Source organism: Candidatus Cybelea sp. (genome assembly GCA_036489315.1).
Classification (GTDB): domain Bacteria; phylum Vulcanimicrobiota; class Vulcanimicrobiia; order Vulcanimicrobiales; family Vulcanimicrobiaceae; genus Cybelea.
Genome location: DASXFZ010000026.1, coordinates 1 through 57,671 on the forward strand (window position 1 = coordinate 1; position 57,671 = coordinate 57,671).

Here is a 57,671-nt window from a genome sequence, read left to right on the forward strand (position 1 = left end):
ACACGCAGTACGAGTTTGGCAGCATACTGAAGTTCGTTGAGGAGACGTTTGCGCTCGGCAGCCTGGGAACCACCGACGTAAGGGCAGCGAGCATCGCCGATTGCTTTAAGTTCGCCTCGAGGCCAATGGACTTCATACCAATCCGGACGAAACTTTCTGCGGAGTATTTCGAACGGCTTCCGATCAGCGATGAGCCCGCGGACGACGACCGGTAGAAAACGGGGCGGACGCGTGCGCGCCCACCCCGTTCTAGCCTTGGCTTAAAACCGGATTTAGTAGGCTCTGTCGGTCTTGGGGGTTCCCCAGCCGCCCGGACCCGAGTACTGTCCGAACTGGTTGGTGCCGGCCATGCAGAGATAGCTTCCGCTGCAGCTGCCGTCCGAGCCGCTGGTGATCTTGTGAAGGTCCTTTTTGAGCGCCCTCTTCTTGAGCTGCCAGAAGCTCTCGCCGGCATTGAGCTTGGCGCTGTTGCCCTTGAGCGCGACGATGCCGGCGGTGAACGGCGAAGCGACGCTGGTTCCGCAAACCGGCGTCCAGGTGCTGTACTCGCTAATGTAGACTGCGACGCCGGGGCTGCATCCCGACTCCGAGGAGATATCGGAATCGGTCCGGCTGGTGCAGCTTGGGTCGTGCTGCCACGAGGGCTTGGAGACGCCTGGGCTTCCGACGATGCTCGAGCTGGCGCAGCCGGCGCCGGCGTCGTTCCAGACGCTTTCGGTAAACTTGTTACCGCTCACTTCGAGCTGCGTACCTCCGACGGCGATCACGCTGTCGAGCACCGACGGGCCGCCGATCTCGTTGTAGGCCTCGTCACCCGAGGACGCGAGATACGTGATGCCGGGCGAGTTGAAGAAGTTGGTGAAGCTCGAATCGCCACAATTCCAGCTGCCGTAGCAGATCCAGCTGTTGCTGAGAATGGTCGCACCGAGCGTGACCGCTTCTTTTTCCGCCTGTTCGAAATCGCTGATGCCGTCATTGGCCTCCATCAGCATAACGGTGCACTTCGGGCAAGAGGCGGAGATCATCTCGATATCCAGGGCCGATTCAACGCACCAGTCGTAGTTTTCGCAACTGGGAGGATAGTTGCTCTGCTGGCCGTTCTCGTTGTACTTCATTAGGGTACCGGCGGGCAGCCCAAAGGTGCTGCGATACGTCGCGAAGTCGGTCGCGGCGTTGGCGAGATCGCCGGCCTCGATCACCGCGATCTTGGTGCCGGCTCCGTTCTTGAGCTGTTTCGTGAGCTTGTAGGCAGACTCGAGTTGTTGAGCGGTGAATCCGCAGGTTGACGACGGCGAGCAGGCCGGCGAAATACCGTTGTGGAGAACCTCGAGCGCCAAGCACGTCGGTTTCCCGGCGACTTGCGGGCAGGTCGCCTTCGCGAGGTGCATCCGCTGCCACTGTGGGGCGACTTTGTTGACGAGGGTAGCGGCTTGCGAACCGCCGGATGTTGCCGGCACGTTCGACGTTCCGCCCGCGCTACAGGCGGAAACTGCGAGCGCCGCAGCGATCGGCGCAAAAATTTTTAACGATCGAATCACAGAAGCTCCTTATTATGCAAAATGTGAGGGTCCGTCTGGGGAGGTTCCTATTCAGGAGCGGTTGCTCTGCTGACCTGCTCCTCGCTCCCTTGCCTCCCCGTCTTTTCTGATAGCGACGGGCTCCGAGCTGCGCTGTTGGAGGAAGGCATCTCAAGGCGCGGCATCTCCGGGAGGTGCGGCCCGTGGTTCGGCTTGCGGCTTTGGCTGCGTCCCTTGCGTGGGCGGCGTGTTCGTCGAACGCCGCTTTCCCGGCGCTTCCCTCCGCGCGAAGCACTGATTTCGTTCAAGCGGCGAACGCTACCGGAAAAATACGCCACGTCGTGTGGATCGTACAGGAGAATCGCAGCTTCAACGACTTGTTCGAAGGGTACCCGGGCGCGAGAACGTCGACAACGGGCAAGGACTCACACGGAGACACGATTACGTTGCACCCGGTCCCCCTTACGACGGTCTATGAGATCGACCATTCGGCGTTCGCGATGTTCAGCGCGTGCGATGGTAAGGGAGAGCTTCCCGGGACGAAGTGCCGCATGGACGGATTCGACCTCGAGCGCGAGTACGGATCTCTCGACGGCCAATACGCCTACGTGCCGCGCTCCGAGACGAAGCCATATTGGGCTATGGCACACGAGTGGGCGCTGGCCGATAAGATGTTTGCCTCACAACTCGATGAGAGTTTCGTCGCGCATCAATACATTATCGCGGCGCAGGCCGACTCGAGCGTCGACGTGCCGATGGCCTCGCTTTGGGGCTGCGGCGGTCCAAAATCCGAGAAGGTCGAGACCATCAACTCACAACGCAAGTATAGCGGGGTGCAGCGGCCTTGCTTCGACTATACGACGCTTGGCGACGAGTTGGACAAAGCCGGGCTGACGTGGCGGTTCTACACGTGCCGCTATCGGAAGCCGCTCAGCGGGTATTGGTCCGGATACCAGGCGGTGCGCCACATTTTCCACGGCCCCGATTGGAAGACCAACATCCTCACGCCGCAAAAGAAGTTCTTGAGCGACGTGCGAAGCGGAAAGCTTGCGAGCATGACGTGGATAACGCCGCTCTGCCCCGACTCCGATCACCCGTTGTGCGGCGGCGGCTTCGGCCCGTCGTGGGTGTCATCGGTCGTCAATGCCGTGGGCGAGAGCAAGTTTTGGAGTACGACCGCGATTTTCGTGCAGTGGGACGATTGGGGCGGGTGGTACGATCCGGTGCCGCCTCCTTTTAGGGACTACGACGGGCTTGGATTTCGCGTGCCGCTGATCGTGATCTCGCCGTATGCCAAGCAGAACTACGTTTCCCACGTGCAGTATGAAACGGCCAGCGTCCTGCGCTTCACCGAGGACGTTTTTGCTTTGCAGCAGCTCGCCGCGTCGGATACGCGCGCGAGTTCGCCGGCCGGGGACTGCTTCGATTTCACGCAAATGCCGCGCAAGTTCGTTCCGATTCAAGCGCCGCACGGCGAGTCGTTCTTTCTGCACCAAGCCGCCGATCCACGGATTCCCGACGAAGAGTAAGCGGAATCGCGACCCTCGCGCAAATGAAGTTGCAAGGTCGGCGGCACCACTCCGATAAAGAAGCGTAGCCAGCGATCGTTTCTACTTGTAAGGGAGCAACCTAAAATGAACACGACCAGTTTCATGAAATACGCCGGCGCCGTTGGTGCGCTTGCGATATGCGCGGCGTGCGGCGGCGGCTCGTCGGTCGCGCCGTCAAGTGCCGCGCTCAGTGGCGCACACATCGGCCGAACGGCCTCCGTGAACGGCCGGCTGGTGACGGCAGCGCACCCGAATCGGGGTGCAATGCAGCGTTTCCCGGCGATCGTTCCCGACCAAGCGGCGAAGAAGAAGTCGAAGTACTTCGAGTACGTCATCAACTTTTACGGCAGCTTCGCCAGCATCTTCAACTATCCGAAGAACACTAATCAAATCGGTACGATCAATGACGTCGGCGGCCAGGGGTGTACGAACGTTCTCTACGGCTACGGCAAGAAAATCTTCTGGATCGTTGCCGCCTTTAACCAGATAACGGAGTACCAGGTCCCCCAGAAGCCCTTAAAGACGCTCTCTGTTTCCGACGGCAGCATGCCTTCGAGCTGCGCCATGAATACCAGCGGCGACCTTGCCGTCGGGATCTTGGACGGGCCGTCTGAGGGCGACATCGTCCTCTACAAGGGCGCGAAGGGCGCCGGCAAGTTCATAAAGACGCCGTTGGCCGAAGAGTTCTTCGACGGCTACGACAACAAAGGGAATCTCTTCTTCGACGGCTTTACCGGCAGCGGTGCCTTTCAGCTCGACGAGCTCCCGAAGGGCAGCAAGACGGCCAAAACGATCGTGACGACCAACACGATCTCGTTTCCCGGCTCCGTGCAGTGGGACGGCAAGTACATGACCGTCTTCGATCAGGAAGCAAACAACCTGTACCAGTACTCGATCGGTGGAACGACGGCGACGCTGAAGGGCACCGTATCCTTCTCGGGTTCCAGCGACTGCGCGCAGACCTGGATTGCGACGGGCGTCGTCTACTGCGGGGACGCAGGTAACGACAACGGCTCGGTCTTCAAATATCCGGCCGGCGGTTCGCAGCTCGCGGTCTTTACGGGGAGTTTCGACGAACCCCTCGGCGTGGTGGCTGCGAAGAAATAACCTCTCGGGATGTGTCCGGCACACGGCAGCTCGCTTGTTTTCCCAGCGGCGAGTTGCCGACAGCCCGTAACCCCGCGCCAAAACGCTCGATGGTGGGCCGTCCAGGGATCGAACCTGGGACCTCATGCTTATCAAGCATGCGCTCTAACCAGCTGAGCTAACGGCCCGAGACAAAGTGAGAGTATAGCATCCGGCGCAAGGGTCCTCTAGTCACCGTTCGACGCGCTCAGGACGACGTGCCCTTGGACGCGCTCAGGACGAAGTGCCCTTGGACGCGCTCAGGACGACGTGCCCTTGGACGCGCCCAGGATCACGCGCCCTCGACGCGCTCAGGCCCTTCGACGTGCCCACGCTGCTGTACTAATCTACAATGCTCAAGGCTTGGCCCTGGAGATTAACGGTCAGCTTGTATTCACCGAAATCGAAACTCTCTAGCCGCTCCTTGCCCTTCGGATATCGCCATGCGCTTAGCTCACGCGCAAGGTGAAGATTCGGTAGCCGAAAATCCAACCGGCCGCTGCGCTTCATAGTGGCCGGGGTTTGTCCGAAGCAAAGCCGAAACGACGAAAGGGCACACTGGCGTTCGCGGAGCAGAAGAGCATAGAGAATTGAAAAAAGTTGGGCTGATGCGATACGGGTTAACTAGCTGCGTAGCGGGAGCATTGTTAGCGTCATGCGGCGGCTCGCAGCTGCCGACAGGCGCGCCTGGCGCGATGCCGCAAGCGTGGACTCCCGCGGCGCACGGCGATCGTGGTACGTCATGGATGCTGCCGGAAGCGAAGACTCACGACTTACTTTATGTCTCGACCGATAACGAACCCAACGCGTCGGTTAACGTTTACGAGCTTCCAAATGAGAAGCTAGTTGGAACGCTAACTGGCTTTCTCCACGCCGTGGGTGGCCAGTGCGTTGACTCTGCGAGCGACGTGTTCATCGGTTCATGGCCGGACGGCTCCTACGGATCGGGTACAATCTACGAGTACGCACACGGAGGCACCAGCCCCATCGCCACGCTTGATGCTCCGGGCCCCGTCTACAACTGTTCCGTCGATCAGACAACCGGAAATCTAGCCGTCGTTGGTCCCAACCTGAATAATCCGCACGCCAATTATGGCTCGCTCGCGATCTATATCGGCGCGAAAGGAACTCCGAAGGTCTTCTACAGTTCAACGTTCTCGATGAACGGATGCAGTTATGATGACAAGGGGAACCTCTATCTCTCAGTTTATAGCGTCCGAGCGGAAGAATACGGACTGGCTCGCTTAGCAACCGGCAGCAGTTCAATAAAAGCGATCGATCTCGAGACTCCAGTCTATGCCGGCATGTATTTTAATCCATCCGTCAGATGGAATGGCAGGCACATGACGGTATCATCGTTTCCAGCGAACGATGAACGGGGGGAAAGTGGGCCCATCTCGGTATACCAGTTGAAATTCTCAGGAGCGCACGCGGCCGTGATCGCCACGACGCGATTGAACAGCCCGAAGAACTTCAACCGTAGTCCGTACTGGATTGCGGGAAAGTACGCAGCCGGCATCTACAACTATCGAGGTTATGGCCGCGTCGGCCTGTGGTCCTACCCACAGGGTGGCACGCCTGTCCGCGGCGTTAAAGTGACTGACGCGGGAACACTTCCGGGCCTAACCATCAGCGTCGCACCGCACTAGCGTCACGCCGTAGCCTTCCACCGCACCGCCTGTTGCACGGCTTCGCGATCGCGGGGTCGTGTTTGCTTTTTCCGGCAGCCGAGGCAGCTTTGTAGACCGCGCCGAAATGGTTAGGATCGCCGGTCCATTCTTGACTGCGAGAGGATTAGTAATGGTGGTTTTACGTTTAGGCGGCTGCGCGCTAACGAGCTGCGCCGCGGCGGCGATGCTTGCAGGGTGCGGAGGACCGCACGCTCAGAGCGTTGTGCCGGCTACCGCGCCGGCTCTCGTTTCGTGGATGGCGTCCCGCGGGGTCGGGCGTAATTTACTCTATGTTTCCAACGGAGCGAGTAACATCGGGGTCGTCCTCGTGTACACGTATCCAGGAGGCAAGCCGGTCGGCAGCTTGGCGAGCTTCGAAGGCGCTCAGGGCTTATGCGCCGACCAGGCGGGCGATATCTTCGTGCCGTTTTTCGGCCTCTTTGGCGGAGTATACGAGTTTGCGCATGGCGGCGCCTCACCAATCGCGAGCCTCAGTAACCAATATGGCTACGAAATCGGTTGCTCCTCCAGCCCGACCACGGGCAAACTCGCAGTCATCGGCGGCTACAACGCCGCTTATGTCACGATTTATACATATAAAGCCAAGGGAGGCGGCTGGAAAACCGGTAAGAGCTACGCAGATCCGGCCCTCTCGCATGCAAGCTTCTGCGGCTACGATAATCAGGGCGATTTCTTCGTCGATGGCACGACTTCTAGTGGTGGCTTTGCGCTCACCGAGCTTCCCACTGGCGGCAACGCGTTCACAACCGTCACGCTGTCGCAAAGCATTAAAGCGGCGGGTGGAGTGCAATGGGACGGTTCCCACCTGGCCATTGGGGATACGGGCGTTTCACCATCGGTGATCTATCAGTTCGACGTCAGCGGAAGCAACGGGACGAAGGTTGGCTCGACAACGCTGGGCGGCTCGGAGACGGTGGAGCAATTTTGGATCCAGGGCGGGAGACTGATTGCCCCGGATTCAGCGCGATCGTGCGGCCAGAGCCAGAAGGGGTGCGTCGTGCTCTACCGCTACCCCGCCGGCGGCTCTCCCATTACAAGGATTGCTCTTGCCGGCGCGTTCGGGGCGACAGTTAGCCTAGCGCCGAAATAGGCGCCGCGCCTCATGCATGGCTTCGCGATCGCGAGGCCACCTTTCGTTCGTTCCCACCAACAATGCGATGAAGGTCGAGTGCGTTGGCTCGCAGATCCGCGCGTCGGCTTCGGGTGAGGGCACGGCCCACTACGCGTTGCTCAGCCCTTCGACACCCTTCGACAAGCTCTGAGGGACCCTCACCTCGGCACGTGGCCCACGCTCAGGACTCCGAGCGTCGCCAAACGAGCGCTCGCTCGCAGAACTTCTTGAAGACCTCCCCGACCTATGGCCCAAGGCCACCGTTGAGCTGCAACAGGAGCTCGCCGCTTTTGGCGCCGTGCTTGCGGAAAGCCCAGCATTTGGCGGACTTTGTGCCGACCCATCCAGCCGCGGCCGACTTGCGTTTTGTCGTGTCGCAAGCGTGCGCAAAACAGAAGACGAGATCACCAAGAAATGGATCTCTCTAGTCTAGCGCCCCCATGTCACCCATGTCACCCATGTCACCCTTGTCACCCTTGTCACCCTTGTAGGCGGAGAGCGCCTCGCGGACGTTGCCGCCGTAGCGCTTGAGGAGCCCCGAGAGCATTCCGGCGGCATAATCCGCGTTGCTGCCCGGGTCCATCGCCGCGGGGGTCGCGGCGAACGGGTGCCAACGATCGTCGATTTGGAAGACCCCGCGGCCGTGGCCGCCGTCGCCGACGACGTTGCGCCCGGAGTTCGCGCCGGGCCCTCCCGTCTCTTGGGCGGCAACGGCGGCCAGCAGGTTTGGATCGAGGCCGTTTTGCCGGGCGGCCCGGGCGATCTGGGGAGCGTAGGCAACGCCGTTTTCCGCAAGCCGGGAAGCGATTGGATCGATGCTCATGACAACCGCTCCATCCCCCGCGTGATGCGTTTGACAAGGCAGCAGCGCGGGTTTTAGAATGGCTAGGTCGTAGCGGGCCCTGCCTGGTTGGGTGGGGCTTCGTGCTGCGACGGCAACTCTTCTATGGATCGTTCGCACAGAGTCGACATCAGCGGGCTGCTCGGCGGGGGTCGCCAGCTCATGGCGATCGACGACGAGGTGCCGATCGAGCCGTTCGAGGGACTCGCGTTTCCGGAGCCGGTCCGAATCGCGCTGGAACTGCGCCAGGCCGATGGTATGCTCGCCATCGAGGGAAGCGTCGACGCGCGGGTGCGCGGCAGCTGCGACGCCTGCCTCGAAGCCGTGGACCTGCGGGTTCACGTCGACGTCGACGAGCGCCTCGACCCGACGCACGGCCGCGAAGAAGATCCCTTCGGCGACAGCAACGTCTTGACGGGGCAGCGTCTCGACGTGGCCGATCTGGCCCAACAGATCGTGCTCAGCGCGCTGCCGCTCGGCCTGCGGTGCAAGGAAGATTGCGCAGGCCTGTGCGGGGTTTGCGGGGCGAATAGGAATATGGGCGAATGCTCGTGCGACGTCGAGCAATGACTTTATCGATCGGAGAATTATGGCGAATCTAAAATGGAAGACGCCGCGCAGCAAGACGCGCAGCCGGCGGGCGGCAAACTGGAAGCTCGGCCCGGTGACGACCGTCCAATGCCCGCAGTGTCACCAGCCGAAGCGGCCGCATTTCGCGTGCGAAAACTGCGGCACGTATAAGGGCCGTCAGGCCATCAAGGTAACCGAAGAGTCCGCCGGTTAGCGCGGGTGGTTTCCAGAACCGGCCGGTCCGCATAGGTGTCCTTGTGCGGTGTGAAAATCGTCGGCGTCGGCCACTATGCGCCGGCCCGAGTCGTCTCCAATCACGAGTTAGAGGCTTGGCTCGACACCTCGGACGAGTGGATCACCTCGCGGACCGGAATGAAGCGGCGCCATTGGACCTCAGATGACGAGGGGACCAGCGACCTAGCCTCCGCGGCCGCGCAAGCGGCGCTCGTTCACGCCGATCTGCGCGCCGCCGACGTCGACTGCTTCATCGTCGCCACCGTTACGCCGGACTACTACTTTCCGGCGACCGCGTGTCTGGTCGCCTCGCGCCTGGGGGTCAGCGAGAAGGCGGCTTTCGACATCTCCATCGCCTGCAGCGGCTTCATTTACGGACTAACCGTCGGCTCGGGGCTGATTCGATCGGGCGTCTACCGCCGGGTGATGGTCATCGGCGCCGAATCGCTCTCGAAGATTCTCGACAAACAGGATCGCTCGACCGCGATTCTCTTCGGCGACGGCGCGGGCGCCGTGATCCTCGAAAGCTCGCAAGATGATTCGTTTCTCGCCTCCGATCTGGGAGCCGACGGCAGCCGGCCGGAGCTGCTCTTCGCGCACGGCAGCGGTTTTCGCAAACCGCTCGATCATGACGCCCTCGATGCGAAGGTGCATCTCATTCACATGGCGGGCCCCGAAACGTTCAGGCTCGCGGTGACCAAGATGGTGGAATCGACCGACGCCGTTTTGCTCAAAGCAAACCTGAGCAAATCGGACGTCTCGTTTTTGATTCCGCACCAGGCGAACAAACGCATCATCGACGCGACTGCGCGCTACTTGAATCTGCCCGACGATAAAGTCGTCGTGAACATCGCCGAGTACGGCAATACCTCGGCGGCCTCGATTCCCATGGCGCTCTCCGAGGCCGTTCGGGCCGGGCGCGTGAAGCCCGGCGACGTGGTCGTCTTCGTGGCCTTCGGCGGCGGCCTCTCCTGGGGCGCGGTTGCTTGGAAATGGGCGGCTTAGTGCGCTACGCGGCGGTCTTTCCCGGCCAAGGCTCGCAGGGCGTGGGCATGGGCTGCGACGCTGCGGCGACCTCGCCCGCGGCGCGCGCGCTGTTCGAACGCGCGGCCGGCGTGCTTGGGTACGATCTGCTGACGCTGCAGCGCGTCGGCCCCGAAGATCGCCTGCGCGAGACCGAGTACAGTCAGCCGGCGATCTTCGTGACCAATCTCGCGCTCTACGAAGCCGTGCGCAGCGAGGTTCGGCCGGTCGTCACCGCCGGCCACTCTTTCGGCGAGATCTGCAGTTTGGTGATCGCCCGTTCGCTGGAATTTGACGAAGGGCTGCGCATCGTCAACGAGCGCGCGCAGGCGATGCAGGCGGCCGCAGCCCGCAAGCGCGGCGGGATGGCGGCGGTACTCGGATTGCCGGCCGAGCAGATCCGTGCGGTGCTCGAGCGGCTCGCCGCCGAAAACGTCGGCCAGGTCGCGATGGCCAACTTCAATTCGCCGACGCAGATCGTCATCAGCGGCGACGCAGCCGCCGTCGTGGCGGCGACGCAGCCGATGCTCGACGCCGGCGCGAAGCGCGTCATTCCGCTCAACGTCTCGGGCGCGTGGCACAGCGTGCTGATGGAGCCAGCGGTCGAGCGGCTCTCGGCTGCGGTGGAGCAGAGCCGCTTTCGCCTGCCGGAGTTCGACGTGATATCCAACGTCGACGGGCGCGTCTATCGCGACGTCCAAACGATCAAAGAGAACCTGGTCCGGTCGATCGTCGAGGAAGTGCGCTGGCACGATACCGCCGAGCGCATTTTAACCTACGAGCTGGATCGCGTCGTGGAATTCGGCGCGAGCAACGTGCTCGGCGCGTTGATGCGGCGGATGCCTAATAGCCCGCAGGTCAGCGTCGTCAGCGACAGCTCGGGTGTCGAGAAGCTTCGCGCCGAGCTGCAGCGCGCGACGGGAGCCACCGTTTGATCCTCACCGGGAAGACGGCGATCATTACCGGCGCGAGCCGCGGGATCGGCCGCGCAATCGCCGTCGAGTTCGCGCGCGGCGGCGCCGACGTCGCGCTGGTCGGCCGCGATATCGAAGCACTCAACGAGAGCGCGGCCGCCTGCGCGAACGCGCGTGCCGGCGCGACCGCCGAAGTCTATCTCGCAGACGTCACCGACCAAGCGGCGATGGAACGGATTGTCGGAGAGGTCGTCGAACGCTTCGGCCGCCTCGACTGCGCGATCGCCAACGCCGGGCAGTCCATCGACTCGCTGCTCATGCGCCTCAAACGCGAAACGATCGATCATCTGCTCGACGTCAACTTGAAGTCGGCGTTCTATCTCTGCGCCGCCGCGTCACGGCCGATGATGAAGCGGCGTGCCGGCTCGATCGTGCTGATGACCAGCATCGTCGGCATGACCGGGAACGCCGGCCAGGCGGCGTACGCCGCCTCAAAGGCCGGGCTCATCGCCCTGTGCAAATCGCTGGCGAAGGAGTTGGGTTCGAGGAATATAAGAGTCAACGCCGTCGCGCCGGGCCTGATCGAGACCGCGATGACCGAGAAGATGCCCGGCGCCGCAAGGGAATTTTTGATAAAGCAAGCTGCTCTCGGCCGCGCCGGGAAGCCGGAGGATGTGAGTGGAGCGGTCGCGTTTCTCTGCTCGGATGCTGCCGGCTACATCACCGGACAAACGCTCGTAATCGACGGCGGAGTCCTGATGTGATCCCAATTACATACTTAATAAGGAGACGAGATGTCCACCACCTTCGATAAAGTGAAGAAGATCATCGTCGAACAGCTCGGCGTCGACGAGTCGGAAGTGACGCCCGAAGCGTCGATTACCGACGATCTCGGTGCCGATTCTCTCGACCAAGTCGAGCTGGTGATGGCGTTCGAGACCGAGTTCAACATCGACATTCCCGACGAGGAAGCGGAGAAGATCAAAACCGTAGGCGATGCGGTCAAGCGCATCGACGAGACGACGACGGGTCCCGCGGCCTCGTAACCCTCGTTGTTCGATCAGCTTAGCGACCGCCTCGGCGCGATATTCGAGCGCCTGAGCGGAAAAGGTAAAGTTTCCGAGAGCGAGGTCAACGACGCGCTGCGCGAGGTTCGGGTCGCGTTGCTCGAGGCCGACGTCTCGCTTGCGACCGCTAAGGCCTTCGTCGCCCGAATCAAAGAGAGAGCCGTCGGCGCGAACGTCCTCGAATCGCTGACGCCGGCGCAGACGATCTTGACGATCGTGCACGGTGAACTCGTCGAGCTGCTCGGTCCGTCAAGCAACTCTCCCGCCGGGCGCCTGAACTTTGCCGACGCACCCCCGTCGATCATCATGATGGTCGGCCTCCAGGGCTCGGGCAAGACGACGCAGTCCGCCAAGCTCGCCCTGCGACTCAAAGAGCAGGGCCGCCGCTCGATGCTCGTTGCCGCCGATATCTATCGTCCTGCAGCAATCGATCAGCTGCAGACGCTCGGCAAACAGATCGATCTTCCCGTTTACAGCGCGGGCACGGCGAAGCCCCCGCGCATCGTCCGCGATGCGATTGCCGAAGCCAAGCGGCTCGCGATCTCGACGGTGATCATCGATACCGCCGGCCGCCTGCAGATCGACGAAGCGCTGATGGACGAGCTCGCCGAGATCAAAAAGATCGCCGCGCCGCAAGAGATTCTGCTCGTCGCCGATGCGATGACCGGACAAGAAGCCACCAACGTTGCGAAAGGGTTCCACGACCGTCTGGGCATCACCGGCGTGATCTTGACGAAGCTGGACGGCGACACGCGCGGCGGCGCCGCGCTCTCGATCCACAGCGTCACGGGAGCGCCGATCAAATTCGTCGGAATCGGTGAGAAGCTCGCCGCCCTCGAGCCTTTCTATCCCGATCGTTTGGCTTCGCGGATTCTCGGCATGGGCGACGCGCTCACCCTGATCGAGAAAACGCAGAGCATCTATTCCGAAGAGCAGGCGCGCAAGCTGCACGAGAAGCTCGTCAAGCAGAACTTTACCCTCGACGATTTCCTCGAGCAGATGCGCCAAGTCCGGAAGCTCGGCTCGATGACCGATCTGATGAAGATGGTTCCGGGCCTCTCGCGCGCGCTGCCCAAAAACTTTGAAATACCCGAACGCGAAGTGAGCAAGATCGAAGCGATCATCTGCTCGATGACGCGCAACGAGCGCCACCATCCCGATCTCCTCAATGGATCGCGGCGCAAGCGAATCGCCCGCGGCTCGGGTACGCAAGTCTCCGACGTGAACCGGCTCGTCAAACAGTTCGAGCAGGCACGCCAGATGGCAAAACAACTCGGAGGAAAGAGGCGGCGTCCGTTCTTGCCGCTTCCCCCTAGCCCATAACGAAAGCAAAAAGAGAGAATGGTACGTATTCGTCTGCGCCGCATGGGCGCGAAAAAACAGCCCACCTACCGTTTCGTGGTCGCCGACGCGCGGGCGCCGCGCGACGGGCGTTTTATTGAGATTCTCGGACACTACAATCCGCGGACGGAGCCGCGGACCGTCGAAGTCGACGAAGCCAAAGTGCGCGAATGGCTCGCAAAAGGCGCTCAGCCGTCCGAAACGGTTCGCCGCCTCTTTGCCGAAAAAGGACTCGTGGAGCGCGGGCCGATTCCGGAGACCAAACGGCAGCCCAAGAGCAAGGCCTCGTGAGCTCGTTCGACGACGAGTTCGGCCTCTTCAGCGAGTCGGTCGCCGATGAGGTCGAGCGCCAGCCGTCGCGCCGCGTAAGCTCTCAGCCGCAGCAGGCCCCGCCGCCGGTTGGATCGCAGCCGGCGATGTCGCGCCCCTCGCGGCCGCAGCCCCGGCGCGAACGCCGGCCGAGCCGCCCTTCCAACGATCCGTGGGCCGGCCACCGTCGCGCCAGCGAGCTGCTGCAGTTTCTCGCGCGCAAACTCGTCGCGAATCCCGACGACGTCACCGTCGAGCTCTTCGTCGACGAGCGTGCGCAGCCGGTGATCGAGCTGATCGTCAACCCGGACGACCTCGGCAAAGTGATCGGTCGAAGCGGACGCGTCGCACACGCGCTGCGCACGATCGTTCGCGCGACTGCAGAAGGTCGCGTCGCGGTCGATATTCTCGATACGGAAGAGGCTGCCGGAGGCCCCGAGGATGACCCTTCGACAAGCTCAGGATGACGGCGCTGCGCCTAGGGTGACGGCGGACGCTCAGAATGACATAGAAGTCGGAAGGATCGCTGGATTGTTCGGCGTCCGCGGCGAGCTCAAGTGCGACCCGACCAGCGCGGGTCGCACTGTCTTTGTACCGGGCGCCGTGCTGCGTTGCGAACGCGGCGATTCCTCGAGCTCGATTCGACTGAGTGCGGTTCGCGCGCACCAGAGGCGGCTGCTGGTGCGCATCGAGGGCGTCGGCGATGCGACCGCCGCGCACGCGTACGTCGGCGCGGTGCTCTACGCCCCGCGCGAGAGCGCCGATCTCGCCGCCGGCGAGTATTTGGACGCCGATCTGATCGGCTGCCCCGTCGTCTCTGCAAGCGGCACGCCGTACGGTACCGTCGAACGCGTCGAGCACTATCCCGCGAGCGACATGCTCGTCGTCGACGGGCACTTCGTGCCGATGGTCGCCGCCATCGTCTTGCAGGTCGACCTCGCAGCGAAGCGCATCGTCATCGACCCGCCCGAAGGTTTGTTCGGCTAGCTGTTGTCGGGGTGCGCGATCGCGTACGCGGCGACCGCGGCGTCGACGGCCGCTTTGTACGAGCCGCCCTTGCCGATCTGATGATCGAGCGGGGCGCCGAAGCAAGTGTAGATCGTCAGGTCCAGCGTGTACTGCATCTTATGGTGCGCGCCGCGGCCGGCCTGCAGCGTTCCGGCGGCGACGGTGTTGTCGCGGTTCGGCCCGCAGATCGTTTCGGTCGATTGCGCGGGCACGCTCGTTACGGTCGTCATCTTCGCGTTGTAGAAGTGACCGAGCGCGTAGAAGAGTTCGTTGGTCGCACCGGCGAGATCCGTGGATGAGAACGCGCTGGCCGCGATAACCGGGGCGACGATCACGCCGCGCGACGGTTTGGTCGTCGGCGCGGGCGAGGGTCCGCCGCGCGCGCCTTTGTGCTTGAAGACCGAGTCGACGATGCTGCCGATACCCGAGATCGGAACCTTGGCGCCGTTGGTTGAGGTCGGCGCGGGCGTGTTCGAAGGTTGCGTCTCGACGTTCTGCGTCTCGCGACCGGTAAAGGCGAGGATTTGCTCGCGCGCGAGCAGCGACTGGGAAGCGACGTCGGCGACGTTCGAGACCTGCCCCGTCTGCGAGAAGAGGATCACGCCGCTATCGACGCTCACGACCTGCTCGACGACGGCTGCCGAGTCGCCGACCGGCGTGACGTAGCCGCTGATGTAGAAGTCGGCTTTTTGCGAGCGCGCGTAGTCGAGAAAGTTCGTGCGCTTGACGCCTTCCGGAATCGCCGGGATCTCGAGGCCGCCCGCGGACGCCATCTCCTGGGCGGAGATCTGGGCGATCGCGATGCCGATCTTCGGGTCGGCGCCGGTCTGCACGTCGAAGGGGTAGATCAAGATGACCGGCACCTGGCTCAGCCGAGGAGCCGGGGGAGCGGACGCTGACGACGAGGGCGACGGGGAGGGCGAGGGTGCCGGGGACGGGTGCGGCGGCGCCGCCGCCACCAGCAGCACGAGCGACAAAAATAGCACAGTCCGCTTCATCATGAAGGCGCTACTCTTCGCGGAGCACGCTCCGATACCCGGTCGAGAGCGTGATGCTGTACTCGGCGCCGAAGAGAAAGATCGAGCCGATGCAATAAAACCAGAGCAGCAGTACGAGCGGGGCCGAGAGTGCACCATAAATTCGCGTGAAGTCGACGTGCGTTACGTAGGCCGCGAACGCGTACTGCACCACCGGCCACGCGATCGCCACGATGGCCGCGCCGCGCGACGCGAAGGCCCACGATATCGGGCGATTCGGCAGCAGGCGGTAGAGGAGCACCGCGACGATGTAGACCAGCGCGATCGAGATGAGGTAGGCGAGGATATGCGTGATGCGCTGCGGATCGTGAATGCCCGCGACGCGAAAGGTCACGGCAAGCACGACCGGCAGCGCGGTTGCGATCAACAGCAGCACCGCGGTCGCCGGCAGCATCACGACCGAGAGCAGCAGATTGTGCACGAGCGGGCGCGACTTGGGAACGTTGAGTGCGCGGTCGAGCGCGTAGGCGAGCCCCATGAAGAGATTCTTGCCCGACCAGAGCAGAAAGAGAAACGCGATGATGCTCGAGATGCCGCGCCCGTAGATGTACGTCTGGAGGTTCTCGGAGATGTAATCCCGGAGGGTCGGCGCCAGCGTGCCGACGAGCATCAGCAAACGTCGCTCGGGATTGGGATAGACCAGCGTCGCGGCGCTGAGCGCCAGCACCATCAACGGAAAGATCGCAAAGAGCGCGTTGAACGCGACGGATTGCGCGTGGAAGGCGCAGCCGTCACGCGAGAAGCGAATCCCGGCTTCACGAAAGGCGGAGAAGAGTCGCCGCATCGCAGGCGGTATATCGTTGCAACGTGCCGCTATTCCCACCGGAAGCTCCGGTAACGATCCTACTCAACGGCCACCCGCTCCCGAGCTACGTCGCGGCGTACGTGACGGACGGCCGCGTCCTCGCCCCGGCCGATCCGCTCCTGACGCGGCTGGCCGACCGGATGTGGATCGAGGACGGTACGCTGGTCGTCGAGCGCGGTACGACGCGCATCCGCGTGCCGCTGGAGCGGCGCGTGACCGACCGGCTCGACGGAGCCTACGTCGCCGTCGGCCCGGTGCTGCGCGCCTTCGGCGCAAGCCTGAGCTTCGACCGCAAAGATCATCGGCTGCTCGTCCGTTTGCCGCCCCAGGAGAGCATCGTGACGCCGACGCCCTTCAATGCGGCGTTGCCGTCGGTTGCGCCGTCAGCGGTATTCACACCGGAACCGCCGGTGACGCCTCGTCCGGTATGGACCGGCTCCCCGCTTCCGCGGCGAACGCCGCTGCCGTTTTCGTCGCCGAATCCGGGACGATCACGACCTTCCCTGCACCGCCGCGGTTAACGCGCTCGTAGGCTTCGCGCGCGTTCGAGAGCGGAATACGCGCGGCAATTGGCGGCGGGTCGATCGCGCCCGATTCGAAGAGCGGCCCGAACTTGCCGTACATCCGTGCGATCTGGTGCAAGTCGAACGCGGCCGTATTGATGCCGTACAATCGGAGGCGCCGACGGTAAAAGGTCAACAGGTCGAGCGGAGTCTCCCGGCCGCCGAGCACCGCGTAGATCGCCATTCGCCCCCCCTCTGCTAAGGAGGCTGCGAGCTCGGGAAAGACCGACGCGCCAATGCCGTTGAGCGCAACGTCGGCTCCCCGGCCCCCCGTTAGCTCCTTCACGGCGTTGGGCACGTCGTCGAGATCGGATCGCAGCACCGCTTCGGCGGCCAGCCCGTCGCGCGATGCGGTTGAGCTTTTGGAACGAACCAGGGCGATCGCCTTGCCGCCGAGCGCGTGAACCAGGGCAATCGCCGCTCTGCCCACCGCACCGGCCGCGCCGGCGACGATTGCCCACTCGCCCGCGGAGAACCCCGCCGCGTCGACGAGTGCGCTCCACGCGGTGACGAAGGGCACGCCGGCCACGGCGGCCTGCTCAGGCGAAAGGTGCGCGGGACGCGCGATGACGGCATTCTCCGGGAGGACCATGTGCTCGGCGTGCGATCCATCGGCGGTCATTCCCAGCACTCCGCCGCCCGAGCCCCAGACCCGCATTCCGATGTATTTCGGATCGCCGTCGATCACGCGTCCGGCAAAGTCTCGGCCGGGCGTGCGGGGCAGAGTCACCTGCGGGAAGCGTCCGAGCGCGACGGCGATATCGCTGGGGTTAACGCCCGCCGCCTCGATTTCGATGCGGACCGATTGCGGCGGCAGCGCGACGTCGGCGATCTCTTCGATCCGCAAATCGGCGAGCGAGCCGAAGGCTTCAACGCGCAGCGCTTTCACGCGCGCTCGGTTGCGGGCACGCGCGCGGCCACGACCGGAACCATCCAGACCGCGTACCCCGCGGGATCGCGAATGTTGCCGATCATCTGATTGAAGTATTCGACGGCCAGCTCAGTGCTCACCGCGGTTGCCTCGCCGATCGCCTCGGCGTACCCATCGCGCCACGCTTCGATGATTGCGGCGAAGGTCTCGCGCGGGACGCGCAGCGTATCGACGACGACGTAGTCGATCGCGATCTCCTGCAGCCCGAGCGCCGCGAGCATGCCGTAGATGTTGCGGCCGATGAAAAGGTCGGTGTTGCCCTCGAGTTCCATCGTGGGGGGAACTTCGTGCCAGAAATCGCGCGGATCGAGACGGCCTCGCTGGAAATGCAGCATCCCGTAGTCCTCGGGAATCAGGTGAAGGTGGCCGCCGGGGCGCGTCACGCGCACGAGTTCGGCCAGTACTCGTTCGACCTGCGGAATCGAATGGAGCACGTGCCGGCAAAGCGTCAGGTCGAAGCTGGCGTCATCGGCGTTGAGCGCAAAGATGCTTTGATGCTCGAAGGTTAGCCGGGGCGCGAGGCCGCCGTATCGTTCGCGGGCGCGATCCAAGTGCTCGTTGAGGATGTCGACGGCTAAAACGCTCGCGTCGGGAAAGAGCGTCGCGACGCGCGACGAGATCTCGCCCGTGCCGCACCCGGCGTCGAGGATGCGCGCCTCGGGCGGCAGCGCGTATCGCTGCACGAGCGCGACCTCTTGGGGCCAGATAGCGCGCGCCTGTGCGTCGAGGTTGCGGACCATCGACTCGTCCGCCATCTGCGCCGCCTGAGGGTTGAGATCCATCAGCGTTTTGCAACGGCCGAGAGATCGCGATCGCCCAAGCCGCGATCGGAGACGTTGCGCAGCAACGCTTCGACTGCGTCGACGACCGGCAGACGCTCGTGTTTTGCCGCCCCTTGCATGAGGATCGCGTCTTTACGCGCCATGTCGACGCTCCACATCGGATCGTAGTTGCCCTCGACCATGCGTTTTCCGCGTCCGTGAATTTGTCCGCTGGGGTCGTAAAAATCGAAGAGCTCGAAGGCCTGTTCTCTCGTTAGTCCTTGCTCTTCGCCCATCCGCAGCATGTCGTTGAGGCCGCCGACGACCGTCAGGATCATCGCATTGCCCATCAGCTTGTAGACCGCGGCGAGGTCGGGCCGTTCGCCGAGATAGCGTAAGTCGCTGCACATGCCCGCGAGCGGCTCGCGCAGCCGTGCAAAGAGTGAGGCATCCCCCGAAGCCAGCATCACGCCCTTCGAATCGAGCGCCATCGGCGGCCCCATGAAGACCGGTGCGTGCAGCAGCGAGCGCCCCGACGCACTCAACCGTTCGACGCGTTCGGCAACGCGCTGCGGCAAAACGGTCGTGTGATCGACGATCGGCACGCCGGCAGAAATTCCCGGCAGCGCCGCCTCGAGCACCGCGTCGACGCTCACATCGTCGTTCAAGCAAAAGTGCACGCGCTGCGCGCCTCTGGCTGCTTCGACCGGATCGCTGAAGGCCGTCGCGCCCTCGGCTTCCAACGCCGTCGCCTTTGCCGCCGTTCGGCTCCAGACGCGCACCGGGATGCCGCGCCGCCGCATGCTGCGAACCATCGCCGAGCCGAGCATGCCGGCGCCATAGAACGCGACCGTCTCCATCATGCTTTCACCGGACGGCGCGCGAGCAGATTGAGCAGCGCGACGATCGCCGCGGCGGCGAAGGCAAACCAGACCTGCTCGGGTTGGGTGAGAAACGTCAGATTCAGCGCGTTGTCCAGCGAGTACGCGCCGTTGCCGCCGAACGCGATCGCGAGCGCGCCGGCGACGTAGGCGGCATTGAGTTCCCAGCCGCCCTTACTGATGAAGAAGCCTTTCGTGATGTGCACCGCGCCGACGGCGACGATCATCACGAGGACGATGAGCACCGGCCCGAGTGCACCGCCCAGGCCCAGGAGCGTGAGCAGGCCGCCGCCGGTCTCTCCGAGGGCGGCCATCCATGCAAAAATGATTCCTGGACGAAAACCGAGGCTTTCGAACGTGCCGGCCGTTCCGCGAATTCCCGGACCGCCGAACCAGCCGAAGAGCTTCTGGGCTCCGTGAGCGGCAACCGCCAAACCCACGATCACCCGAACGATCAGAAATGCGATGTCCATGCTTCCTTCCTCTCCGGGTTTACGTCGCGATAAACCCGCCCGCGAAGGCGGAGGTTTACGGGTTAGCGATCTCCCTTGCCGACCAGTTCCCGGGCGAGGACGAAGTGAATGCCGGAGGCTTCCAGCTGCGGCAGGAGCGCCTCGACGGCGGCCAGCGTCGTCGGTTTCGGATGCCCGATCGCGATCGCGCTGCCGGTCTCGCGCGCGATGCGCGCGGCTTCGAGAAGCTGCGCCTCGCTATACGCGACGTCGGCACGATTATCAAGAAAGACGTTGCGCGCCGCCGTCGGGACGCCCATCTCGCGGGCGGTCGACTCGCCGACCGACGCCGCGTTCGTGCGGGAATCGATGAAGAAGAGTCCGTGCTGCGAGAGCACGCCGATGACGTCGTGCATCACGCGCGGATCCGCGGAGGCTTTGCTCCCTTCGTGATTGTTGACGCCGCCGGCGAGCGGAACTTGCGCGAGATCATCTTGAACCTGCGCGACGATCTGCGCGTCGCTCATCTCGGTCGTCACCTCGCCGGGGCCCGGGTTCATCCCCGAGAGCGTCTCCATCGGCAGATGAAGCATTACGCCTTTGCCGGCAGCGGCGGCCTCGTGCGAGATCAGATCGCCGTATCGCACGTGCGGTAAGACGGAGAGGGTTACGGGAACGTTGAGCGCGACGAAGCCGCGTTCGGTCCGCAGCCACTGCCCGCAGTCGTCGACGATCAATGCGAGCTGCGGCCCGTTTGGATTCTCGCTGACCGACGGCTGCGGCGCGGGAGCCAGCGATGCTTCGGGTGACGGTGAAGCCGTCGCTGCGAGCGGCGATTCGCTGGGCGATTCGGCCGGCGAAAGCGTCGGCTCGGCCGCCGGCTCCTCGGTGGCTTCCTCGCTAGGTGCCTCGGAAGGCTCCGGCGTGACGATCTCGGCGACGTGGCGCGGCTGAACCGGGCCCTTCGGACGAAGTAACTGCCAACCGGCAAAAGCGGCGAAGAGTACGAGCGCGATAAGCGCGACGCTGCGACCCGCACGCGAGCCGGGGCGACGTTTTGATTTCCTGGGCACCGGCTGAACTTCTTTCGGCAATCCAGGATATCACCCTCGGCAAGCTGTAGCATTGCGAGCTATGCACTTACAAGGACGCACTTTTTTGGTCAGCGGCGGAAGTTCCGGTCTGGGAGCCGCTTGCGTTACCGAGTTCGCCGGAGCCGGCGCCAACGTCGTGATCGGCGATATCAGCGAACGCGGCGAAGAGCTCGCCCGCGAGCTCGGCGGTAACGTACGCTTCGTGAAGACCGACGTTACCGATTCGGCTCAGGTTCAGAACGCGGTCGATACGGCCGCGCGCGAGTTCGGCGGGCTCAACGGCGCGATCTGCTGCGCCGGCATCGCGACGGCCGAGCGCGTGATTGGACGCGAAGGCCCGCTGCCGCTCGAACGCTTCACCAAAGTTATCACCGTCAATCTGATCGGAACGTTCAACGTCATCCGTCTGACGGGAGCGAAGATGATCGAATTTCCGGTCGAACCGGGGGAGGATCGCGGCGTCATCATCTGCACGGCCTCGGTTGCCGCGTACGACGGCCAGATCGGACAGGCCGCCTATGCGGCCTCAAAGGGCGGAATCGTTGGGCTCACCCTGCCGGTCGCGCGCGAGTTCGCGCAGCATCAAATTCGCGTCTGCAGCATCGCCCCGGGGATCTTCGATACGCCGCTGCTCGCCGGGCTGCCCGAAGCCGCGCGTGAGTCGCTCGGGAAGCAGGTTCCGTTCCCGTCGCGCCTGGGACGGCCGGCTGAATACGCGCACCTTGCCCGGCACATCGCGGAGAATCAAATGCTTAACGGTGAAGTGATTCGCCTGGACGGCGCGATCAGGATGGCGCCGCGCTGAGCGTTTCGTGAAAACCGTACTCTGCGCCGGGCTGATGCTGCTCGGCCTCTCGCTCGCGTTCGTTCCGTCGCACGCGGTCGCCGTCTCGCCGGCGACGCGCGCCACACCGATTCCGCTACCCTCTCCGGATCGGCTGCTCTATGAGATTCGCCGGCAATTCCGCTCGCATCGGCCGCCGCCGGTGTACATCACGTACACGCTGATCCGCAAGCAAACGCTCGACGACGGCTATCCCGATCTGCTCAACAGTTACACCTATCACATCTGGTGCCGGACGACCGATCGTGCCGCCCTGGGGCGGCGCGTCTACCACGGCTCGTCGCGCGGCACGCTCGAGTTTCTCCGGCCGTCCTTTAACGAGCCGTGGGATCCGGGGCCGCCGACCGCCGATCTCTTCGAACCTGCGCCCGTCCATCCGCACACGAACCCTCGCGAGTTCGTGCCGACGCCCGAGCCGACGGGCAGCCTGCCGCCGCTCATCGCAGTCGTTACGGTCTTGGGTGAGTTCGATTATCGCGTGACCCGGATCGCCAACGAGGGCGACGAGATCCACGTAAGCCTTCAGGCGCGCCGGGACCCCGACCGCAATCGCTTGCGCGAACTCTACGTCGACGCAAAGACGCTGGAGCTGCGCGAAGTCGTCGCGACCGACAAGCTCTACGACGAGGGCTCCGACAAAAAGGTCTATCCGATGCTCTTCACGGTGACGCTCACCTGGATGCACAACATGCCGATCGTGACGCACATCCACGGTACGCCGACCTATCAGCAGGACGCCGATTATCTTGGGCGCGACGCGACCGTCGACTACGACTTTACGGACATTACGTTCCCAGACGCGTTACCCGCCTGGTACTTCGATCCGCGCTCGTACGCCCAGCACGGGGACGACGCGCCGAGCTAAGTTCGGCTAACTCGGATCCGGCGCGTTGGGTTTGACGAGCTGCGGATAATCCTGGCGCAGGACCTTGAGTTTCGGAAGGTCGTTGACGACGATATACGGATTCTGCGGATTGTGCAGCGCGTAGTCCTGATGGTACGCCTCGGCCGGATAGAATCCGCGTAAGGGAGCCACGATCGTTACGATGCGCGACGGATAGGCGTGCGTCTGGTCCAAGTGCGCGATCGCCGCGACCGCCGTACCGTGCTGCTGCGCGGTCGTGTAGAAGATCTCGGAGCGATACTGCGTGCCTTGGTCGGGGCCTTGGCGATTGAGCTCCGTCGGATCGTGCGCAACCTTGAAATAGACGTCGAGCAGCGACTTGAACGAGATCTTCGCCGGGTCGTAGGTGATCTCGACCGACTCCGCGTGGCCGGTCGCACCGGTGCTCACCGTCTCGTACTGCGCTGTAGAGGCTTCGCCCCCCGCGTAACCGGCAACGACGCGATCGACGCCTTTGAGTTGCCCGAAGACGAGCTGCATGCCCCAGAAGCAGCCGCCGGCGAGTACGACGCGCTGGTCGTTCGACGGCGCCGCCGCCGGAGCGGGGGCGGACGCGGCGATGAGAAGTCCGAGAAGAAGTACGGCGCTAAGAAGACGCTTCATATCCTCTTAAACGCCGAAACCGGGGAATTGGATGACCCTTCGACACTCAGGGTGACACCGTGAGGTATTTGGCGAGCCAGTCGAGCCACAGCTTCGTCAGCTCGGCCGACTGCCGCGGGCCGTCGGGCCCGTGCGTGCTCGCCGGGAAGACGGCAAAGCGAACCGGCACATGGTTCTCCGTGAGGGCGTGAAAGAGCGCGTACGCCTGCGTAATCGGGACGACGGGATCTTGCGTCGTGCCCCAGATCAGCGTCGGCGTCGTTATCTGCGCGTAGTACGTGATCGGCGAGTTCTCACGGTAGATGCGTTGCCCGTCATCGGTCCAGGGTGAGGCACCGAGCGGATAGCGATCCTGCACGTTGGACGTCGAGAGGTTGTATTCGTCGAACTCGCTATTTACCGCCGCGCCGGAGATCGCCGCGCGCCAGAAGTGTTCGTGCCCGATCAGCCACGACGTCAGCTCTCCGCCGTACGACCAGCCGGAGACCGCGACGCGCGTGGAGTCTACCTCAGGGCGTTGTTCGAGCGCCGTCAAACCGGCGAGAATGTCGGAGCTCGGGCCGGCGACGGTGTCGTGCACGATCGCCGTCATGTAGGCGTTGCCGAGGTTGTCGCTGCCGCGGTAATTCGGCTGGAAGACGACGTAGCCGCGCGAAGCGATCATCTGCGCGAGCGGCCACTGCTCCCAAACGAAATCCCGCGAGTTCGAGAGCCCGGGCCCCCCGTGAATCAGCAGTACGATCGGATACTTCCGGCCCGGTGCGGCGTTGGGCGGATCGGTCACGACCCCGCCTTCGGCGAATCCGCCCGGGCCCGTCCAGCGAAGCTCGCTCATCGGCCCGGTGGCGACGCCGGCGAGAAAGTCGTTGTAATGCGTCACGCGGCGCGGGCGATTCGATCCCGTGCGCAGCGTGTAGAGCTCGCGCGCGCTCGCCGGCGTCGTTGCAATGAACGCGATCGTTCCGTCGTGCGCGACGCTCGCCGCCGCGCCGCCGTCGAAGGTGCTGCTCGAGTAGGGATCGCAGATCGGATGGATCTCGCCCAAGGGGATCGGGCTTGTGCTGCCGTCAGGCTTGGCGATGAAGAAGAGATTGCGCGTTTCGCTGGCCGCGCAGAGCAAGAGGCGGCCGTCGGGAAGCCAGAGCGAAGCGGCGATGTTGCGGTCGAGGCCGCCGGCGAAGGCGTCGTCGCGATCGCCGGTGCGGATGCGCACGGTCGTTTCGGCATTGAAGTCGCCGCCGTGCGGATACCAATAGGCCAGGCGCGAGCCGTCGGGTGAATACGATGGGCTCAGCTCGAAGGCGGCGTGCCCGGTGAGCTTGCGCATCGCGCCGCCGTGCGCGTCGATCTCCCAGAGCGTCGAGTACTCGTCGTCGCCGCTGAACGTGTTCGCGACGCGCGTGATGACGATCGAGCGGCCGTCGTGCGTCCAGGCGATCTGCGGCGAGAAGATCCCGCCGGGATCGGTCGGGGCGATCGTCCACGAGCCGCCGGTAAGCCGGCGCGCCGACCCGCCATTCGCCGAGACGATCCAGAGATGTTCGGGCGGCGTCAGCGCGGTTGCCGTGTAGTCGTTGTCGCCCGCATAGAAGAAGGGGGCGTCGTCGTGCTGATCGGCGGCGACGAAGGCGAGCTCCCGGCCGTCCGGGCTCCAGGCCTCATCGACGACGTCACCCTTGGCGTTGCTGAGCTGTCGCGAGCGGGCGCCTTCGCGGACGAAGAGCTGGTGCTCCTCGCCGGAGCCCTGCGCGAGGTAGGCCAGCCGCGCGCCGTTGGGCGACCAGCGTGGAACCGCGACCTCCTTACCTCGCAGGATCGTGCGGGTTTTGTTCGCGGGCAGGTCGAGGACGGCTAAACTATTGACGTAGGCGTCGTGTTTAACGTCTTGCGTGATGACGATGAAGGCGACGCGCCGAGCGTCGGGTGAGATCGCCGGCCCTTCCAGGTCGACGAGCCGGCCCATGTCGGCGAAGGTGAGGACGGGCAGCGCGGCATCGGCCGGCCGCAGAGCGGCCAGCAGAAAAGCCAGCGCGAGCAGGACGCCGCGCAGGTTACGTCACGTCCGCTTACGCAAACCGAGCAGCCCCAGCAGCCCGAGAATTCCGATCAAACCCCAGTCCCCGCCGCTACTGCTGGAAGAAACGACTTCGGTCTCGCCCGGCGTCTCACCGGGATTTGGGCTCTCGAACGGGCTGGCACTCTCTTCGGGGTTCTCCGTGGCTAAGGGATTAACCGTCGCCGACGGCACCGTCGATGCTTGGTCCATCTGCGCGTCCGCTACGCGCGGCACGAATGCTATTCCGAGTGAGAGCAGGGCAAATAGTGCGATGCTGTTTCTCATAAGACTTCTTCCCCCGCATATCGAGCAGCCGCACCGGTCTATCCCGGAGCGCGGCGGCCCATGTGGAATAGATTGCTCGGATGCGTGAGTTTTTCCACCCACTGGTGCAAGAGTGGTTCGACGCGGCCTTCACCGCGCCGACCGAGCCTCAAACCCGCGGCTGGCCGGCCATCCGCGCCGGCGGCGACGTCTTAATTTCCGCGCCGACCGGCTCGGGTAAGACGCTCTCGGCCTTCACGCTCTGCCTCGACGATCTCGTCCGCCGAGCGGTCGCCGGAACGTTGCCCGAGCAAACGCTCGTCGTCTACGTTTCTCCCCTGAAGGCCTTGACCAACGACGTCCGCGAGAACCTCGAGAAGCCGCTTAGCGCGTTGACGATGCTGGCGATCGAGCGCGGCATAGGAATGGCGCCGATTCGCACGGCCGTACGCACCGGCGATACGACGCCGGCGCAACGCCAGGGCATGCTGCGCAAGCCTCCGCACGTGCTGGTGACGACACCGGAATCGCTCTTCATCCTGTTGACCGCTGAAAAATCGCGCGCGCTCTTCGCAAGCGTGAAGACCGTCATCGTCGACGAAATTCACGCCATGGCGGCCGACAAGCGCGGCTCGCATCTGGCGCTGACGCTCGCACGGCTGGATTACCTGGTCGAACAGAGCGGCGCGCGCAAGCCGCAACGCATCGGACTCTCGGCGACGGTGCGGCCGCTCGAAGACGTCGCCCGGTTCCTGAGCGATCGAACGACGACGGTCGACGTCGGACACCGCCGCGAGATGGAGCTGCGCATCGAAGTCCCCAGCGACGAGCTCGGTCCGGTCGCGAGCAAAGAGATGTGGGGCGAGATCTACGATCGCGTCGCCGAGCAGATCCGCGCGCATCGCACGACGCTGATCTTCGTGGGCACCCGCCGGATGAGCGAACGCGTCGCCTTCGCGCTCAACGAGCGTCTCGGGGAAGGCTTCGTGATGCCGCACCACGGCAGCTTGGCGCGAGAACTTCGCTTCGACGTGGAGCAGCGTCTGCGCGACGGTCAGCTGCGAGCCGTCGTCGCCACCGCATCGCTCGAGCTCGGGATCGACATCGGCTCGGTCGACCTGGTCGTGCAGCTCGGCTCGCCGCGAGCGATCGCGGTTGCGCTGCAGCGCGTCGGGCGCTCCGGCCACTGGGTGGGCGCGTTGCCCAAAGGCATCTTCTACGTCACGACGCGCGACGAACTGATCGAGTGCGCGGCGCTCGTGCGCGGGATTCGCGCCGGCGCGCTCGACGCGCTCGAGATCCCGAAAGCGCCGCTCGATATCCTCGCGCAGCAGATCGTCGCCTCGTGCGCGCAGCACGAATGGGATGTCGACACGCTCTACGCGGTCGTACGCGGCACCTTCGCCTATCGCGCGCTCGAGCGCAGCGACTTCGATGCGGTCGTCACGATGCTCGCCGACGGCATCGCGACCTCGCGCGGGCGCAGCGGAACCTTTTTGCACTACGATCGCGTCAACGGCAAGCTCCGAGCGCGCCGCGGCGCGCGGCTGGCCGCGATCACGAGCGGCGGTGCAATTCCCGATACCGCGAACTTCAACGTCATCGTCGAGCCCGAAGGGCACGTGATCGGTTCGCTCGACGAGGATTTTGCCGTCGAAAGCATGGCCGGCGATATCTTCCTGCTGGGCACGAACTCGTGGAAGATCCGGCGCGTCGAGGCCGGCGTCGTTCGCGTCGAGGATGCGCACGGCGCGCCCCCCTCGATCCCGTTCTGGAACGGCGAAGGGCGAGGACGCACGATCGAGCTGTCGCGCGAGGTCTGCGCCGTACGCGTCGCGATCGACCAGCGCCCCGACGAAGCGGCGATCGCGTGGCTGCAGGAAGAGTGCGCGCTGGATTCGGCCGGCGCCGAACAGGCCGTAGCGTACGTGCGCGCCGGCAAGAAAATTCTGGGCGTCGTGCCGACGGACCGCACGCTGGTTGCAGAGCGCTTCTTCGACGAGGGCGGCGGGATGCAGCTGATCCTGCACACGCCCTTCGGCGCGCGCATCAACCGCGCGTGGGGGCTCGCGCTGCGCAAAAAGTTCTGCCGTTCCTTCAACCTCGAGCTGCAGGCGGCCGCGACCGACAACGGCATCGTGCTCTCGCTGACCGATCAGCACGCGTTCCCGCTCGACGCCGTCTTCGAGTTCGTTCGTTCGGCCAGCGCCGAGCAGACGCTCACCCAAGCCTTGCTTCCGGCGCCGATGTTTGCCGCGCGCTGGCGCTGGAACGCCACGCGGGCGCTCGCGATCCTGCGCTTCAGCGGCGGGCGCAGAGTGCCGCCGCAGCTGATCCGCATGCGCGCCGACGATCTGGTGGCGGCGGTCTTCCCCGATCAAGCCGCCTGTCCCGAAAACCTCACCGGGCCGATCCGCATTCCCGACCACGTGCTCGTGCGCGAGACGCTCTCGAACTGTCTGCACGAAGCGATGGATCTCGATGGCTTCATCGCCATCCTGCGCGAGATCGAGGCCGGCTCACTGCAGACCGTGGCAATCGATACGCCGGAACCCTCGGTCTTCTGTCACGAGATCCTCAACGCCAATCCCTTCGCCTACCTCGACGACGCCCCGCTGGAAGAGCGGCGGGCGCGCGCGGTGCAGCTGCGCCGCACGATGCGCGACGACGTCGACGGCGCCGGCATCTTGGATGCAGCGGCGATCGCGCAGGTTGCCGAGGAATCGTGGCCGGTCGTGCGCGACGCCGACGAGCTGCACGACGCGCTCTCGACGCTGATCGTCATGCCGCCCGAGCCGCAATGGAAGGCCTGGTACGAGGAGCTCGTTGCGCAGCGGCGCGCGATGACCGTCGCCGGATTCTGGACCTGTGCCGAGCGGCTCGACCTTGCGCGGGCTGCCTACGAAACGCGCAGTGAAAACCGCGAGGAGGCGGTCACCGAGATTCTGCGCGGCTGGTTAGAATCGAGCGGCCCGATGACGGTCGCGCAGATGGCATCGCGTTTGCAGATCGACGGCGCGGCGATCGAGGCGGCGCTGCTGCGCCTCGAAGCGCAAGGCCAGGTGCTGCACGGACGATTCCGCAGTTCGACGCCGGACGAGCAGTGGTGCAATCGCCGCGTGCTGGCGCGCATCCACCGGCTCACCGTCGGGCGCTTGCGGCGCGAGATCGAGCCGGTTACCGCCGCGCAGTACATGGCGTTTTTGCAGCGCTGGCAGCACGTCGCGGCAAGCTCGCGGCTGCACGGCATCGACGGAACGCTGCAGATCGTGCGCCAGCTCGAGGGCTACGAAATTCCCACGGTCGCGTGGGAGGGGCAGATTCTCCCGGCGCGCGTCGCCGGCTACAAGCCCGAGTTTCTCGACCGGCTCTGCTACTCGGGCGACGTGATGTGGGGGCGCCTCTCTGCGCATCCCGCGCTCGAACCGCGCGAGGTTGAAAATTCCCGCCGCGTGCGGCCGACGCGGCTCGCGCCGATCTCGCTCTTCCTGCGCGCGAACGCGCAAGAGCTGATCGTTCGCCGCAAGGATCCCGGCGACGCGCTCTCGCACGCCGCGCGCGAAATTCTGGCGACGGTCGAAGAGCTGCGCGCGCCGTTTTTTGCCGAGATCGTTCGCGCAACCAAACGTCTGCCCAGCGAGGTCGAGGAGGCGCTCTGGCAGCTCGTCGCCGCCGGATTGATCACCGCCGACGGCTTCGACGCGCTGCGTTCGCTCAGCGATGCGAAACGCCGGCTCGGCGAACGGGGGCTGCGCGCGCGGCCGCGATCTTCGAGCGGCCGCTGGACGCCTTTGCAGGCCGCGACCCCCCGGATCGACGTCGAAGGCTTCGCACGCCGGCTGCTCGCGCGCTGGGGCGTCGTCTTTCGCGACGTGATCGCCCGCGAGTCCCTCGCGCCGCGATGGCGCGAGCTTTTACTCGTGCTGCGCCGGATGGAGGCGCGCGGCGAGATTCGCGGCGGGCGGTTCGTCGCCGGTTTCGTCGGCGAACAGTTTGCGCTGCCCGAAGCCGTCGACGCGTTACGCGCGGTGCGCCGGACCGGCGAGAGCGCGCAGATCCGCGTCGGCGCTTACGATCCGCTGAGCCTTGCGGGAATCATCGTGCCGGCCGAAGAGAGTCAGCACTTCGTGCCGGTCGCCTTACCCGGATAGATCTCGACGACGGCGGTCGCCGCGCCGGGAATCTGCACGCCTCTAAGCAGGGTTCCGACCCCGCCGATAACCCCGCCGTATTTGCCTTTGCTCGCTTTGGCATAGCAGGGGCCGAAGTTGAACGGGATACGATAGATTACGGCCTGACCGTAAACGGTGTAAGGTTTGTGGGGATCGATCTGCTTGCCGGTGAGTCCGCCGCCGGCCTCGACGTTGTTGCCGAACGACGTGCCGCCTTGTATCGCGAGCTGCATGTAGAAGATCGGCATACCGCTGCCGAGGCTCGGCATGTGATCGTAGTTGGTCGTGCTGCTCGTCAGCTCGAGCTTCACCGATGGATTCGCCGGCGGGTACTTAATCGTTCCGCCAAAGCCGCCAAATGCCGGGACGCACAACGAACCGCCTTTGGTCGAAAGGGTCTGCGTCAGCGAAGCGTACTCTTTGGTGGTCTTCTGCCCCTTACAGTCTGGGGGAACGAGGTCGGGTGTGACGGCAGTTTGGCCGAGCGCGCCTGCCGGCAAAAGCGCGGAACCGTGCTGCGCGCACGCCGCGAGCGCAATCAACGCTACGGCAGCCGACGAACCGCGCAAGCAGCAACGAAGAAACGACATCAGATAAGATCCTTTCGCCGGCGAGGTGCGCTACGGTTTCGCCGGGGATCGGAGGGAACCTCGGTTAGCCCGAGGTTCCCTCGCATTCTTGCGAGACTTGCGCGCCCGGATAGATCTCGATAACGCCAAAGCCGTTGCCGGTAACGATCGCGTTGTCGAAGAGCGCGCCGATGTTGGGCAGCAGCCCGCCGTTCGCGCCGCTCGTGGCGACGCTGTAACAAGGCGTGAACATGAAGACCAGATGGCCGACCGCGACCTGGCCGAAGGCCGTATAGGACTGGCCGGGAGTGAACTTGTTGCTTTCCAGGCCGCCCTTGGCCGCGACGGTCGCACCGAAGCGCGTGTTGTCGTGGAAGTGCAGATTCAAATAGAGCAGCACCGCGCCGGAACCGAACTCGGGCTGGTTGTAAAGGTTCGTTATGGTAAGGCGATTCGTCAGCTTGACCGATCGGTCGACGCTCGGATACTCTAACGAGCCCCCAAAGCCGCGAAACCGTCCGATGCACAGTGCGCCGCCGTGCACTTTAAGATTAGTGAACGTCTGAACGTAGCCTTTGCGCCGGTCTTGCCCCGGGCAGGTTGGCAGCCTGCCGGCCGCAGGCCGTGGCGGCGATACACTTCGTATTCCCGAAACCGCCGTGCTGCCGGGCGCCGGAAGCGTATCGCCGCTTCGCGCACAACCGGCAACCAGCATTGCAACGGCAATTGCGTAAATATAAAAGCTCCTCAATGCGCACCCATTCCTTTCAAACGCGCCTCTCCGGCGGTGGCGAGCGCCGATAGGTCGCGATATGTGTCGTACTCCGCTGCCGTCGGTTTCGCGTATGAGTTTTCAAGCGAATTGAGAAGGAAGGCAAGCTGCTCGCGTATTCTCGTCCCGTGCATTACGTCGGCTTCGCTGGAGTGATTGTCCATCGCCAGCAATTGCGCAACTTCGTCGTTCACGGCTGCAGATACTTCCGTACGCGCAGTGAGTGCCGACGCTACCGTGCGATCGAGTCGGTCGATTGTTGCGACGATCTGCTGCTCGAGTGCAAGGCGCGCTTGAAGATCGTTGATCGTCGCGTGAATCCGCGGGTCGAGTCGCACGCTGACCGGCGCGCGCAACGTTTGAGCGCCGTAGTGCAGCACGGCGGTGTAGGACCCCGGCAGGATCGTGGGACCGTCGGCGTTGTCGGGCCAGTCGTCGGTGAAGTCGGGGCGCCAGCCCGGCACGTCGTACGCGGGCGGGTAGTGCATATCCCATTGAAATAAATTGATGCCCGAAGCGGCGACGGTTATTCGTTCGATGGCCCGCGCTCGCGATTGGTTGGCGTCGAGGTTATCCTCTTGCTCGGGCGTGAGCTTGCGCTCGTGCGGATTCTTGGGATGCAGCGCGAAGCTGCGAACCGTCGCGCCGTTGGCGTCGAGGAAGCTGAGCGTTAGCGGGGTCGTTCCGTTATAACCCGCAGGCACGTTGAAGTACACCGCCGTTCCATATGCGGGATTTTCGCCGAACTCGGGGATTCCGCTGGCGCCGCCGTAGGCATTCGAAAGCCACGACGCTGCGGGCGTAAAGAGCTGGAGGTTTGTAACGGACTGCGACGGCTCGTGCGCGAGCTGCCGCAGCAGCGTGACGTTATCAAGAATCCAAAAGGCGCGCCCGTGCGTCGCGGCCACGAGCTCGTCCTGGCGCACGTCGACGGCGAGGTCGCGCACCTGAACGCCGGGCAGATTCAGCGTGAGCGGCTGCCAGCTTTGGCCGCCGTTGAGGCTGACGTACGCCGTGCTGCGCGTCCCCGCAAAGAGCAGGCGCGGCTCGAGCGGATCCTGACGGACGAGGAAGACGTATTGGTCGGCCGGCAGTCCGCCGGTCAACGGCGTCCAATGCGCGCCGTAGTCTTCGGTTTCGTAAACGTAGGGATGGAAGTCGTCCCACATGTAGCGCGACGCAGTAAGATACGCCGTGCCCTTTTGCGTGTGCGAAGGCTCGATCGAGCTGATCTGCGCCCACTGCGGAAGATCCGGCGGAGTCACGAGCTTCCAGTTGCCGCCGTAATCGGTCGTCACGTGTACGAGACCATCGGCAGAGCCCGCCCAGATAATGTTCGCATCGAGCGGCGAGACCGCAAGCGACGCGATATCGGGGAACGTTTCGGCGCCGGTCTGATCGAGGAAGATCGGCCCGCCGGTTGGGCCTTCGGTCGACGGATCGTTGCGGGTGAGATCTGGGCTGAGGATCTTCCACGTCTGCCCGTGATCGAGGCTGGAGAAGACGACTTGCCCTGCGACGAGCAGCTCGTGCGGATCGGCGGGTGAGAAGAAGATGGGGTGCGTCCAGCCGAAGCGGAACTTCGTCTGAGCCGACGAGGCGCCGGCCATGTAGCGCGGCCACGGGCTGACATTCTTCTCGTCGCCGGTGATGCGGTTGAAGCGCACGAACGAGCTGTAATAGCCGCTTCCGTACGTGACTTGCGGATCGCCCGGTTCGGGCGCTACGAAGGTGCTCTCGCCGAGCGCGACGGTGTGCCATTCACCAGGGCCGATGCCGGGCCCGACCGCGGCGCTGGGGCCTTCGAAGGCGCCTTCGTCCTGCGAGGCGCCGAAGACGTGGAACGGAAACTGATCGTCGAGCGCGACGTGGTAGAACTGTCCCGTCGGCTGGTTGTGTTCGCTGCTCCAGTTCGCGCCGCCGTCGACGGAGACGGTACCGCCGCCGTCGTTGCCGACCAGCAGCGTCGCCGGCCGCCGCGGATCGATCCAGATGATGTGATTGTCGCCGTGCGGCATATCGATGTTGGAGAAGGTTTTGCCGCCGTCTTTGGTTTTGTAGACGCCGTCGACTTCCGGCGCGTAGGCGACTTGCGGATTGGTGGGGTCGGCGTAAATCGCGGTGTAATAGAAGGCCCGCTGGCGCAGCTTCATCTCCGAGTTCGTGCGCCGCCAGGTCGCGCCGCCGTCGTTGGAGCGGAAGATACCGCCGTCGAGATCCTGCACGGTCGCATAGACGACGCGCGGGTTGCTCTGCGCCACCGAGACGCCGATCTTACCGAGCGTACCCGTTGCAAAACCGCGATTGGAGGAGATCTTCGTCCAGTGCGCGCCCGCGTCGGTCGTCTTGTAGAGCCCGCTTCCGGGGCCGCCGCTGGTCAGCTTCCAGGGGACGCGCTGCGCTTGCCACATCGCCGCGTAGACGACCGCGGGATTGCGTGAGTCCATCGCCATATCGGCGCCGCCGGTTTTCTCGTCTACATAGAACACCTTTTTCCACGACTTCCCGCCGTTGGTCGTCTTGAAGATGCCGCGCTCGGCGTTCGGGCGAAAGACGTGGCCCATCGAGGCCGCATAGACGATGTTGGGGTCGCGCGGGTCGATGAGGAGCTTGGCGATCATGTGCGTGTCACGCAGCCCCGCGTACGACCAGTTCTTGCCGCCATCGGTCGTCTTGTAGACGCCGTCGCCGCTGTCGAAATCGCCGCGGATATCGGACTCGCCGGTGCCGGCATAGATCACGCTGCTGTTGGACGGCGCGACCGCGAGCGCGCCGATCGCGGTCGCGATGCCCGGCAGCTTCCCGTCGGTGATGTTCGTCCAACTCAAGCCGAAGTCGGTGCTCTTCCAAACGCCGCCCTCGACGCCGCCCATGTAGAAGATGTCCTTGCCCGGGACGCCGTCGACGGCAACGGAGCGGCCGCCGATGTACGGGCCGATGCTGCGCCAGGTGAGCTTGCCCATCAACTGCGCGGCCGGAGTCTTCGACTCTGCGGCGTTGACGGCGGAAGGTGCGATGCAAATGAAGGCCGCGAGTGCGGCAAGTTGCAGACGTCTCATTTGCAACGCGTCGTTCGACGCGGCCTCGACGGACTCCTAAGATGTTTTACAGCGTCGAATCGACGCGCGCGCCGACATCGAGGCTGTAGCAGTACCGTCCCGCGGGATGATGCCAGGACGACGGCGCCATCATGCCGGTACTCGGCGTCGGAAGCGCGAACGTGCCGCAAAGTTGGTAGCGCTCGCTTGTTAAACGGCGATATTCGTAGGGTTTTCCGGTTGCCGGATCGCGTAGCGGCGAGTCGTAGGCTGCCGGCAGCAGTTTCCCCGCATCGGTGTAATCGTCGTGCAGCCCCGCCGCGATGGTACCGAGATCCGCGACGCGCTTGCGATCGAGCGCTTCGGCGCGCGCCCGGCTCGGCGGCCCGATCGAAACGAACGCAGCCGCAACGACGGCGATGACGATCGCAACCGCCGCGGCCGCGATGAGGCGCGACGCCGTCACGGGTTGCGCTGTTTGGGCGGATCGATCGTCAGCAGATAGTAGGCGAAGATCCCGCCGCCGATCAGGAACAAGGCCAGCGTATCGAGGATGAAGTGCGCGGTAAGATGCCCGAGAATCCAGGCCTGAATCGTCAGCGCCGCGTCGATGAGGATCGTGATGGCCGAGAGGACGAGCGCGATATAGGTCAGCCAGCGCCGGATCGGCGAGTAGTACAGCTCGGGCCGCCGCGTGAGCTCGCGCTGGATCAGCGCGTGGATGACGACGAAGACCGGAAACGTGACCACGATGATCGCGATCTGCCAGGCGATGTCTTCGCGCAGCGACGAAGCCGTTGACACCGAGAGCTCGTCGGGGAACCATCGCTTCACCAGATCGTCCCAGATCTGCCAGAGGGCGACCGTCCAGAAACCCAGCGTGATGAAGTTGAGCAGGTAGAGAAACGCATCGCGCGCGTTCTCGACCGAACCCGGGCGGCTCGGGATCGGGACCTTCAACGCGTCGGCGTAGTAGTCGGAGAGGGCGCGGTAGATGCGCCGTTCCGACCAGCCGTTCTGGCGCAGCACGCCGACGAGCGACTCGTCGGGAACGCCGTGTTCTTTGGCCTTACGCAGAAAGGGAAGAAGTATATCGTCGGCCATGCTTATCGCCCCGAGTCCAGTGCGGCCGGCATGCCGTCATGGATGCACTTGCCGTAGCCCGCGATCGCCTCGTCGCTGTTGAGATCGACGTACTTCTCGCACGAGCGCCCGAGCGCGAGGATCGCCGGATACGTGCGCAGCCGGTCGTTCAGGCGCTGGTGTGAAACGCGAGCGGCGAAGCACGCGCGCAGTCCGGATACGTCGTAGGCCGGCGTCGGGACGGGCATCAAATCTTTCGAGCCGGCGAAGGCGCGACGTTGGGTTAGCGCCGCGCCGGTCTGCTTCACGTACATCCGGGCGTAACAGGTGTTGATGGCGAGCACGTGCTTGAGAACGTCGTCGTCGCTTGCGGTTTTACCACCGCAGGCGGCAACCGTGGCATTGACGAGCGCGAGGCCGAGGGCTCGGACTTTCACGCCGGTGAGGTTTCGCAGCGGCCAAGCGAGCGCCTTTCGCAGCGGTGCGATCGTCTTCATGGCGGGCCGGTATAGCCGGGCTTGTAGGGCGGCCCGACACCGCCCGGGAGAATCAGCGGCGGCCGCGGCGGCGCCGCAAAATCGAAATCCGAACGCAGATCGCCGAGCCCGGGCGCGTTTTCAGCGATGCTCGCGCGCGGATCGGGCCGGTGGTCGCGCGCGGGATCGATGCGTTGCCCATTGAGAAAATCGTCTTCGATGAACTTGACGTAGGCGTCGTGACTGAGCGTCTGGTGATCGATGTAGCCATGGCGCGCGTAGGCGCTGATTACGAGGCCCGGCACGCGCAAGCCGTAGCCGAAATAGTTGACGTTGGGCGGCGCGACGTGGTCGTAGAAGCCGCCCCAGTCGTCCCAGCTCAGAAAGATCGCCGTCGAATCCCAGTAGCGGCTCCGCATGACGGCGTCGATCAGCCCGACGACGTAGGCTTGCCCCGTGCTGACCAGCCCGGGCGGGTGTTCGCTGTAGCGATTTGAGGGCGTGAGCCAAACGACGCTCGGCAGCGTACCCTCGCGAAGATCGCGGAAGAAGAACGAGGTGTCTTTCACGTTGCCGGTCTCGCCGTCTTGTTTGACGTCGGTAAACGACGGCAGCGGATTCCAGATACCCGGCGTACGCGCGCTCTGCGGTCGCAGGCTGCAGCTGCTCTGATCGTTGATGCAATCGGGCTCGAAGCCGTCCATGACGTAGTACGCCCACGAGACGTGGTGCGCGTGGAGCAGATACGTGAGATCGGTCCACGGATAGTCGGGCCGCCCCCGACGCTGCGGATCCTTCGCGGTGAAGAGATCGCGTGGAAAGTCGTCGTCGTTGAAATAGGTGCGTTCGGGCTTGCAGCTGGCCGGGTCGCCGATCTTCGCGCAGCTGCCGGCCCATTCCGAAACCATGTAAAGATGCGCGGGAAGGCTCCACGAGCGAACCGGTTCGAACATCCGATCCTGCAGAACGAAGCCGTGCGCATACGCCCAATAGTCGGGCAGCTCGGCCTGTGTGTGATAGCCCATCACGCTGCGCTCGTGACCCTTGACGGCGCAGGTCGGAATATCGGTTGGGCAGCCGCCGGTGCGATTGGCCGCGCGCATGACGGCGATGAAGCCGTCCATCTTCCCTCCGTCGATCGCCAGATCCGCGGCTTTCGCGCCGTGGGGACCGCCGGTATTTTCGTCGGTGCTGTCGTGATACGGGCGCACGCACGCGGTCTTCGAATCGGGAATGCAGACCTGCGGGAGGCCGTCGCGCATCGGAATGCCGTCGGCGCCGGGATAGGTGCCGAAATAACTATCGAAGGAGCGGTTCTCCTGCATGACGATCACGACGTGTTCGATCTTATGAATACCGCCGTCTGGGGAGATGGCCCGCGCTGCGGCCCCGATGGCCGCAACGTCGCCCGTGAGGAGCAGGGCGAGCACGGCGACGCACGGCAGCGCCCGGCGAAGCATGAAAGCCGCGGTTCGCAATCGAAAGGCAGAATCCCCAGGCAAGCGATTCAAAAAAACACGACTGTTAAAAGTAAGGAGCACGCAGGATGCGTTTCCCAGTATCTACTTGTCGGGCCCTGGGTTTTGCCGCAGTGACCGCCATTCTCGCGGCTTGCTCGAGTGCCGGAACAAGTTTAGCACCATCCGCTGGTTCGACGCAGATGCAGGACCTCGGACGCGCAACCGACACGACGCGCGTTAACCTCGCCGTCGTTCTCAACTACCACAACGAAGCCAAACTGGATCGGCTCATCGAGGCCCAGGGTACGCCGGGCTCGGGGAGTTTCCATCACTTCTTGACGCCGCAGCAGTTTGCGCGCGCGTTCGGTCCGACACAAGCGGACTACGACGCGACGCTCGAGCAGCTGCGCGACGCCGGCTTCACAATTACGCACACCTTCACGAACCGAACAACGATCGATGCGAGCGCCCCGGCCCCAGCGGCCGAACGGCTGTTCTCGACGGAGATTCACGTCGTTCGCCGCGCCGACGGTCAGACGCGGTACATGAACGTTCGTCCGGAGACGATTCCGGCAAACCTCGCCCGCACGGTCTACGCGGTCGTCGGACTCGACAGCGCGCACTCGCTGCGTCCGCAGTACGTGTTCAAGCCGGGGCATCACATCGTGCCGGCCGGTCAGGTACGGCGCCAGAGCAAGCCGCCGCTCTTTGGGCCCGACTCGGGCTACGGACCGGGGGTTTATCGCGTCGCGTACGGCGTCCCGAAGAAGTTGACCGGGACGGGCCGCGCGACGGCGTTCGTCGGAGACGCAGACTTCCTCGATTCCGACGTCAGCGCATATCTCTCGTACTTCCAAGTCAATCGCACGGGCCCGGCGACGACGCGCGTGCTCGTTGACGGCGGCCCGCCGCCGGGGCTCTCCGGCGACTCGGTCGAGGCGACGCTCGATGTCGAGACGCTCGTCTCGATCGCTCCGGGCACGGCGATCTATGCATACGAGGCCCCGCAGGCCTCCGATCTGCGCTACTTCACCGACATGTACACCCAGATCGTGCAAGACAACATCGCCGATACGGTCAACACGAGCTACAGCGAGTGTGAAACCGCCTTCATCCCGTCGTTCCCGAAGGCGGCCGACCAAATCTTCAAGCAGGGCGCGGCGCTCGGCATCACCTTCCATTCATCGACGGGTGACGACGGCACGCAGACCTATGGGTGCAACGGCAGCCAGCCGACCGTGGGAACGCCGGCGGACGCGCGTCATCAAGTTGCGATCGGCGGAACGACCATGGACGTCGATCACACGACCGGAAAAGAGACGAGCGAAGTCGGCTGGAGCGATTTCACCGGCGCCACCGGCGGCGGTGTCTCGATCGTCATGCGCCTGCCGAAATATCAGAAGGGCATCACGAACGTCATCAAGAGCGGACGCAACCTGCCCGACATCTCGTTCGACGCCAGCCCCTTGACGGGCGAATCGTTCTACTTCGACGGCTCCTTCCAAGGGCCGATCGGCGGGACGTCGCTCGCATCGCCGATCTTCGGAGCGGGCCTCACCATCATGGATCAGATGGTGAACTCGCGCGCCGGCAACTTCGACCCGAACCTCTACGCGCTGTGGACGAAGAACGGCTACGGCGCGGGCAAGAAGGTCTACCTGCGCGACATCACCTCCGGTTCGATCGGAGCGTATAGCGCTGGGCCCGGTTACGATCAGATGACCGGCATCGGCGCGATGGTCTTCGGCAACTTCGGCAAACTGCTGAAGTAACGCCGACGCACCGAGCGGAGCAAAAGGGGGGCGACCCGTTCGCTCCCCTTTTCTATGTATGTTGCTTCGGGAGCTGTGTCAGCCGCCGTGCTCTTTCCCTTTTACCTCGCGCACTTCTTCGGCTAACTGCATTGCGTACGGATCGCCGGCAGCGATGCCGCGAGAGCTCAACGCTCCCCCCATTTGCGTATTCCGGCTTCGATACGATCGGATAGAGCGATGGCTTCAGCAACGGAACGAGGCCGTTCGCTGGTCCACGATTCGCTGTTGCTTAGCGTCATCTTCAATGCGATGGTCGCAGAGGAAGTGCAGGCGGTTCTCCGGCGGCACCTCGGTAAAAGAAGGGGAAAATGGCGGACGATGCCCGACCCGCTCTGATGGGAAGACGGCGCGGGTCATAAAGTCACCAGGGCGCGTGGCGGTTCAATTCGCCCGCCGGCTGTCTGGCTTCGGTTAAGTTGTTTTGGCCTGTCGCTTTTTGAGCCGGCTTTCATTGCCCCGGCGCATCTCCAGTTCAAACCGCCCGATAGCGGAGTCAAGCGCTTCGCACAACTGCGTATTAAGAGCGACGCGAAGACCATCGCGTACGGAAGCCCGTCATCGCCGTCATCGGAGCCGGCCCAAGAAAGCCTATTTCGATATACCCGAAGTTGGTTTTGAATCGCTGCAATCGTCATCAGCAGCGCTTGGAGCGTATCGACGCCCAACGCGCGACCAACCTTGGGTTCTTCTAGGCCACGGATCTCGTACTGACACACGTAGTCTCTGCTAGATCGGTAGGGCTGCCAAATTCGAACCGAAACGGGCCGCTTACCATCGAGCCTGAGCACACGCGAGGCAACGATCGGGCGATCCCGATGTGGCTCGCTCACGATCAAACGCACGCGTGTAGTCACCAGGGCACGTTTAGCTACAGCCTGAGGTCGCTCCGCACGAGTCGCACTTTTCGCAGGCGCCGTTCCGCACCATCGTTAGCTGACCGCATTCCGAGCACGCATTGCCGGTGTATCCTTTGGCTTTGGACGCGTTGATCGCTTCGGTACGTGCGAGCAGGGCGACGGCCGTCCCACCCGCTCCTCCGGGGTTCGTCGCAACAATCGACGGAGAAGCGGGTGACGGCTCTTGCCCAGGATGGAGATGGGTGCTGACTGGATGGAGCATTTCCACAACACCCGCGGGTAGGACGTTGACCCCTCCCTCTTCCTCGGCTATGTAGTCGTCCTGGACCTCGGGACCCATGGCATCCATTTGCATGGACGGCTGTACGTGCGCGAGATCGTAGCGTCCGAGATAGCTCACTGCGAGCTCGCGGAAGATATAGTCCAAAATCGATGTCGCCATCTTGATATGATCGTGGCCGACGACGGGGCCATTGGGCTCGAACCGCGTGAAGGTGAAGGCTTCGACGAACTCCTCGAGCGGCACACCGTGCTGTAAGCCAAGCGAAATCGCGATCGCGAAGTTGTTCATCAAGGAGCGGAAGGCCGCGCCCTCCTTATGCATGTCGATGAAGATCTCGCCGAGCTGTCCGCCTTCATACTCGCCCGTACGCAGGTAGACTTTATGGCCGGCGATCGTCGCCTTTTGCGTGTAACCGCTGCGGCGCTGCGGCATCGGCCGGCGCTTGGCGATGTACCGGTAGACGAGTCGTTCCGCGATCTGCATCGGCGTAGCGAACGGCTGCGGCGTTTGTGCGGCGCCCGATTCTTCCTGACTCGTATCGCCGCCGAAATCGTAGCTCGCGGCGAGAGGCTGCGAGAGCTTCGACCCGTCGCGATAGATCGCGAGCGCTTTGATCATGCGCTCCCACGAGTATCGATAGGCCTCTTTCACTTCGGCAATTGTTGCAGTTTGCGGAAAATTGACGGTTTTTGAAATTGCTCCGGAAACAAATGGTTGCGCAGCGGCCATCATGTCGACATGTGCGAGCGGACGAATGTACCGTTCGCCGAACTTGCCGCACGGCGTCGCGCAGTCGAAAACGGCAAGATGCTCGTTGTTGAGATCGGGCGCGCCCTCGACCGTCATCCGGCCGCAGATGTGCGCAGACGCCTCCTCGATCTGTTGCGTGGTAAAGCCGAGCCCATCGCGCAGCAACGAGAAGCTCCAATCGTTGAGCTGCTCTTCAGTTAAGCCGAGCCGCTCCTTGCAGAAGTCTTCGCCGAGCACGAACTTGTTGAAGACGAACGGCAGTTCGAAGGCGCTTGGCAGCCCAGCCTCAAGCTTTGCGATCGCCGCTTCGTCGAAGCCTTTGGCCTTGAGCGTCGCGCGATTGATGTGCGGCGCCCCTTCGAGTGTGCCGGTGCCTTTAGCGTAGTTCTCGATCGCCTCGATCTGCTCTTTCGAGTAGCCGAGCTTATGCAGCGCCGCATCGACGGACTGGTTGACGATCTTGAAGTAGCCGCCGCCGGCAAGTTTTTTGAACTTGACGAGCGCGAAGTCGGGCTCGATGCCGGTCGTATCGCAGTCCATCACGAGCCCAATTGTGTTGTGCGAGACGAAGCCGTTTGCAAAGTAGGTGACGTTGGCCGGCACCGAGAGGTCGAAGGTGAACTGCTCGCCGCCGTCCTCGTTCGTAGCGACGTCGTCGTAGAAGAACTCGAGCGCGCTCTTGAGCTCGTCGCTGCCGGTGCGCTCCAGCAGCTCGCAGGCTGCGGTGCGGCTGATGGCACCCGCGTGACGGTAGCCGTACAGCGTCGTGCGCGGGTAGAGTTCGCTCGAATGCGGCACGAGCGTCCGCAGCACGTCCTTGCGAAGGAAGACGCGGTCGCCCTTGGTTCCTTGCCACGTTTCGGAGGGCCGCATCGCGCCGAGTTTGCGCTCGCCCATGAAACCGACGAGCTGCTGGAACTTGCGCGCGTGTTCGGCGTTGCGAACCCGCAGGACGTAAAGATCGGAGGCGCTCCAGCCCGTCTTATCGGTGCGCGTGCGCGTGGGAATGCCGAGCGTCAGCAGCACCGTGCGCACGTCGTCGATGAGGCTCTCGTTGGCCGTCGAGAAGTGGACTGAACCGTTGATCAGCGTCGCGTCGGCTTCGAAGAGGCCGCGCACGAAGGCCACATAGATTGCGGGATCATTCGAGGCGAGGATCGCGTCGGGTACGTGCGAGACGTAGCTCTTGCCGCGCACGTCGGTCGACGGGTGATGTTTGGCGAAGCCGCAGGCTTGCCACCACATTGCGAGCGGCACCGAGTGCAGGCCGATTTCGAACGAGCCCGGCTTGTCGGTGACGGTTGCCTCGACGCCGAAGAGCTGCCGCGCGAGCGCGACGAGCCGGTGACGCACGTCGGGATCGTCTTGCGAGACCGTGAGCCGCAGACCCCGCGCGTTCAGCGTGCCGCTGCCCATGAAGTACCCAACGAGCTCGGCGAGGTCCGACGTTAGGTTTGCAGGCGTCGTCGTCGTGAAGTCGGCGTTCCAGTGCTGCTCGCCCAGCGGCGGCAGCGTGACGCTCTGCGGCTGCCCGGCGAAGCCGCCCATTGAGAGCGCGACCGTATCGCCCGCGGCGACTTCGGCAAGGCGCTTCCAGGCGAGCTCGCCCGATTCGCGATCGACGACCTTGACGCGATGCTCCGGCGTGCCCTGAATCGTGTACCCGCCGGCCGTCTTGATGCGGCGCGTCGGCGAGATGCCGTTGACAAAGAATTTGGTCGCGCGCTGCTCGCCGTCGTCGGTGAGCACGCGCACGTCGATATCTTGCCACTTGCTGCCGTCGACGTCGCCGAGCCGGCGCAGCCGCGTCAGGCCGCGGTCGGTCGAGACCAGCGAGTTGCCCGTGAGGCATCCCGTCGGCGCGATCACGACGGTTTGCGCGTTACGGAAGCCGGCGACCTCACCGATGGAGAGCGCATCGTCCCACATCTTGCGCGCCAGCGCCCACGTCGCTTGCGTAAAGAGCGTCGGCGCGTGCGTGACCGGCGTCACCGTCAGTCCTTCGTACTCGCTGGATTCGGCGGCACGCGCGGCTCTGCGGTGATTGCGAATTACGCGCAGCATTGGCTCGCGGTTTGCTTCAAATCGGGCAAACGAACCGAGCTGCTGCGCCATCTCCGCCGAGGTGCGATACGCGGCGCCGGTCATCAGCGACGTGATGGCACCGCACCAGCCGAAGCCTTCTTCCGAATCGTACGGCAAGCCCATACGCATCAGTAATGTGCCTAAATTCGCATAGCCGAGGCCGAGCGTGCGATAGCCGTGATTCTTCTCGGCGATTTTGCGCGACGGCATCTGCCCCATCGTCACCGAGATCTCGAGCGTCGTCGTCCAAATGCGAGCCGCTTCGGCGAACCGTTTCGAGTCGAAGTTACCGTCATCGTTGAGGAATTTAACGAGGTTTAGGCTCGCGAGATTGCAGTTGTGGGCGATGAGGCCTTCGGCGATCACTGAGTGCGTCACGGGTTCGGTAATATCGTAAACCGTGGCGACCCCATCGGCAACGACGGAGGCGACCCTCGGAGCGCGCGGGTTCTTGAGCTGCGCGGTAAAAGGCGACTCGCAGAGTTCCTGGGCAACGCGCTCCTTGTCAGCGGAACACGGGAAGCCGACGAGCGACACGAACTTGCGCGACTGCTGATTGTAAAGGCGAAGCTGACCCTGCGGGTTCTTCCGCCCGGCGGGATGCATCCACGATATCCGCGACGTCATGCCGAGATCGGAGAGCAGCAGCTGAACGGAGCGCAGCAGTGTCGGCGAGGAAGACGCGAGCATCACTTCCTTCTCGGCCGCTTTGCCGTTCTTGCGGATACATCCGTCGGCCGAGAAGAGGCCCTGAAGGTATGCAACCTTGAGATCTTCCGGCACGCCGTGGATCGCCGTCGGCACGTCTTTGTACAGAGCCGTCGCTTGTTTAAAACCGTAACGCTGCTGTAAATAGGAAACCAGCGACGCTTGCGACGCACCGGTCTGCATCACGCCGTTGCTCTGCGTGGAGACCCGGCTCGCCCGGACCATCGATGGCGCGCTGGAGGAACCTACCGCAGCGGCTTTGAGCTCGTTGAGCTGCGAGGTCATGAACTCGGCGGTACGCTGCTCGCGCGGACCGAAGACGAGCGCGACCGTGTCCTTATTGAAGACGCCGTCGCCCGTCAGCCATCCGAGCATCTGCCACCGCTTGACGTCGGCCGGATCGGACGCGAAAGATACGGGATTACCGGTCTCGCGGATCTCGACCCGATCTTCGAGCGGAACGAGCTCGTCCAGGCGCTTCCAAGCACCTTCAAGGGTAAGGAATTTGTGATCGCCCGTCGCGCGGATCTCGCGGCCGTCGGCGAGTTTCATGCGATAGACTTGCCGTTCGCCGACCTTGGTGATGTAGGCCGGGCGATGGGCGCTCAAACGCCGGTGATCTTGCTCCGAGTGAATATCGGTCGTAACGAGGACGCGCTGCCCGCTCTCTTGGCGTTCGAAGAGCTCTTCGACGGTTCGTAATCCGTCAGGCGTGCTGATGCGCGTCTCCGGCGCAAAGCACGCCGTATCATCGATGAAAACGTACTCGGAGCAGTTATGGACCTTCAAGCCATTTGCTACGAAGTGCTGCGTGTCGGGCTCGGTTAAATCGAAGACGTCAGCGATGCCGGACGCCTCAAGCGAATGAAAGTCATCGGAGAGCGATACGCCAGGCCGTAACCCTGCATCGAACCCACCCGAGATTTGAAGCTGGTCGCCCGAAAGTTCGGACTTAATTGCAAACGAGAGCAACAGCAGCTGCAGCTGCTTGAGCAGTTCCGCAGAGCACGAGTGCAGGACGCTCGACGCCGCGCCGCTTTCGCCGAGCACAATCTCAGAGTTGACCGTTAGGAGTCCCCTGATGAGCTCTGCGGCCGACTTACGCTCGAGGGCGAAGACAGTGGGACTGAAAGCCTTAATCGAAGCATTTTCGTCACGCACGACGTAGGCTGCGACGTCAGGCCGGGTCGCCTCGACATCTCGACGGCGTGACGTTAAACGCGAGCCTGAAAGCGCCGGCTGCCTAACCGGGGCGACGGTCGCGCAGCACTCGCCGATGGCGAATCCGATTTCGAAGGCAACGCGCTCATCGAGGGTGACGGTGCCGAAGCCGGAGCCGCTGAGGACGAGGCGATCGCCTTCGCGCAGCTCGCCGGCGGGAACGTCGCCTCGATTCTCGGTCCAAACCTTATGATCGGCGGTGAGCTTGAGTTCGTATCCGGCTTTCGTGCGAAGACGATAGACCGGCTTGGTTCCCGTGGGGAAAATCTTGCTGACGAAGTGCGGTCGGCCGTCGCCGCCGATGACGAACGCCGCCTTTCCGACCAGATCTTCAATGCGAGCCGGACCGTCGGCCATCGCGACCAGCGTATCGCCGGTAACGCATGGATTTGTTGCGTTGATGCGATCGTCGTTCGAACACGTATGCCACTCTTGAATCGTATCGTCGTACTGCAGGCCGGGGTCGGCGCACTGCCACGCGGCGACGGCGATCTCTTCCCAGAGGTCTCGCGCTTTGATGCGCTTGACGATGTCGCCGGTCGTGCGGGATGTCAGCAGCCAGTCGGCGTCGCGCTCGAGCGCGTCGAAGAAGCCGTTGCTCAGGCGGACCGAGTTGTTGGAGTTCTGCCCCGAGACGGTAACGTAGGCTTCGGAATCCCACGCGGTGTCGTACTGCTCGACCTCCAACCGCGTGTAGCCCTGGCGCGCGTAGTCGAGCGCGTTCTGCGCCGCGCCCGAGGGAATGCCGGCGTTAATTGCATCGCGAATCGCGTGGCGCAGCGACGCGTTGAGCGCCGGATCGAGGCGCGCGGATTCGGGGACGCGCGTGTCGTGCGCGGCCGTAACGATCGCGTTGAGGTTGCGTTCGAAAATGCGCGCGCCGATGACGAGATCGGCGACCTTGCGCTCTTCGCGGACCTTCCAGTTGACGAACTCTTCGATATCGGGGTGATCGGCGTTGAGCACCACCATCTTGGCCGCGCGGCGCGTGGTGCCGCCCGATTTGATGGCACCCGCCGCACGATCGAAAACTTTGAGGAACGACATCAAGCCGCTCGACGTGCCGCCGCCGGTAAGCTTCTCGCCAGCCGCGCGCAGCTTCGAGAAGTTTGCGCCGCTGCCGCTGCCGCCCTTAAAGATACGCGCCTCGCGCATCACGCCGTCGAAGATGCCGCCTTCGTTGACGAGGTCGTCCTCGATGCCGAGAATGAAGCACGCGCTGACCTGCGGGTGCGTAAACGTATCGGCGGAGGGTTTGGGCAGCTGATTGCCGGCGTCGACGTACCAATGCCCTTGCGCCGGCCCGGAGATGCCGTACGCCCAGTGCAGCCCCGTGTTGAACCACTGCGGCGAGTTCGGGGCGCCGATCTGGCGCGCCAGCATCGCGCACATCTCGTCGTAGTAGATCTGCGCGTCGTTTTCCGTGTCGAAGTAGCCGTGCTTCCAGCCCCAGTAGGTCCAGCAGCCGGCCATCCGGCTAAAAACCTGACGAGCATCGCGCTCCGGGCCGAACTGGTCGTCCCGGGAAAGCGTATCGAGGGCGGTGCCGTCGGCGACCGAGCGCGAAAGCCACCCCGGCACGCCGTCTTCCTCGACGCGCACCGTATGCTTGGGCACCCCAGCCTTGCGGCAGTACTTCTGAGCGAGCACGTCCACCGCGACCTGGCTCCATGCGGCCGGAACCATGACATCTTTGGCCTCAAAGATCACCGAGCCGTCAGGATTGACGATCTTGGAGGTCCGCGGCTCAAAAATGACGCCCGCATAAGGGTCGCCGGGGGCGGAGTAAGTGCGCGAAAACTTCATACGTGGCTCCTCGATTCTTCCTCGATGATATCGAACACGCGTTCGAACGAAATGGCTTCGCGTCGCGCGGGTTGGTTACCTATTGTGGCATATCGAGCTAGAAACCACAAGATATGGTGGTCGTCGGTGAAATCCTTGTGCAGGCGCTGTGGTTAGACTCGGCTTCCTGTGGACAGGGAGCGCGCTAAGCGGGCGAGCATGAGGACCGCATGTGGAGAGTCCCGAGGATACCGGGGATAACCCCTGCAAAACGCCTGCCATGTTCGGCCCCGACCGCTTTGCCCCGCGACTGTACGACGTGCCTCACGAGGAGCTGGAGGCAGCGGGCATCCGCGGCCTGATCGTCGACCTCGATAATACGCTGCTGGGCTTTCGGGAGACCGAGCTCGGCCACGAGCACGTCTCGTGGGTCGCCCGGGCGCACGACCGCGGATTCCGCATCGTCATGCTCTCGAACAACTTTTCGGAGCGGGTGACTGGGCTGGCGGCGCGCCTTCAGGTCGAATGTATTCCCAATGCGCTCAAACCGCTGCCGTTCGGCTTCCTGCGCGCCAAGCGCCGTCTGCAGATGAGCCGGCACGAGATCGCCGTCGTCGGGGATCAGCTCTTCACCGACGTCCTGGGCGGTAAGCTTTGCGGCCTCTACACGATCCTCACCGAGCCGATCGAGCTCAAGGACTTTGCGGTGACACGCGTCTTCCGTTACTTCGAGCGCATCATGCTGCGGGGCCGGCGATGATGAAGCTCGCACTCATCGGCGATCCGGTCGAGCATAGCGCCAGCCCCTCGCTGCAGCGCGGCTTCCTTGAAGAGGCCGGCATCGACGGCGATTATCTGGCCATTCGCGTGCCGTCGGGCGAGGGCGGGCGCACGATCCGGCGCCTCCGCGAAGACGGCTTCACCGGCTGCAACATCACCTATCCGCTCAAAGAAGAAGCCTTCGAAGCCTGCGAGGCGCTCACCGACGAAGGGCGGCGCGCCCAAGCCGTCAACACAATTTTCTTCGGTCATCAGACGCTCGGCACGATCACCGACGGCATCGGTGCGCGCACCGCGATCGAGGCGCTGCTCGACGAGCCGGTCGCGCTCAAACGAATCGGCGTGCTCGGTTACGGCGCGAGCGCGCGAGCGATTCTTGCCGAGCTGCACGACACCGACGCCTACACGTTCGTTTGGGGCCGCGATGCCGATCGGGTGAGCGCCGCGTGCAATATCTTCGAAGCGCGTCCCTGGCCGCCGGAGAATCCGCCTGAAATCGTCGTGAGCACGCTGCCGCCCGAAGCGCGCCTGCCCGAAGAGCTCGTGGCGCAGCTGCGCGCTGCCGATCTCGTGATGGATGCAAACTACGGGTCGCGCGCGAACTTGGGGCGCCAGCTCGGCCGGGAAGTCGTCTCCGGCGACGCGATGCTCGAGGCGCAAGCGCGCGCGAGCTTCGATTTCTGGCTCGCGCATTTGGATCGCGTTTCCAATACCTAGCCGCCAGCGTGTACGTACCGCCGCTCTTTGAGGTTACCGATCGGCATTGGATGCTCGACCTCATCGAACGCTATCCGTTCGGGATGCTCGTGACCGCCGATGCGGAGTATCCGCGCGTTTCGCACTTGCCGCTGATCGCACAAGAACGAGGCGGCGAGCTGTGGATCGTCGGACACGTCGCCCGCGCGAATCCCCATGCGCAGTCGATTCGCGACGGCGTGCCGGCGACGATCGTCTTCGAGGGAGCGCACGCATACATTTCGGCGGCGTGGTACGAAGCGCCATACGAAACCGTCCCTACGTGGAACTACAGCGCGGTGCACGCAAACGGGCGGCTTGCGGGGTTCGACGCGTGGACGGCCGTGAGGCTCCTAAGCGAGAAGATGGAGCGCGGAAGGCCGGATCCCTGGGAGCCGTCGCGGCTGACCGTCGATTATCGAGAGAGCCAGCTGCGGGGAATCGTGGCGTTCGAGTTACGCGCCGCGAAGATTTACGCGAAGGCGAAGTTGAGTCAGAATCGCACGCTGGCGGACCGGCTTCGCGTTATCGAAAACCTTGAAGCTTCAGAGAATCAAGTCGACCGCGATTGCGCTGTGGAGATGATTCGCACCTTGCCCCGCCCCAGGCCGGCTTAGCGTACGACCGCGAGCTCCTCGCAATCATCGCACAATCATGATCGATGCTTTTCTCGCTTGCCAACTCTTCGTGGTGCTGTTCGTCGCTCTGCACGACTGGATACCGCTGGGAAGGCTGAACAACCTCAAAGCGGTCCATTCGGCGGACCCAAGGTCAAAACTCGTGCGAGTAACCGTGTTAAGCACATTGCCGTTTGCAATAGGCTTCGTCGGAAGCGCCTATTATGCTTCGACGCACCTTCCCATGTGGCTGGTGTGGTTGCTTTGGATCACCTACGGTGGAGCGACGTACGGCGTGCTCCGTACCTGGTACGTACCGTACCTGCTCGTTCCCGAGCCGGCGCGCGCGGCGCGCTATCAGTTAATGTTCGCGAACACCCACACCACGTCGTGTTTCACGCTGTCTTGATTGCGACCGTGGTGCTGCTCGTAAGTCTAACCTACACGCGGATTTTTGGCTGATGCGCGTTCCTTCAAAAGGGTTCGTGCTCCGGCAGCCCCTGCGGTGCGAAGGCGGTATCTTTGGCGATGAATAGCGTCACAGCACATCCGAAGAGCGCGTTTAGAGAATAAGAACCGGAAACCGGCGAGGTGCCCTATGCTACGCCTTTCATGTGCTATTCTCGCTGCTCTTGCGATCGTCGCTCCCGTCGAGCTTACTGCCGATCCAGCCGAACGAACGAGCACGGTTGCCGAACGCCGGCTGATCAATCTCACCGTCTATAACGGCGGAACGGCGCTTATCCGCGATCGCCGGGTCGTACGGCTGGAACCGGAGCTTAACGGTCTCGCCTGGCGCGACGTTAGCGCGGATATGGATGCCACCTCCGCGCTGCTCGAGCCCGTCGGCGGCAGCGATACGATCGCGGTGCGGGAGCAGAACTTCGACTACGACCTTGTGAGTTCCGAAGCGCTGCTGCGAAAGTACGTCGGGCGCGACGTAACGGTCGTCCACGAACCGCGCTTCGCCGGCGACCGTGAGACACGCGAGACGGCACGTATTTTGAGCGTCGATGACGGAATCGTTCTGCAGTATCACAGTGGAATCGAAACGGGACTTCGCGGCCACATCCTGTTCCCGGTAGCGGTGAACGGCTTTCGCGACCGCCCGACCCTGGTGATCGATCTCGATAGCTCGCAAGACGCCTCCGAGACGCTCGACTTGAGTTATCTCACGCGTGGCATGAGCTGGAGGGCAGACTACGTCGGCGTGGTCTCGGCCGACCAAACGCGCCTGTCGCTTAACGGCCTGGTAACGCTTTCCAATACCAGCGGCGAATCGTATGAGGACGCGCATTTGCAGCTGGTCGCCGGAAACGTCAACATCGTAGAACCTCCGGAAGTGGTCGATCGCGCCCTGCGCACGATCGGACGCGTTACAACCAACGCGGGTGCAAATGTCGAACAAGAAAATTACTTCGAATACCACCTTTACACGCTCGCTCGGCCAACCACGGTCCTCAACGATCAGACGAAGCAGCTCACGCTGCTAAACGCCCGAGGTATTCCGATCCGCGAAAGCCTCGAGCTGCGCGGGTCGCCCGACTATTACCGCAGCGCCGAGCCCGATATCGGCGACCGGCTCCCGGTCGGCGCATACCTCACGTTTGAAAATCGAGGCGGCGACCTCGGGATCCCACTGCCCGGCGGCGTTGTCCGACTCTACAAAAACGACTCGCATAAGCAACTGCAGTTTCTCGGCTCCGACTCGATCGATCACACGCCGCGTAACGAGAGGGTGCGCCTGCACGTCGGCGATGCCTTTGACGTCACCGCGCGCAAGAAGCAGACGGACTTCCACTTCCTCTCGCCGTGTCGTACGTCGAGCTCGTATCGAATCGTCCTCGCAAATGCGAAGAGCACTGCCCAGAACGTGCTCCTCGTCGAACCGATTCCCAGCCAATGACAGATCACCCAGGAGAACATGCCGTACGTAAAATCATCCGCTTCGACCGCGAGCTGGAATCTGCGCGTCCCGGCCGACGGGCAATCGACGCTGACGTATACGGCAGATGTTAGTTGGTGCTTCGACTAAAGCGGGGCACCCTGGCGGAGAGGGAGGGATTCGAACCCTCGAGAGGCTCAACACCTCTGCTCGCTTTCCAAGCGAGTGCCTTCAACCGCTCGACCACCTCTCCAGGGCTAAATGCGGTTGGCGCTCGCCTAGCGAACTCCTCGGCGGGAATGCTCTTGACGCTGATTCGGCACGGGCCGACCGAGTGGAACGCATCGCGGCGTTTTCAAGGAAGGACGAACGTTCCGCTTTCACCGACGGGCCGCGCGCACGCACTCGCCGCTGCCGATGCGCTGAAATCGAAGCGGATCGACCGGATCTATTCGAGCGATCTCCAGCGTGCGTTCGAGACGGCGCAGATCGTCGGAGAACCGCACGACGCGGAGATCCTTACCGACGAACGCTTGCGCGAGTTCGATTTCGGTGCGTGGGAAGGCTTGACGTGGGTCGAGATCGTCGCGCGCAATCCGCATCTATACGGCCTGGGCTCGACCGCCGCGAAACACTACACGCCCGAAGGCGGCGAATCGTTTGAAGACGTCTGCGTGCGCGTTGGTTCCTTTCTCGACGATCTGGGGGCGCAGCGGCTCGAGCGAGCCGTCGTGGTGACGCATGCGGGGCCGCTGCACGCGATGTTTACGGTGCTTAAGCTTTCCGAATCGGCAGCCGGCGGCGAGCATCTTTCGCTGAGCTTCGCGCCGGGCAGCATCTCGCAGCTGCGAGTCGAGGGCGGAGAAGCGAAGATCCTGCGCGTCAACGATCGACGTCATATCCATGCGGAGGATTGACGGCCGTTGGGCGCTCCTGCTCGGCCTCGCGGTCACGGCGCAGGCGCCGCCGCAGCGAACGCCGACGCCGCCGCACTTTACGATCCCTCACGCGTTTACGCCGCGGCTGCTGCGCGTACCGAATAATCTGCTGACGAATCCCGGCTTCGAGACGGGGAACGTCGACGGCGGATGGTATCAGTGCGGCAGCGCGCCGGTGTACGTAACGCGACAGCACCCGTTTCGCGGCCGCTACGACGAATATTCCGGGACGCGCACGGGCACGGGCGAACCCGCGGGCGATTCGGGCGTCTGCCAGCAGGTGACGATCCCGGCCAATGCCGTGCTGACGGCGCACCTCTATCAGCTCAGCGACGAGCGCGACACGGCGTACGCGTTTCAAGAGGCCGATCTGCTCGACAACGGCGGGAACGTCATCGTCAATCTCTACCGCTCCTCGAATCACGCGAATGCCTGGATCCGCGGCAATTGGAACCTCGGCGCCTATGCGGGCCGCGCCGGCTGGCTCTACTTCGGCGTACACGGGGACGGCGACCCCAAGCACTCGACGCAGCAGTTCGTCGACGAAGTAACTTTAGGCCCGCGGCGCGAATAGTAGGGGGTATGCAGTCGCGCAAAATGATGTGGGTCGGTGTGGGAATCGGCGTCGTGGGCTTGGCCGCCGCATTGACCTACGCGATCTTCCGGTTGGCCTCCGACGAGTCACGCGAGGACCCGACGACGCAACGCATCCAAGAGCTGATCGACGAAGCGAACTCTCTGTTGAAGGCGCTTGACGAACAGCGACACAGCGCCTAACGACGGCTCCGGCCTGCAGGCCGGCGACGAACTGGAGATCGAATTCACGGACGTACTCGCCAACGGCCAAGGGGTGGGCCGCGCGGAGGCGCTCGTCGTTTTCTGCTTTGGTCCGCTGGCGGGCGAGCGGGCGCGGGTTCGCATCGAGACGCGCAAGCGCAGCTACGCGGTCGCCGAAATGCTCGAGCTGCTGCGCGAGTCGCCGGATCGCGCGACGCCCTTCTGCTCGGTCTTCGGAACCTGCGGCGGCTGCCAGCTCCAGCATCTCGCCTACGGCGCGCAGCTGAAGTGGAAGCAGGGCGTCGTGCGCAACGCGTTGATGCGGATCGGCGGCCTCGGTGAAGTCTCGGTCGGCGAAACGATCGGAATGGAGCGACCGCGCGCCTACCGTAACAAAATGGCCCTGGTTGTCGAGCATCGCGATGCGCAGCCGACGCTGGGCTTCTATCGCCAGCGCTCGCACGACATCGTGCCGATCGACGCGTGTCCGATCGTTACACCGAGGCTCGACACGCTGCTTGCTGAGCTCCTGCGGGCGCGAACGCGAGCCGCCGGCGCCGCCGTGCTTCGCCCGGCTCGCCACCTCGTGGCGCGAGCGTCGCGCTCCGCCGATCGCGCGGTTCTTAGCGTAACGACCGCGCGGCCGATCGACGACGGCGAGCAGGTCGCCGCAAAGCTCTTACCCGATTTGCCGTCGGCCGCAGGACTGAGCAACTCGTACGACCCGCGCAGCGGCAACGCCATCCTCGGGCGCCACCATCGCTATCTCGCCGGCGCGACGGAGGTCGAAGAAACGGCGGGCGGCGTGCGCTACCGGATTTCGGCCGGCTCGTTCTTTCAGATCAACGTCGAGATACTCGAGCGCATCTTCGCCTTCATGACGCCGTGGCTCGCGCGGCCGGGACGCATCGTCGACCTCTACTGCGGCGCGGGGACGTTCGCGCTCTTTTTCGCGCGCCACGGCTGGCAGGTTTACGGCATCGAAGAGAGCCCTCGCGCGATCGCCGAAGCCAATGCCAACGCGCGGCTCAACGCCCTCTCCGAGCGCGCCCGCTTCGAAACCGGGCGCGTTGAAGAACTGACCCGGGCGCCGCGCGTTGCGAAGATCCTGCGCGAGGCCGATGCCGTTTTTCTCGACCCGCCGCGGAAAGGCAGCGAAGAGGCCGTCCTGCGCGCGATTGCCGACGCTCGCGTGGGAAAGGTGTGGTACCTTTCGTGCGACGCGGCGACGCTGGCGCGGGATTTGAAGTTCCTGGCAGCCAAAGGCTACCGGCTCGACGACGTGCAGCCATTTGATATGTTTCCGCAGACCGGGCACGTCGAGACGCTGGTCCGCTTGGAGCACTCTGAGGTTTCTCGAACTTGACACCCGATACGATCGACATCCGCTACGTCGCAAAACTCGCGCGCATCGCCCTGACCGACGAAGAGATCGAGCGCTTCTCCAAAGAGCTCGCGGAGTTGCTCGGCCACGTCAACGCGCTCTCGGAGCTCGATACGGCGAGCGTTCCGGCGACCGCGCAAGTCGTCGAATCTCGCAACGTCGGGCGTGAAGATACGGTTCGTCCCTGCCTCGACCGCGAGGTCGTCCTCAGTGCCGCGCCGCAGCGGCAGGGCGGTTTCTTCCGCGTGCCCCGCATCCTCGCGGAGTAAGGCGGAATGACGATGGAAGCAACGATCGCGCGCAGCGCCGCCGAGATCGCGCGCGACGTCAATGCCCGCACTACCAGCGCCGCCGAGGTGACGGCCGCGACGCTGGCGCACGCGGAGGCCGTCGAAGGCGAGGTTGGATCGTATCTGACGCTGCTGCGCGACGTCGCCGAGTCTCACGCCCGTCACGTCGACGAGCGCGTGCGCAACGGCGCGCACCTGCCGCTCGCCGGCGTACCGATCGCGGTAAAAGACAACATGTGCCTCGAGAACACGCGCACGACGTGCGGCAGCAAAATTCTCGAGCACTGGATTGCGCCGTACACGGCGACCGCCGTCGCACGCATGCTCGAGGCCGGCGCGGTGCCGATCGGCAAAGCGAACTGCGACGAGTTCGCGATGGGCAGCTCCTGCGAAAACTCGGCGCTCGGCGTCACCCGCAATCCCTACGATCTCACGTGCGTCCCCGGGGGATCGAGCGGCGGCTCCGCCGCGGCGGTCGCGGCTTACGAAGCGGCGATCGGTCTGGGCAGCGATACCGGCGGCTCGATTCGCGAACCCGGCGCGTTCTGCAATCTCATCGGCTTCAAACCAACGTACGGACGCATCTCGCGCTACGGGCTGATTGCCTTTGCCTCGAGCCTCGATCAGATCGGTCCGCTCACGCGCACCGTGGAGGATGCGGCGTTCGCCTACGACGCAATGGCCGGCTACGACGTGATGGATGCGACCTCGATCGATCGTCCGGTCGAGCCGGCGGCTTCGGGACTACGCGAGGACCTCTCCGGCCTGCGCATCGGCCTGGTGCGCGAGTTCGATACGAAGGTTTTGGGCGAGGAGAGCGACGCGCTCTATCGCAACGCCTACCGCGATCTCGAACGCCTGGGTGCCGAGCTGGTCGAAGTCTCGCTGCCGACGGCTGACTACGGCTTGGCGACCTACTATCTGATCGCGCCCGCGGAGTGTTCCTCGAATCTCGCGCGCTTCGACGGCGTGCGCTACGGCCTGCGGGTCGAGGGCGAGGACGTGCGCTCGATGTACGACAAGACGCGCGCCGCCGGGTTCGGCCCGGAGGTGAAGCGGCGCATCCTCATCGGCACGCACGCACTTTCGAGCGGCTACTACGACGCGTACTACGTTCGCGCCCAGAAGGCGCGCACGCTGATCGCGCGCGATTTCGCGGCCGCCTTTGCCGGCTGCGATCTGATCGCGTGCCCGGCGGCGAGCTGTCCGGCGTTCGAGTTCAACGCCAAGAGCGATCCCTACAGCATGTATCTGATGGACTACTACACGATTCCGATGTCGCTGGCCGGCTTGCCGGCGCTCTCGGTGCCGTGCGGCTGGGTCATGCCCGAGGGCGCGAGCCGCCCGATGCCGATCGGCCTGCAGCTTGCGGCGCCGCTCTTTGCCGAGCGGCTGCTGCTGGGCGCCGCCCATGCGTACGAGCGCGCGACCAATCACGCGCTGGCGCACAAGCCGGAGCTTGCAGGAGTGCGAGCGTGACGCAGTACGAAGCGGTCATCGGCGTGGAGTGTCACGTCGAGCTCAAGACGCAGACCAAGATGTTCTGCGGCTGCCTCAACGAGTTCGGCGGCGAGCCGAACACGAAGACGTGCCCGGTCTGTTTGGGAATGCCCGGCGCGCTGCCGGTGCCCAACGAACAGGCACTCACGCACATCGTTCGGACGGGGCTCGCCTTCGGCGCCGAGATTCCGGTGTTTTCGAAGTTCGATCGCAAGAACTACTTTTATCCCGACATGCCCAAGGATTACCAAATTTCCCAGTACGACATGCCGCTGACCGTCGGCGGCGAGGTGATGTACTGGCTCGATGACGGCTCGCTGAAAAGCTGCCGCCTCACGCGCATCCACCTGGAAGAAGACACCGGCAAATCGACGCACGCCGGTTCGGGCGACGGCCGCATCGCCGGCAGCTCGTACTCATTGCTCGATTTCAATCGCGCCGGCGTTCCGTTGATGGAGTGCGTCTCCGAACCCGAGCTGCACAGCGCGCGCGACGCCGTCGCCTACCTCGAGTCGCTGCGCCGGACGCTGCTGGCGCTCGGCGTGAGCGACGTGAAGATGGAGGAAGGCTCGCTGCGCTGCGATGCCAACGTTTCCGTGCGTCCGGCCGGCTCCGATCGGCTCGGCACGAAGACCGAGATCAAGAACATGAACTCGTTCCGTTCCGTCGAGCGCGCGATCGAGAGCGAGATCGCGCGGCAGATCGCGTTGCTCGCGGGCGGCGGGCGAATCGTTCAGGAGACGCGCGGCTGGGACGAGCTCAAGGGCGTCACGCATTCGATGCGCAGCAAGGAAGAAGCGCACGACTACCGTTACTTTCCCGATCCCGACCTCGTGCCGCTGGAGATTCCACGCGAGCTCGTCGACCGGCTGCAGGCCGCACTCCCGGCGATGCCGTGGCGCCGCTTCGAGCGGTACACCAAGGAGTACGGCCTCGCCGTCAACGCCGCGACCCAGCTGATCGATAATCTCTCGCTCGCGCAGTATTTCGACGACGTCGTCGCGCGTAGCCGCAATCCGCAGCAGTCGAGCAACTTCGTGCTCGGCGAGCTCTCGCGCTTGGCCAACGAGACCGGCGTTGCGGTCGCCGATTCGAAGGTCGACGTCGGGCATCTCGCCGAGCTGATCGAGCTCGTCGAGGGCAAGAAGATCAACTCGAAGATCGCTAAGGACCTGCTCGTGCGCATGTGGGACGGCGCCGGTTCACCCACGGCGCTCGTCGAGCGCGAAGGCTTGGCGCAGACCAGCGACCCGGCCGCGATCGAGCGATTCGTCGACGAGGTGCTGGCCGCCAACGAAAAGGTCGTCGCCGATTACAAAGCCGGCAAAACCAACGTGCTCGGCTTTCTCGTCGGCCAGGTGATGAAGGCCTCGCGCGGCAAGGCCGATCCGGCCCTGGCCAACGAGCTGGTAAAGACGAAGCTCGCGTAGCCCGCCGATTCCGATGAGCCTCGCAGATGCTCGCACCCTCGACGCGCTCGACTTCGCGCGAGTGCGCGAGCGTGTCGTCTCCGCGACGCGGACGCAGCGCGGTCGTGCGTTGGCCAACGATCTGCTGCCCGATGCGGATTTTGCGATCGTGCGCCGGGAGCAGCTGCGCACCGAAGCGATGCGCTCGCTCGCGGCGAGCGCCGACGTCACGATCATGCCGGCGATCGACACGGCGCCCTACACCGAAGCCGCGCAGGTCGGCCGAACGCTCGCCGCGGCGGAGCTGCGTTCGGTCGGCGATGCGCTGGCAGCGGCCGCCGCCGCGCACAAGGCGGTGCGCGAGCATCCGGACTTAGCCTCGGTCGTCGCGCCCTACACGCCGTTGCGCGAGCTGGCGCATTCGCTCGTCGACGCGATCGACGAACGCGGCACGGTTCTGGATCGTGCATCGCATGCGCTGGGGCGGATCCGGCGCAGCCTCGTTGCGGCGCAAGGCGAGGCGCGCGATCGCATCTCTTCGATCCTCAACGGCGCCAAGTACGCCAAAGCGATTCAGGACCGCGTGGTCACGATTCGCAACGGGCGCTTCGTCATTCCGATTAAGGCGGAGTTTGCCGGCAGCCTGCCCAGCATCGTGCACGATACCAGCTCGAGCGGCCAGACGCTCTTCGTCGAGCCGCTGTCGGCGCTCGACAGCAACAACCGCGTGCGCACGCTGCAGATCGAAGAGGAGCGCGAGGTGCAGCGCGTTCTGCAGGTACTCTCC

General features: G+C 64.1%; 53 protein-coding genes and 2 tRNA genes (1 of these 55 running past the window's edge). 33 read left to right on the forward strand and 22 right to left on the reverse strand.

The genetic code is table 11. The annotated features are described in order from the left end of the window. On the forward strand, positions 1-215 hold a 215-nt coding region (locus tag VGG51_06510; protein ID HEY1882675.1), incomplete at its 5' end, for a hypothetical protein. A 57-nt stretch (positions 216-272) separates the two neighbouring features. On the opposite strand, the gene VGG51_06515 is transcribed toward VGG51_06510, so the two are convergent. Further along, positions 273-1,538, reverse strand: coding sequence for a hypothetical protein (locus tag VGG51_06515; protein ID HEY1882676.1), 1,266 nt, complete (start codon positions 1,536-1,538; stop codon positions 273-275). Between the two features lie 182 nt (positions 1,539-1,720). On the opposite strand from VGG51_06515, the gene VGG51_06520 reads away from it, so the two are divergent. Continuing rightward, the gene (locus tag VGG51_06520; protein HEY1882677.1) at positions 1,721-3,046 is read left to right on the forward strand and encodes an alkaline phosphatase family protein; all 1,326 of its coding nucleotides are present in this window, start codon (positions 1,721-1,723) and stop codon (positions 3,044-3,046) included. Positions 3,047-3,151: 105 nt separating this feature from the next. Next, a complete protein-coding gene (locus VGG51_06525) occupies positions 3,152-4,174 on the forward strand; it encodes a hypothetical protein (protein ID HEY1882678.1) in 1,023 nt (340 codons plus the stop codon). A 90-nt stretch (positions 4,175-4,264) separates the two neighbouring features. On the opposite strand, the gene VGG51_06530 is transcribed toward VGG51_06525, so the two are convergent. Beyond that, positions 4,265-4,341: transfer RNA gene (locus tag VGG51_06530), tRNA-Ile, on the reverse strand. A 597-nt stretch (positions 4,342-4,938) separates the two neighbouring features. On the opposite strand from VGG51_06530, the gene VGG51_06535 reads away from it, so the two are divergent. The 3 genes from VGG51_06535 to VGG51_06545 all read left to right on the forward strand — a co-directional run bounded on the left by VGG51_06535 (position 4,939) and on the right by VGG51_06545 (position 7,145). Continuing rightward, positions 4,939-5,841, forward strand: coding sequence for a hypothetical protein (locus VGG51_06535; GenBank protein ID HEY1882679.1), 903 nt, complete (start codon positions 4,939-4,941; stop codon positions 5,839-5,841). Between the two features lie 385 nt (positions 5,842-6,226). Next, on the forward strand, positions 6,227-6,973 hold the full coding sequence (locus VGG51_06540; protein HEY1882680.1) for a hypothetical protein: 747 nt from the start codon (positions 6,227-6,229) through the stop codon (positions 6,971-6,973). A gap of 16 nt (positions 6,974-6,989) precedes the next feature. Next, positions 6,990-7,145, forward strand: a complete 156-nt coding sequence (locus tag VGG51_06545; GenBank protein HEY1882681.1) for a hypothetical protein — start codon at positions 6,990-6,992, stop codon at positions 7,143-7,145. A gap of 273 nt (positions 7,146-7,418) precedes the next feature. Here the strand turns inward: VGG51_06545 and VGG51_06550 are convergent, their stop codons facing one another. Further along, the gene (locus VGG51_06550; GenBank protein ID HEY1882682.1) at positions 7,419-7,817 is read right to left on the reverse strand and encodes a transglycosylase SLT domain-containing protein; all 399 of its coding nucleotides are present in this window, start codon (positions 7,815-7,817) and stop codon (positions 7,419-7,421) included. 123 nt (positions 7,818-7,940) lie between these two features. Here VGG51_06550 and VGG51_06555 point away from each other — a divergent pair, with 123 nt between their 5' ends. Genes VGG51_06555 through rimM form a run of 10 tightly spaced genes read left to right on the forward strand, consistent with a single transcriptional unit; the run spans position 7,941 to position 14,280 of the window. Next, positions 7,941-8,405, forward strand: a complete 465-nt coding sequence (locus VGG51_06555; protein ID HEY1882683.1) for a DUF177 domain-containing protein — start codon at positions 7,941-7,943, stop codon at positions 8,403-8,405. A 19-nt stretch (positions 8,406-8,424) separates the two neighbouring features. Next, positions 8,425-8,619: a 50S ribosomal protein L32 gene (rpmF, locus tag VGG51_06560; GenBank protein HEY1882684.1), complete on the forward strand. Its 195-nt coding sequence runs from the start codon at positions 8,425-8,427 to the stop codon at positions 8,617-8,619. 50 nt (positions 8,620-8,669) lie between these two features. Continuing rightward, positions 8,670-9,644, forward strand: coding sequence for a beta-ketoacyl-ACP synthase III (locus tag VGG51_06565; GenBank protein ID HEY1882685.1), 975 nt, complete (start codon positions 8,670-8,672; stop codon positions 9,642-9,644). After that, positions 9,644-10,597, forward strand: coding sequence for an ACP S-malonyltransferase (fabD, locus tag VGG51_06570; protein HEY1882686.1), 954 nt, complete (start codon positions 9,644-9,646; stop codon positions 10,595-10,597). The genes VGG51_06565 and fabD overlap by 1 nt, the downstream gene beginning before the upstream one ends. Beyond that, entirely contained in the window at positions 10,594-11,340 is a 747-nt protein-coding gene (locus VGG51_06575) for an SDR family NAD(P)-dependent oxidoreductase (GenBank protein HEY1882687.1), read from the forward strand. The genes fabD and VGG51_06575 overlap by 4 nt, the downstream gene beginning before the upstream one ends. 30 nt (positions 11,341-11,370) lie before the next feature. After that, positions 11,371-11,622, forward strand: a complete 252-nt coding sequence (locus VGG51_06580) for an acyl carrier protein (protein HEY1882688.1) — start codon at positions 11,371-11,373, stop codon at positions 11,620-11,622. Positions 11,623-11,628: 6 nt separating this feature from the next. Further along, on the forward strand, positions 11,629-12,966 hold the full coding sequence (ffh, locus tag VGG51_06585) for a signal recognition particle protein (protein HEY1882689.1): 1,338 nt from the start codon (positions 11,629-11,631) through the stop codon (positions 12,964-12,966). Positions 12,967-12,984: 18 nt separating this feature from the next. Further along, positions 12,985-13,275 carry a 30S ribosomal protein S16 gene (rpsP, locus tag VGG51_06590; protein HEY1882690.1) on the forward strand — a complete coding sequence of 97 codons (291 nt, stop codon included), beginning with the start codon at positions 12,985-12,987 and terminating at the stop codon, positions 13,273-13,275. Next, positions 13,272-13,760, forward strand: a complete 489-nt coding sequence (locus VGG51_06595; GenBank protein HEY1882691.1) for a KH domain-containing protein — start codon at positions 13,272-13,274, stop codon at positions 13,758-13,760. The genes rpsP and VGG51_06595 overlap by 4 nt, the downstream gene beginning before the upstream one ends. After that, complete coding sequence (rimM, locus tag VGG51_06600) at positions 13,735-14,280, forward strand: ribosome maturation factor RimM (protein HEY1882692.1); 546 nt, start codon at positions 13,735-13,737, stop codon at positions 14,278-14,280. Before VGG51_06595 ends, rimM begins: the two co-directional genes overlap by 26 nt. Here the strand turns inward: rimM and VGG51_06605 are convergent. The 7 genes from VGG51_06605 to VGG51_06635 all read right to left on the reverse strand — a co-directional run bounded on the left by VGG51_06605 (position 14,277) and on the right by VGG51_06635 (position 20,804). Beyond that, complete coding sequence (locus VGG51_06605) at positions 14,277-15,302, reverse strand: hypothetical protein (GenBank protein HEY1882693.1); 1,026 nt, start codon at positions 15,300-15,302, stop codon at positions 14,277-14,279. The two genes, rimM and VGG51_06605, sit on opposite strands and share 4 nt — an antisense overlap. Before the next feature lie 7 nt (positions 15,303-15,309). Then, entirely contained in the window at positions 15,310-16,122 is an 813-nt protein-coding gene (locus tag VGG51_06610; GenBank protein ID HEY1882694.1) for a YihY/virulence factor BrkB family protein, read from the reverse strand. 414 nt (positions 16,123-16,536) lie between these two features. Beyond that, a complete protein-coding gene (locus tag VGG51_06615; GenBank protein HEY1882695.1) occupies positions 16,537-17,595 on the reverse strand; it encodes a zinc-binding alcohol dehydrogenase family protein in 1,059 nt (352 codons plus the stop codon). Further along, positions 17,592-18,419 (reverse strand): methyltransferase domain-containing protein, encoded by an 828-nt coding sequence (locus VGG51_06620; protein HEY1882696.1) that lies wholly within the window; start codon positions 18,417-18,419, stop codon positions 17,592-17,594. The genes VGG51_06615 and VGG51_06620 overlap by 4 nt, the downstream gene beginning before the upstream one ends. Beyond that, on the reverse strand, positions 18,419-19,261 hold the full coding sequence (locus VGG51_06625; GenBank protein HEY1882697.1) for an NAD(P)-dependent oxidoreductase: 843 nt from the start codon (positions 19,259-19,261) through the stop codon (positions 18,419-18,421). Before VGG51_06625 ends, VGG51_06620 begins: the two co-directional genes overlap by 1 nt. Then, positions 19,258-19,752: a DoxX family protein gene (locus VGG51_06630; protein ID HEY1882698.1), complete on the reverse strand. Its 495-nt coding sequence runs from the start codon at positions 19,750-19,752 to the stop codon at positions 19,258-19,260. Before VGG51_06630 ends, VGG51_06625 begins: the two co-directional genes overlap by 4 nt. 62 nt (positions 19,753-19,814) lie before the next feature. Further along, the gene (locus VGG51_06635) at positions 19,815-20,804 is read right to left on the reverse strand and encodes a divergent polysaccharide deacetylase family protein (GenBank protein ID HEY1882699.1); all 990 of its coding nucleotides are present in this window, start codon (positions 20,802-20,804) and stop codon (positions 19,815-19,817) included. A 61-nt stretch (positions 20,805-20,865) separates the two neighbouring features. Here VGG51_06635 and VGG51_06640 point away from each other — a divergent pair, with 61 nt between their 5' ends. Further along, on the forward strand, positions 20,866-21,630 hold the full coding sequence (locus VGG51_06640) for a 3-hydroxyacyl-CoA dehydrogenase (GenBank protein HEY1882700.1): 765 nt from the start codon (positions 20,866-20,868) through the stop codon (positions 21,628-21,630). Between the two features lie 7 nt (positions 21,631-21,637). Continuing rightward, entirely contained in the window at positions 21,638-22,534 is an 897-nt protein-coding gene (locus tag VGG51_06645; protein ID HEY1882701.1) for a hypothetical protein, read from the forward strand. Between the two features lie 6 nt (positions 22,535-22,540). Here the strand turns inward: VGG51_06645 and msrA are convergent, their stop codons facing one another. From msrA to VGG51_06660, 3 genes are all read right to left on the reverse strand, one after another. Continuing rightward, positions 22,541-23,176: a peptide-methionine (S)-S-oxide reductase MsrA gene (gene msrA / locus VGG51_06650; GenBank protein ID HEY1882702.1), complete on the reverse strand. Its 636-nt coding sequence runs from the start codon at positions 23,174-23,176 to the stop codon at positions 22,541-22,543. A 46-nt stretch (positions 23,177-23,222) separates the two neighbouring features. Beyond that, positions 23,223-25,139: a S9 family peptidase gene (locus VGG51_06655; GenBank protein ID HEY1882703.1), complete on the reverse strand. Its 1,917-nt coding sequence runs from the start codon at positions 25,137-25,139 to the stop codon at positions 23,223-23,225. Positions 25,140-25,232: 93 nt separating this feature from the next. Next, positions 25,233-25,517, reverse strand: a complete 285-nt coding sequence (locus VGG51_06660) for a WGxxGxxG family protein (GenBank protein HEY1882704.1) — start codon at positions 25,515-25,517, stop codon at positions 25,233-25,235. Positions 25,518-25,597: 80 nt separating this feature from the next. On the opposite strand from VGG51_06660, the gene VGG51_06665 reads away from it, so the two are divergent. After that, positions 25,598-29,647, forward strand: a complete 4,050-nt coding sequence (locus tag VGG51_06665; GenBank protein HEY1882705.1) for a DEAD/DEAH box helicase — start codon at positions 25,598-25,600, stop codon at positions 29,645-29,647. Here the strand turns inward: VGG51_06665 and VGG51_06670 are convergent. The 7 genes from VGG51_06670 to VGG51_06700 form a co-directional block, all read right to left on the reverse strand. Further along, a complete protein-coding gene (locus VGG51_06670) occupies positions 29,614-30,258 on the reverse strand; it encodes a hypothetical protein (GenBank protein ID HEY1882706.1) in 645 nt (214 codons plus the stop codon). The genes VGG51_06665 and VGG51_06670 overlap by 34 nt on opposite strands. 64 nt (positions 30,259-30,322) lie before the next feature. After that, positions 30,323-30,988: a hypothetical protein gene (locus VGG51_06675; GenBank protein ID HEY1882707.1), complete on the reverse strand. Its 666-nt coding sequence runs from the start codon at positions 30,986-30,988 to the stop codon at positions 30,323-30,325. Beyond that, positions 30,985-34,068: a hypothetical protein gene (locus VGG51_06680; GenBank protein HEY1882708.1), complete on the reverse strand. Its 3,084-nt coding sequence runs from the start codon at positions 34,066-34,068 to the stop codon at positions 30,985-30,987. The genes VGG51_06675 and VGG51_06680 overlap by 4 nt, the downstream gene beginning before the upstream one ends. A 46-nt stretch (positions 34,069-34,114) precedes the next feature. Next, positions 34,115-34,513 (reverse strand): hypothetical protein, encoded by a 399-nt coding sequence (locus VGG51_06685; GenBank protein HEY1882709.1) that lies wholly within the window; start codon positions 34,511-34,513, stop codon positions 34,115-34,117. Beyond that, positions 34,510-35,151, reverse strand: coding sequence for a DUF5671 domain-containing protein (locus VGG51_06690; GenBank protein ID HEY1882710.1), 642 nt, complete (start codon positions 35,149-35,151; stop codon positions 34,510-34,512). The genes VGG51_06685 and VGG51_06690 overlap by 4 nt, the downstream gene beginning before the upstream one ends. A 2-nt stretch (positions 35,152-35,153) precedes the next feature. Beyond that, positions 35,154-35,627: a hypothetical protein gene (locus tag VGG51_06695; protein ID HEY1882711.1), complete on the reverse strand. Its 474-nt coding sequence runs from the start codon at positions 35,625-35,627 to the stop codon at positions 35,154-35,156. Beyond that, positions 35,624-37,066 (reverse strand): alkaline phosphatase family protein, encoded by a 1,443-nt coding sequence (locus VGG51_06700; GenBank protein ID HEY1882712.1) that lies wholly within the window; start codon positions 37,064-37,066, stop codon positions 35,624-35,626. The genes VGG51_06695 and VGG51_06700 overlap by 4 nt, the downstream gene beginning before the upstream one ends. Positions 37,067-37,266: 200 nt before the next feature. Between VGG51_06700 and VGG51_06705 the strand changes: the two genes are divergently transcribed. After that, on the forward strand, positions 37,267-38,838 hold the full coding sequence (locus VGG51_06705) for a S53 family peptidase (protein ID HEY1882713.1): 1,572 nt from the start codon (positions 37,267-37,269) through the stop codon (positions 38,836-38,838). A gap of 906 nt (positions 38,839-39,744) precedes the next feature. Here VGG51_06705 and VGG51_06710 read toward each other — a convergent pair. Further along, positions 39,745-46,590, reverse strand: coding sequence for an LAGLIDADG family homing endonuclease (locus VGG51_06710; protein ID HEY1882714.1), 6,846 nt, complete (start codon positions 46,588-46,590; stop codon positions 39,745-39,747). A 211-nt stretch (positions 46,591-46,801) separates the two neighbouring features. Here VGG51_06710 and VGG51_06715 point away from each other — a divergent pair, with 211 nt between their 5' ends. From VGG51_06715 to VGG51_06735, 5 genes are all read left to right on the forward strand, one after another. Then, positions 46,802-47,329, forward strand: a complete 528-nt coding sequence (locus VGG51_06715) for a YqeG family HAD IIIA-type phosphatase (protein ID HEY1882715.1) — start codon at positions 46,802-46,804, stop codon at positions 47,327-47,329. Continuing rightward, a complete protein-coding gene (locus VGG51_06720) occupies positions 47,326-48,066 on the forward strand; it encodes a hypothetical protein (GenBank protein HEY1882716.1) in 741 nt (246 codons plus the stop codon). Before VGG51_06715 ends, VGG51_06720 begins: the two co-directional genes overlap by 4 nt. An 8-nt stretch (positions 48,067-48,074) precedes the next feature. Beyond that, positions 48,075-48,701, forward strand: coding sequence for an FMN-binding negative transcriptional regulator (locus VGG51_06725; protein HEY1882717.1), 627 nt, complete (start codon positions 48,075-48,077; stop codon positions 48,699-48,701). A 37-nt stretch (positions 48,702-48,738) separates the two neighbouring features. Continuing rightward, entirely contained in the window at positions 48,739-49,110 is a 372-nt protein-coding gene (locus tag VGG51_06730) for a hypothetical protein (GenBank protein HEY1882718.1), read from the forward strand. Positions 49,111-49,299: 189 nt separating this feature from the next. Next, the gene (locus VGG51_06735) at positions 49,300-50,607 is read left to right on the forward strand and encodes a hypothetical protein (protein HEY1882719.1); all 1,308 of its coding nucleotides are present in this window, start codon (positions 49,300-49,302) and stop codon (positions 50,605-50,607) included. A gap of 141 nt (positions 50,608-50,748) precedes the next feature. Here the strand turns inward: VGG51_06735 and VGG51_06740 are convergent. Next, positions 50,749-50,839 (reverse strand) — tRNA-Ser (locus VGG51_06740). Between the two features lie 46 nt (positions 50,840-50,885). Between VGG51_06740 and VGG51_06745 the strand changes: the two genes are divergently transcribed. The 8 genes in view from VGG51_06745 to VGG51_06780 are tightly spaced (at most 13 nt apart) and all read left to right on the forward strand, a layout consistent with a single transcriptional unit that may run on beyond the window. Next, on the forward strand, positions 50,886-51,503 hold the full coding sequence (locus VGG51_06745) for a histidine phosphatase family protein (GenBank protein HEY1882720.1): 618 nt from the start codon (positions 50,886-50,888) through the stop codon (positions 51,501-51,503). Further along, complete coding sequence (locus tag VGG51_06750) at positions 51,490-52,098, forward strand: hypothetical protein (GenBank protein ID HEY1882721.1); 609 nt, start codon at positions 51,490-51,492, stop codon at positions 52,096-52,098. The genes VGG51_06745 and VGG51_06750 overlap by 14 nt, the downstream gene beginning before the upstream one ends. A gap of 8 nt (positions 52,099-52,106) precedes the next feature. Next, positions 52,107-52,301, forward strand: a complete 195-nt coding sequence (locus VGG51_06755) for a hypothetical protein (protein ID HEY1882722.1) — start codon at positions 52,107-52,109, stop codon at positions 52,299-52,301. Continuing rightward, positions 52,276-53,667, forward strand: coding sequence for a 23S rRNA (uracil(1939)-C(5))-methyltransferase RlmD (gene rlmD, locus VGG51_06760; GenBank protein ID HEY1882723.1), 1,392 nt, complete (start codon positions 52,276-52,278; stop codon positions 53,665-53,667). Before VGG51_06755 ends, rlmD begins: the two co-directional genes overlap by 26 nt. Next, on the forward strand, positions 53,664-53,954 hold the full coding sequence (gene gatC, locus VGG51_06765; protein ID HEY1882724.1) for an Asp-tRNA(Asn)/Glu-tRNA(Gln) amidotransferase subunit GatC: 291 nt from the start codon (positions 53,664-53,666) through the stop codon (positions 53,952-53,954). The genes rlmD and gatC overlap by 4 nt, the downstream gene beginning before the upstream one ends. A gap of 6 nt (positions 53,955-53,960) precedes the next feature. After that, positions 53,961-55,454: an Asp-tRNA(Asn)/Glu-tRNA(Gln) amidotransferase subunit GatA gene (gatA, locus tag VGG51_06770; GenBank protein ID HEY1882725.1), complete on the forward strand. Its 1,494-nt coding sequence runs from the start codon at positions 53,961-53,963 to the stop codon at positions 55,452-55,454. Next, a complete protein-coding gene (gene gatB, locus VGG51_06775) occupies positions 55,451-56,905 on the forward strand; it encodes an Asp-tRNA(Asn)/Glu-tRNA(Gln) amidotransferase subunit GatB (GenBank protein HEY1882726.1) in 1,455 nt (484 codons plus the stop codon). Before gatA ends, gatB begins: the two co-directional genes overlap by 4 nt. Before the next feature lie 13 nt (positions 56,906-56,918). After that, positions 56,919-57,671, forward strand: partial view of an endonuclease MutS2 gene (locus VGG51_06780; protein ID HEY1882727.1) — the start only. 1,593 nt of this gene lie beyond the right edge of the window; only the first 753 of its 2,346 coding nucleotides appear in the window; it begins with the start codon at positions 56,919-56,921; its stop codon lies off the right edge, out of view.

Bases quoted from the DNA above. Each gene is read 5' to 3' on its own strand.
- msrA (HEY1882702.1), bottom strand. From the start codon at position 23,176: ATGAAGCGTCTTCTTAGCGCCGTACTTCTTCTCGGACTTCTCATCGCC.
- VGG51_06655 (HEY1882703.1), bottom strand. From the start codon at position 25,139: ATGGGCCGGCTCGTCGACCTGGAAGGGCCGGCGATCTCACCCGACGCT.
- rpsP (HEY1882690.1), top strand. From the start codon at position 12,985: ATGGTACGTATTCGTCTGCGCCGCATGGGCGCGAAAAAACAGCCCACC.
- gatA (HEY1882725.1), top strand. From the start codon at position 53,961: ATGACGATGGAAGCAACGATCGCGCGCAGCGCCGCCGAGATCGCGCGC.
- VGG51_06690 (HEY1882710.1), bottom strand. From the start codon at position 35,151: ATGGCCGACGATATACTTCTTCCCTTTCTGCGTAAGGCCAAAGAACAC.
- VGG51_06545 (HEY1882681.1), top strand. From the start codon at position 6,990: ATGGCTTCGCGATCGCGAGGCCACCTTTCGTTCGTTCCCACCAACAAT.
- VGG51_06680 (HEY1882708.1), bottom strand. From the start codon at position 34,068: ATGAGACGTCTGCAACTTGCCGCACTCGCGGCCTTCATTTGCATCGCA.
- VGG51_06755 (HEY1882722.1), top strand. From the start codon at position 52,107: ATGCAGTCGCGCAAAATGATGTGGGTCGGTGTGGGAATCGGCGTCGTG.
- VGG51_06660 (HEY1882704.1), bottom strand. From the start codon at position 25,517: ATGAGAAACAGCATCGCACTATTTGCCCTGCTCTCACTCGGAATAGCA.
- rimM (HEY1882692.1), top strand. From the start codon at position 13,735: ATGACCCTTCGACAAGCTCAGGATGACGGCGCTGCGCCTAGGGTGACG.
- VGG51_06705 (HEY1882713.1), top strand. From the start codon at position 37,267: ATGCAGGACCTCGGACGCGCAACCGACACGACGCGCGTTAACCTCGCC.
- VGG51_06580 (HEY1882688.1), top strand. From the start codon at position 11,371: ATGTCCACCACCTTCGATAAAGTGAAGAAGATCATCGTCGAACAGCTC.
- VGG51_06745 (HEY1882720.1), top strand. From the start codon at position 50,886: ATGCTCTTGACGCTGATTCGGCACGGGCCGACCGAGTGGAACGCATCG.
- VGG51_06640 (HEY1882700.1), top strand. From the start codon at position 20,866: ATGCACTTACAAGGACGCACTTTTTTGGTCAGCGGCGGAAGTTCCGGT.
- rpmF (HEY1882684.1), top strand. From the start codon at position 8,425: ATGGCGAATCTAAAATGGAAGACGCCGCGCAGCAAGACGCGCAGCCGG.
- VGG51_06735 (HEY1882719.1), top strand. From the start codon at position 49,300: ATGCTACGCCTTTCATGTGCTATTCTCGCTGCTCTTGCGATCGTCGCT.
- VGG51_06730 (HEY1882718.1), top strand. From the start codon at position 48,739: ATGATCGATGCTTTTCTCGCTTGCCAACTCTTCGTGGTGCTGTTCGTC.
- VGG51_06720 (HEY1882716.1), top strand. From the start codon at position 47,326: ATGATGAAGCTCGCACTCATCGGCGATCCGGTCGAGCATAGCGCCAGC.
- VGG51_06630 (HEY1882698.1), bottom strand. From the start codon at position 19,752: ATGGACATCGCATTTCTGATCGTTCGGGTGATCGTGGGTTTGGCGGTT.
- VGG51_06535 (HEY1882679.1), top strand. From the start codon at position 4,939: ATGCTGCCGGAAGCGAAGACTCACGACTTACTTTATGTCTCGACCGAT.
- VGG51_06670 (HEY1882706.1), bottom strand. From the start codon at position 30,258: ATGTCGTTTCTTCGTTGCTGCTTGCGCGGTTCGTCGGCTGCCGTAGCG.
- VGG51_06750 (HEY1882721.1), top strand. From the start codon at position 51,490: ATGCGGAGGATTGACGGCCGTTGGGCGCTCCTGCTCGGCCTCGCGGTC.
- VGG51_06695 (HEY1882711.1), bottom strand. From the start codon at position 35,627: ATGAAGACGATCGCACCGCTGCGAAAGGCGCTCGCTTGGCCGCTGCGA.
- VGG51_06700 (HEY1882712.1), bottom strand. From the start codon at position 37,066: ATGCTTCGCCGGGCGCTGCCGTGCGTCGCCGTGCTCGCCCTGCTCCTC.
- VGG51_06525 (HEY1882678.1), top strand. From the start codon at position 3,152: ATGAACACGACCAGTTTCATGAAATACGCCGGCGCCGTTGGTGCGCTT.
- VGG51_06610 (HEY1882694.1), bottom strand. From the start codon at position 16,122: ATGCGGCGACTCTTCTCCGCCTTTCGTGAAGCCGGGATTCGCTTCTCG.
- VGG51_06550 (HEY1882682.1), bottom strand. From the start codon at position 7,817: ATGAGCATCGATCCAATCGCTTCCCGGCTTGCGGAAAACGGCGTTGCC.
- VGG51_06605 (HEY1882693.1), bottom strand. From the start codon at position 15,302: ATGATGAAGCGGACTGTGCTATTTTTGTCGCTCGTGCTGCTGGTGGCG.
- VGG51_06665 (HEY1882705.1), top strand. From the start codon at position 25,598: ATGCGTGAGTTTTTCCACCCACTGGTGCAAGAGTGGTTCGACGCGGCC.
- VGG51_06625 (HEY1882697.1), bottom strand. From the start codon at position 19,261: ATGATGGAGACGGTCGCGTTCTATGGCGCCGGCATGCTCGGCTCGGCG.
- VGG51_06710 (HEY1882714.1), bottom strand. From the start codon at position 46,590: ATGAAGTTTTCGCGCACTTACTCCGCCCCCGGCGACCCTTATGCGGGC.
- VGG51_06620 (HEY1882696.1), bottom strand. From the start codon at position 18,419: ATGGATCTCAACCCTCAGGCGGCGCAGATGGCGGACGAGTCGATGGTC.
- VGG51_06555 (HEY1882683.1), top strand. From the start codon at position 7,941: ATGGATCGTTCGCACAGAGTCGACATCAGCGGGCTGCTCGGCGGGGGT.